This window comes from Nostoc cycadae WK-1, from assembly GCF_002897135.1.
In the GTDB taxonomy this organism is placed as follows: Bacteria; Cyanobacteriota; Cyanobacteriia; order Cyanobacteriales; family Nostocaceae; genus Nostoc_B.
This window is the reverse complement of the sequence record NZ_DF978425.1, coordinates 1-57,671: the sequence shown is the minus strand read 5'-3', so window position 1 is coordinate 57,671 and position 57,671 is coordinate 1. Positions and strand designations below refer to the sequence as shown.

The following is a 57,671-nucleotide window of genomic DNA, read 5'->3' as shown; positions in this document are numbered from 1 at the left end:
TTGATGAGTATTTACAGCAACGACAACCAAAAAGTCTATTGTGCTTACCGATTCTCAATCAAGGTGATTTAATTGGCATTTTGTATTTAAAGAATCGCTCTACTAGTGGAGTGTTTACTAGCGATCGCATTCTCATTCTCAACTTTCTTTGTACTCAAGCGGCGATTTCTCTAGAAAATGCCCGACTTTATGAAGATTCTCAAATTTATGCTCAACAATTAGAACAATCTCTAGACAAGTTACGCCTGAGTGAAAATCGCTTTCAGAAACTCGCAGATAATATTCCAGGATTGATTTATCAAATTCGGATTCAAGCTGATGGTTCATCTTCCGTGTCTTATGTGAGTTCTGGGTGTCAAACTCTCTACGAAGTGGCCGCAGAAGATATACTATCAGGGAAATATAGTCTGCGTGATTTTGAACATCCTGACGATCAAGCTGAGGCCTTTCGTGCCACTATGGAATCAGCGCAGAATCTCACCCCATTTCAACATGAGTGGCGAATTATTACACCCAATGGGACTATTAAGTGGGTAAAAGCCGCTTCCCGACCAGAAATTAGCGAAAATGGTGAAATGGTTTGGGATGGTATTGTGATTGATATTAGCGAACAGCAAGCTGCACTTCGTGAACGCAAACAAGCTGAAGTTGCAATACAGCAAAAATCTCAAGAACTAGAAAAAGCTCTACAAGAACTGCAACAAGCCCAATTACAAATGGTGCAACAAGAGAAAATGTCTGCATTAGGTAACTTGGTCGCAGGTGTTGCCCATGAAATGAACAATCCTCTTGGCTTTATTTGGGCTAGTCTCCAACAAGCTAAACCCATCTTGGCTGATATCAGCACGCACCTGCAACTATATCAACAAGCTCTACCAAATCCTCAAGATGAAATTCTTAATCATGCTGAAGAAATTGATTTAAATTATAGCTTAGAAGACTTGCCAAAAATACTTGATGCAATGCTAATTGCTTGTGAGAGATTAAAAAATATTAGTACTAGTTTAAGAACTTTCTCTCGTGCTGATCAGACTTATAAAGTTTTATTTAACATTAATGAAGGCATTGATAGTACAATTTTAATTCTCAAACATCGTCTCAAAGCTAACGAAAAGCGTCCAGAAATTATCATGGTTACAGATTACGAAAATTTACAACCAATAGCGTGTTTTCCTGGACAATTAAATCAGGTATTTATGAATATTCTTGCCAATGCTATTGATGCTTTAGATGAGTCAAGTATCGGACATAGTTTTGAGGAAATTAAATTAAATCCTCACAAAATTATTGTAAAAACTACTATTGAAAATTACTATCTCAAAATTTCTATTGCAGATAATGGCAAAGGCATAAGCGAAGATGTAAAAGTACACATATTTGACCATTTATTTACTACCAAAGAAGTCAATAAAGGTACAGGATTAGGACTGGCGATCGCCCGCCAAATTGTTGAAGAAAAACATGGCGGCACAATTGCAGTTAATTCTGTGTTAGGACAGGGAACAGAATTTGTCATTTCCCTACCTATTACAGATAACACTCAATGTTACTAAGAAAATGTGAAACTCTCACTATGGCTGGGTGTAGAAAATAGGAAAAAATTAACAAAATTAAATATACGCCCAACACTCCAACCCCAGAAGCTTTATAGATGATAATTTTGATATTAACTTAGAAAATTCATCTAAAATCCTAGAGGTTACTTTATGCTAACTTTGACTCAATATCTTGAACGTATATTAGTTTGGTTGCAGCTTAATCAACCATCGTTTGCTTCATCTTTACAGCCTGGTTTAACACGTTTGCAAATTCAAGAAAAAGTTCAAAATTTACCATTGGTGCTATCTGAAGAGTTTTATGAACTTTATCAATGGCGTAATGGTGTAACTTATGGAGATGAAAATTTCGCTATTTTTTACCCACCCTATACATTTAATTCTCTCGAATTTGCAATAGAGGAATATTATAAATTAATTAAATATGCTCATAAATTTTCAGAGCAGAACTGGGTTGATCCTGCTGAAATATGGAATAATAAATGGTTACCTATTTTCTCTTTTGATAAAGAATATATTTGTATAATTAGTGACGAAAATAATATAGAAGTGTCGCAGGTATTACATAAGCTTATGGGCGGAGGAGAACCTATTATTAAATACACGAGTCTTGCTAATATGATGCGAACCATAGCAGAATGTTATGAAACTGGAATTTATTACGTTAGTGAACATGGAGACTTAGAAATAGATGAAATAAGGGCAGATCAAATTAGGTTACAATATAATGACTTGTTTGAAAATTATTAGTTATGCCCGAACGGTACTAAGAAAACCTGAAAGGCTTGTGATTTAAGCACTCTGCAATTGCTTGCGTAATTCTTGCCGGGGTTTGGTCAATCTGGGGTAAGCTTTGGGGCGGCGTTTAGTAACTCGTGGTTCAGTGCCTGCGGGACGGTCAGGAACTTGTTTGTGAACGATAATTTTTAGCAAAGTGCGATAAAGTCTGTTGCGTTTTTGAGATTTAGCAGCTTCTAATTTAGGAATAAAATTTAGTAAATGATGACGAATACCTTGAAGAGATAAACGATTTGGAGGCATACCATAAGTAGTCCCAGCATCCCACATTAAACTACGAAGTAGATTGTATCCCAGCAAGTAAACATAAATTTCCTTGCGTACCATTGAGGGGGTTTTACATCTTAAAATATCCATACCCAACGTAGTTTTTAAATGTCTTCAATCGAGTTCAACCTCCCAACGCTTATAGTAAAGTTTGACAATTTCTAGGGTAGGATAAATTGCTTGATCTAATAAAGTAGTAATTAAACTGACTAGTTGGCTACGAAAACCAGGAATTTATCTGCGGTTAATTATTCTGGCTGAAGTGAGAACTGCTATGGAGGGAATAGAGAATCTGAAAGATGTTCCCTGTTCCCTGGATTAATTACATATCTTCTAATTCCATTCCTTTAGTTTCCTTAATAAAGAAGAGAACGAAAAACAGTGAGATAGCTGCCGCAGTGGTATAGAGTCCGTAGGCTGCACCCAAGCCGAAATATTGCAGGATGGGAGGGAATGAGGTGGAAACAGCGAAATTTGCTACCCATTGCATCGCCGCCGCCACAGACAGTGCAGCCGCCCGAATTTTATTATTAAACATTTCGCCTAACAGTACCCAGGTGACTGGCCCCCAGGAAAAACCAAAGCAAAATACATATAGGTTGGCGGTAACAAGAGCAACAATACCTGTGCTACCACTGAGAGTTGGGTTCCCAGCAGCATCTAGTGGCGCAGTACCGAAAATTGATGCCATTGTTCCCAAGGTATTGGTCATACCAATTGAGCCGAGAATCAATAGGGGTTTGCGACCAAATTTATCGACGAAGGCGATCGCTACTAATGTGGTAATAATATTTACTGCACCTGTAATCACCGTAATTGAGAGGGAATCTTTTTCCGAAAAGCCCACCGCCCGCCATAAAACACTGCTGTAGTAAAAGATGACGTTAATACCGACAAATTGCTGAAGTAAAGATATACCGATACCAACCCAAACTATCGGGAGAAGTCCGCCACTCCGGCGTAGGAGGTCAGAAAATTGCGGTTCCCGTTCTCGCATGACTGTTTGGCGAATTTCCTCGATTTTGGCGAGGACGTTACCCCCGATAATTTTACTGAGAACATTGGCGGCTTCTGGCTCTCGTCCTTGAGCTACTAAGTAGCGAGGCGATTCGGGAATCATTAAAGCAGCCATTCCATACAGCACCGCAGGCGGAATTTCTGTCCAAAACATCCACCGCCAAGCCGCAATCCCAAATAAAAAGGGAGATTCGGCTGAACCTGCTGATACTGCTATAAAGTAATCACACAGCAGGGCAATGAAAATTCCAACTACAATCGCTAGTTGTTGCAATGACCCTAACCTACCGCGCAAATTGCTAGGAGAACATTCAGCAATGTAAGCTGGGGCAATTACACTGGCAGCACCAACGGCAAGTCCACCCAACAGCCGCCAAAAGATAAAATCCCAAATGCCAAAGGCAATCCCAGAACCAATAGCACTGATGGTAAATAAGACTGAAGCTACCACCATTGCTTTAACTCGGCCATATCGGTCGGCAATTTTGCCCGCATAAAAGGCTCCTAATGCCGAGCCTAACAATGCCAGGGATACAGCAAGGCCAGTTAGTACGCTATTGGCGCTAAAAGCTGTGGATAAAGCTGCAACTGCACCGTTAATAACTGCTGTATCAAATCCGAACAAGAAGCCACCGAGGGCAGCAGCGCCAGCAATTAAAATTACATAGAAGGTGTTGGATTTACGACGAGTTGTGGTAGATGTCATGGTTGTATTTGGTGTTGGGGAATAAGATCATGAGTTATTCACGCAGAGACGCGGAGGCGCAGAGAGAAGAAGAAGAGTTGATAGTGCTGAATATTCTTCGCCCTGCACCTTTGCACTCGTGCCTAACGTCTGGAACGTCTACGGAGTCTATCAATCATGACTGCGGCAATAATTACTAGTCCTTTCACAACGAGTTGCCAGAAATAGGACATATTTAATAGGGTCAAACCATTGTTGAGAACGGCAATGATTAATGCACCTAACAGTGTGCCGCCAATTGTGCCGATACCGCCCGTGAAGCTGGTGCCACCGAGGATGACGGCCGCGATCGCATCTAATTCATAACCCTGTCCTAATATCCCTGTGGCACTATACAGCCGACTGGCACTCATAATTCCGGCTAAACCTGCCAGCAATCCACTCACGCCATAAACAAATAGCAATACGCGATTGACTTTGATACCTGTTAATCTGGCGGCTCGTTCGTTACCACCTACTGCATATATCTGCACACCTAAAACAGTTTGGCGCAGCACAAACCAACTCACAGCTACGGTTAATAGGGCAATAATGACTAACCAGGGAATGGGGCCGACGTAGCTATTACCTATCCAAGCAAAGTTGATGTTGCGGTTAATAACTGTTGTACCATTGGCAACTAAAAAGGCCGCACCCCTTAAGGCGGTTAATGAACCCAAGGTGACAATAAACGGCGGTACATCCAAAAAGGTGATTAAGGCACCGTTGAGTAAACCTAAAAGCAAACCTGTCAGTAAAGCAGATGGGACAGCCAACCAACCTAAAGCCGGCAGCAAAGATACTAACACTGCAACTACCGCAGACACAGCCAAAATTGAACCTACGGAAAGGTCAATCCCACCAGTGAGAATCACAAATGTCATCCCGGTTGCCAGGACAATATTAATTGATGCCTGACGTAAGATGTTGACGGCGTTACCTGCTGTGAAAAAGTTGGGACTTAGCAGGGAAAATAAGATGCAGATAATTACGAGAATCGGTAGAATACCCGCAACTTGCAAGAAATTATTGATGGATTTACGCCGACTGGCTGTGGAATTTTGGCTAGGTCTATTGTTGACAGGTCTTAAGGTTTGACTCATGATGCTGTTACCTCCGATGCTCCAGTTGCATAGTGCATAATGTTTTCTTGGGTGATTTCTCTGTCTGGGGTGTCGTCTAGTTCGCCCACTAATTGCCCTTCGCGCATGACTAAAACGCGATCGCTCATTCCCACAATTTCGGGCAGTTCGCTGGAAACCATGAGAATTGCGACTCCTTGGGCGGCTAAGTCGCTGATAATCCGGTAAATTTCGCTTTTCGCCCCGATATCTACGCCGCGTGTTGGTTCATCTAGCATCAATACTCTGGGGTTAATGGCTAACCACCGCGCCAGTAGGAGTTTTTGCTGATTCCCACCGGAAAGATCCACGGCGCGAATTTCTAAGTTAGCTAGTCGGATATGGAAGTTTTCGACGGCTTCTGTGGCAATTTTATTGACTGAAACCCAGTTAACAATGCCACCTTTGGCATCCTGTCTGAGTCGATTCAGTCCAATATTCTTGCGGGAACTCATCTCTAGAAATAAACCTTGGTCTTTGCGGTCTTCGGGGACGTAGCCAATACCTGCGGCGATCGCATCACTAGGGGAATTAATCTCTAGTTTTTTGCCATTTAAAAATATTTCCCCACTAGCTTTGCGGTCAGCACCAAAAATCAACCGCGATACTTCTGTCCTTCCTGCACCTACTAACCCAGCTAGTCCTAGAATTTCGCCCGCACGTAGTTGAAAACTAGCTGGTTGTATCTTGCGCCCATCACTAATGTTTCTAACTTCCAGCACCACTGCACCCGGATTCTTTTGTCGTTGATGTTCGTAGAAGTCCTGCATGGAGCGACCAACCATCATCTGTACCAATCGCTGGGGCGAAATTTCCTCACGAGTTAGACTGCCAATATATTGACCATCACGTAGTACACTAATTCGGTCAGCCAAAGCATAGATTTCTTCCATACGATGACTGATATAAATAATGGCAATGCCATCGTTGCGGAGTTTGCGAATCACTTCAAATAAGCGCTCAGTCTCGCGGTCAGATAAGGCGGCTGTTGGTTCATCCATGACCAAAATCCGGCTTTTATCTTTCAGCGCTCTGGCAATTTCGACTTGTTGTTGTTCGGCGATCGCCAATGTACCTACTATTGTTTGTGGTGTAAAAGTCGCCCCCAAACTGTCTAGCACCTGCTGGGCTTCGAGTTCCATTGTTTTGCGGTCTAAAAACTGACCCCGTTGCAACTCGCTCCCCATAAACATATTTTCGGTAACGGTTAAATTGGGTGCGACGTTCAGTTCTTGATAAATCAGATTAATCCCCGCTTGTCTGGCTGTACCAGGATCGGTAATTTTTACTGTTTGACCATTAATGCGAATCTCCCCTTCATCAGCAATGTAAGCACCCGCGAGAATTTTCATTAATGTGCTTTTACCCGCCCCATTTTCACCCATAAGGGCGTGAACTTCTCCGGGATAAATGGTGAGATTCACACCTTGCAACGCCGCAACACCATGAAATCGTTTAGCAATTCCCTGCATTTCTAATACAGGGGTGACAGTTGTCGGCGGAGAAAAATCTGTTTGAATATTTGTTGTCATAAATTTCAGTGCTAAGTGTTGAGTGCTGAGTGAAGGATAATAACTATTACCTCCTGCCTTCTGCCTTCTGCCTCCTACCTCCAAAACTTACCAACCAGTTGATGTACTGACGTTCTCTTTTGTAATCAACTTGGCGGGAATCAAAATGTCGGGTGATTTCGGTTTTTTGCCGTTTAAAATATCGTTTCCTACCCGAACTGCTGTTTGCGTCATACCGCTGGGATTTTGAGTCGCAGTTGCCGCATATAGGCTATCGTTAGAGGCGATCGCTTCAATTGCTTCTGGCGCACCGTCAACTCCTACAATGAAAAATTCGCTGCGTTTGGCTTGATTGGCGGCTAAATCAACTCCCACGCCGCTAGGATCGTTGATGGCAAAAACAGCATCAATTTTGGGAAATGTTACCAGGATATCGCTCATCACTCTGAGTCCACCATCCCGGCTACCTTCGGCGTTCTGGTCTTTAGACAGGATTTTGATATTGGGATATTTAGCTAAAACTTTCAAACAGCCATCAACGCGCTGAATGACGGAAGCGACTGGCGGCCCGTTAACTATAACTACATTGCCTTTACCTTTGAGGCGATCGGCAATATATTGACAACTAATTTCTCCGGCTTGCAAGTTATTGGTGGTGACGGTAGCGTCTACCTCTGCGTCTACGCCTGTGTCTACCGCAATGACAATCTTGCCTACTTTTCTCGCTTGCTCAACCGCTGGTCTGATACCTTTACTGTCAGCCGCATTCAGAATAATAATGTCAGTATTCGCCGCCACGAAGTTTTCAATTTGATTAAATTGCTGGTTTAGGTCATATCCGCTAGAAACAACAGTGACTCTGACATCATTACCACCAATTTTTTTCGCTTCTTTCTCCGCGCCTTTGGCCATGACAACAAAGAAAGGGTTACTTAAATCGCCCAGTGTCACACCAACAGATCGTAATTTAGTATTGCGATCGCCTACGGTGGTCTGAGTATTTATATCAGTAACATTTTTGGCCTCAGTGTTAATGGCTGTGTTGCCATTGGGAGAAATATTACTACAGCTGACCAAAGTACCACTGACAATACTTAATAAGGTCGCTGCCATCGCCTGTTTTTTCACATTCATCCACATCCTCTTAAAAAAGCTGGTAAAACCGGAAATATGTGTAGAAATATTAACTAAGCTAAAATCATCTTTTAATTTTGCTTTCTGCCTTTTGTTTTCTGCTTTCTCCTAACGATAGATATTTACTCCGACTTAACTTGAAAAAGTTGTGATTGTTTTCGATTTTGCTAAAAATTGAGTCTGTGTGCGAAAAAAGTTTACTCAAGTAGGCAAACATTTTCAGATGAATTTTAGATTGATCCCTCATATTGTTCTCAAGGCTTTCACCATTAAGTAACTATTGGTGAAAATCCTGTAATCTCAAGACTTCAAGCATTTGCTCAAATTTCAGCAACAGGTTTTTTTCTAAGAAAATGTTGTTAAATCTGATTTTCTTAATGTTTAAACTGATGTTATGCACAGGTGTGCATTCCTGATGTCTTTTATTTTTGCACACCTGTGCATAAAATTTGTGTTAATTTTATTTACGTTGCTTAGGGTAGTGCTGAACATGAGTAAACGAAAGATTTCTATTGAAGATATTGCTCGCAAAGCAGGTGTTTCTCATTCCACGGTTTCACGCGCTTTACGAGACAGTCCGTTGATTAGTTCTAAGGTGCGGGAGGAAATCAAAAGACTGGCGCAGGAAATGAACTATGTACCAAATGCGATCGCTCAAAGTTTACAAAATCAGCGAACTTATACCGTTGGGGTAATTGTCACATCCATAGCTGATCCCTTTTTTGGCGAACTAGTAGAGGGAATTGAACAAGTTGCGAGACTTGCTGGCTTAAATGTGTTGTTAAATGCTTCACATGGAGATTTTGATCAGGAAATAGCCGCTATTGAGAATTTTCATTACCGCCGAGTAGACGGAATTTTAGTCGCCGACTCACGCATAGGTAAACACTACACTCAACAGTTAACCCAATTTACTGTGCCAACAGTTCTCATTAATATCGATACAGAAGATCAAAGCAAAACATTTCACTCAGTTGCCATAGATGACCGCTTAGGTGGCTGTTTAGCTGTAGAACATCTCCTAGATTTAGGACATATTCGTATCGGTTATTTAGGTGTAGGTGATGGTAGCAAAGCAGACCAACAGCGCCTAGAAGGATATCGAATGGCTTTGAATCAAGCAGGTCTAACACAAAATACTAACTGGGTAGCAATTCCCCAGCGGGATGAGCAAGCAATCAGCGATATTGATATCGGTAAAAAAATGCTACCGCAATTAATAGCCGCTGGAATAACTGGCATATTTTGCTACAACGATATGGTAGCAGTTGGCGCTCTCTTAGCCTGTAAAGAACTGGGTATTTCAGTACCAGAAAATTTGAGCCTGGTGGGATTTGATAATATTGCTCTGGCTAGTTACATTACCCCACCACTCACAACAGTTAGTCAACGTATGGTAGAAATGGGCGAGTCGGCTATGACTATGCTGCTGGAGTTATTTGAGGGGAAAGCTGTAGACAATATTCTTCTCTCTCCGTTTTTAGTTAAAAGGGAGAGTACAGCAACAGTTAGTAGAGCAAAAAAATCAGTGATTACATTGAGGTAAAAACTTAAATTGCTGGTAAAGTTTATAAGTATGTAACAAATAATTAAGCAGAAAAATTACGTATCTTCAAAAAAATCACCGGAGCAGTTAGAGATAAAACACCGCCCCGGTTAAATAATATAGATAAAATACTCAAAGTTATGAAAGTGGATTTACGCAACAACCTTTCTCGATAAACTTACGGTAGGCTATGATTTCGTCAATGCTGCTAAGAAAAGTTGTTTAACTCAAACTTTAGTAATTCTGCAATGCTTATGGTCAAGAAAAATAATAGAAGACTCTGGATCAGGGAATATTTGTAAAAAACTAGAGACTTTACCTTCAGAAGGTTGGGCGGTAGATTGTTCTTTGTCAAAGTTAAACATCCAAAAAATATCCTCCCAATCCAAAATCTGAAATCCTAAACTAATTAGTCATTGTCCCATTGTTCACGACCAATCAGGTCGCCAATGCGATCGCGCAGTAGAAAATCGCATTTTTCTAACTCACATTCAACGCATACCCACTCTCTTGCTGGGATGTATTGGCAGAGTGTATATATTGGCTGTTGTCGGCTAACCATCCCCTTCTGCACCAGTCGGCGTGCTTCGTCTTGGATTACATCTAGAGAGTAGTAATTGATAGAAGGCACCGTATTCACACTCATGATTTTTACTCACACATTTATACGTACATAGTATTCCCACTTATGATGGGAAACAAACATGACAGAGATTAGACTTGCAACTAGGGTTTTGTATTTTGCTATACGGAACTAATTCCATTTTGACGCTACACACCCTCAAATTATCTAAAGAAATGTTGAGAAAGTCAACATTTTCTGACATTAGCTTGAGAGAATGTCAATACAAAGATCCTATAGTAGTAGAATTTACTTCTTAATGAAGGTTGTGTTATCTACCTTAAAGAAGTTCTCAACCTTTACAGGAACTGCCTTCAAGCATAATTGGGCAGACCATCATAGTTCATACTGTAAATTTAGTTATGTACTAAATAGTGTGTCAGCCATGTTTAAAGCTGCTGAAATACGTCCATAACTAAACACGCGAAAGGTTTTTCGGGAAGAATAGAAGTATAAACTATTGCAAAATATAAGCGCTAAAGTACACCACAAAAACTTGCACAGCAGCAGATATTAATCATTTCTTAAAAAATAATCGAAGTTCTGCTGGTTATTTGCGGCACTGCGGGTACTTTCATTGGGATTTTGGATTTGAGATTAACTCCACAGATAAATCTCAAGGCTTGTATCCTTTGAGAACTATTAGTTATAACCTATTGAGATTTGTAACAAATTCAGAATTCACTCAGGTAGTTAGCCTGTGTTGAACTTGAAGATGTGTATTTACCTCCCTTAACCTTTAGTTATATTCAAACAGACCTACTCTCATCACGTCTGTAAACTTCTTGGCGAATATCCAGAGATCAATTGTTCTAAAGTTACTTTTAAATCAGCTTGATTAAGGCATAAATCGATCTAAAGCCGCCTTTAATTGTTCAATTTCCACATCTATATTGCCTTCCTTGGCGGCTCTGGCGATACACTCCGTTAAGTGTTCATCTAGCACGATTCTGGCAACTCGGTCTAATGCGCCCCGAACTGCGGCAATCTGCAATAATACATCAGGGCAGGGAGTACCTTGCTGCACCATTGTTTTAATACCGCGAACATGACCTTCTATCCGTGACAGCCGATTCACAATTTTGCGTAAAGACTCTTCACTATGGACATGAGTATGACCAGATTTTCCATGACCATGAATATGATCTGCATCGTGGGTGTGGAAGTTTTCGGTTGACGGGGAGATAGGCAAGGACTCTGGTGTTAATTGGTTTGATCCATTCATGGTATTAAAACACTGGCAGTACTAAGATCCTAGCCCAGAATAAACGCATCTAAGATTTTGACCAAGGATGAGCCGCACTGAAATTCTCAGTCATCTGAGGAGGTTCTTATATATTTTTCCGTCCTTCATAATCACGATGAAGTTCTTGCCTGGATTCTCAATCAGCTTGATGTTTTTTAGAGGATTACCATCCATCAATAGCAGGTCAGCCAGTGCGCCTTCTTCGACTACGCCCAGTTTGCCTGGGTAGGGATTGCGTGGGCCAGACAATGCAAGCAGTTCGGCATTTGTGCTTGTTGCCATCTTTAAAACTTCAGATGGTGTGTACCAGCGAACCATTTTCGTAAGTTGCGCCCCTTGCCGGGTAGCTAGTTTAGCATCGAATAATAAATCAGTACCCCAAGCTGTTTTGAGGTTGTATTTCTTCGCCAGGGTGTATGCAGTATCTGTCCCTCTGGCCACTTCTAGTTGTTTGGCGTAGTTAGCCGACCCTTGTGGAAACGGAATTGCATCTTCGTCATTGAGGAATGGCTGTATACTCAGCCAGATGCCTTTTTCAGCCATGAGTTTCGCCGTCCCCTCATCCATCAACTGTCCGTGTTCAATGCACTTGACACCAGCCCGAATCGCCTTTTGAATTGCGCGAGGTGTATAGGCATGGACTGTTACATAAGTGTTCCAGTCTTCAGCAGCCTCGACTGCGGCACGTAACTCAGCTTCCGTGTACTGGCTGACATCCAGCGGGTCATGATTTGAGATGATACCGCCACCAGCCGCCAGCTTAATCTGGGTAGCACCTTGCATAAGTTGTTCACGAGTTCTGCGGAGTACTTCATCCACACCATCTGCGATCGCACTCACACTGCTACCTAGAACTTCTGGGCGGTTGAAGTTTGTATAAGGTTCCCAAATAAGATCTTTTGGTGTGCGGTAATCACCATGTCCGCCAGTCTGCGAGATCATCGCGCCACTAGGATAAATGCGCGACCCCACCACATCACCTGTATCAATTGCCTGCTTGAGGTCGAACACTGGCCCTGCCATATCACGAACACTGGTGAATCCGCGTAGCAGCATTTGTTCTGCTGCGGTTTGTGCTTTCTGATTCAAGACTTCAGGACTAACTTTTGGCGAGAGTAACTCCTCACTCGTACTGGCAATCATAAACAGATGGACATGGTTATCAATCAGTCCCGGCATCAGTGTGCGATTATTTCCATCTATTCTGGTCAACTTTATGCCCGATGCTGTGGCAATTGGAGTTTGAGAAATGGTTTTAATTTTATTACCAACGACTAAAACATTCGATGGCTCAGAAAGCTGATCAGAAGTACCATTGAAAATACGAACGTTCTCGAACAGGATGCTGTTGGGTTCCTGAGTGCGAACACCAGAGGATGAGTGAATTTGAGCATAGCCTGTTTGTGTAATAAATCCGAGTAGTGCAAGTATCAAAGCCCCTAATGCAATTTGGTAGCGAAATTGCATATGCTATCTCCTCATTGGCAATTCTAAATGTGGAAAATTAAAAACGACTTCCGGGGCTTTGCAATACTCACAACAATGGTTTGCTGATTGTGCGATTAGTTATAGTAGGGATTCATGAATTCCCTTGCTGTATCAAGGCTGAGGTTCGGGCTGTTGCTGCTCTCAGTTCTGCTTCAACAACCTATCTAATTCTGCTTGTTGTTCTGGCGGCAATTGCTGCTGTTGATCTCGTGCTAACCGCCATAGATTCATTAACTCTGATAGGCGTTCTTGTTGCTCGGCACTGAAAAACGAGTCAGAACGAAAGCTTTGAATAATCAGTAGTGCGCTAAATTCAATTTCATCTAACTGGGCAGTTAAGGCATCAAGAGCTTGTCCCGCAGTTTTGCCAACAGAATGTTTATCTCCAGCGATCGCACGATAGGATTTCTCACCCTTAGCATCAGAAATTGGCAAAATTGCTACTGTCTTCATGCTTCTAGCTAAAAATCACCTACCTTAAATTATAGCTCTATTCACTCAAGGTCAGGTTGCAGAACAGTTACCCTAGAAGAATTTCGTAAAATATTGAGCGATCGCAGCAATGCTTATTTGTAAGCAGCAAGGTGTACTTATTAAAAACCCTTACACCTCCACACCCAGTCTCCACAGACAATCTTTGTGCGTAAGTCTTGGTGATACCCGAACCTGATCAGGGTAAATGTCCGTAATAGCTATCAGGGGAAATTTTCAATTAATTTAAATTACAGGTAGTAAACAAGATGCTTTAGTTCCAGTATTGAGTATCTAAAGCGGTAGACAAAAGTTAGTACGCAGGAATTTCATCCTACCTGTAAAAATAACTTTAGATAGATTTGTCACGACTAAGCAAAAATTCGGCTTCTAAAATTTAGGTTGTGATTATGCGATTGTCCAAAATAACCCGTTCTCTACGTAGACTTAGTACCCATATTTTCGCCATATTTTTGGGAGTCTTGCTCACAGTTAGCACTCTGCGGGTGTTACCTTCCCAAGCGGAACCTGCACCCAGTTCAGCAAAAGTTGGTGATACACCAGAATTAATTGCCCAAAGACAATCACCAGCTACGGCTGCTATTGGTAATAGTAGTTTTGTCACAGCAGCAGTGAATCGTGTTGGGACAGCTGTAGTGAGAATTGACACAGAACGCACAATTACTCGCCGTCGGGTCGACCCTTTTATGGAAGACCCTTTTTTCCGGCAGTTTTTTGGTGATGCTTATTCTCAACAATTACCGCCAGAACAATTGCGCGGTCTTGGTTCTGGGTTCATTATTGATAAAAGTGGTTTGGTTTTGACCAATGCCCACGTTGTTGATAAAGCAGATAAAGTGACAGTTCGTCTCAAGGATGGTCGTACTTTTGAAGGCAAAGTTCAAGGTATTGACGAAGTGACAGATTTAGCGGTGGTGAAAATTAACGCTGGTAAAGATTTGCCCGTTGCACCATTGGGTTCTTCTAATGCTGTACAAGTAGGAGATTGGGCGATCGCAGTTGGTAATCCTTTAGGCTTTGATAATACAGTTACTTTAGGTATTGTCAGCACCCTCAAGCGTTCTAGCGCCCAAGTAGGAATTTCTGACAAACGCCTAGACTTTATCCAAACCGACGCAGCAATTAACCCCGGTAACTCTGGCGGGCCATTGTTGAATGACCGTGGTGAAGTAATTGGCATTAACACCGCAATTCGGGCTGATGCGATGGGTATTGGCTTTGCTATTCCCATTGATAAAGCTAAAGCGATTGCCACACAACTGGAACGGGATGGTAAAGTTGCTCACCCCTATTTAGGTGTGCAGATGGTCACATTAACACCCGAATTAGCTAAACAAAATAACAGCGACCCCAACTCTACATTTGAAATCCCAGAAGTGAACGGGGTTTTAGTGATGCGAGTTATTCAAAATTCCCCAGCGGCTAAAGCAGGTATTCGCCGTGGTGATGTCATCCTGCAAATAGATGGACAAGCCATTACAAATGCAGAACAGTTGCAGAACTTTGTGGAAAACACCAACCTTGGTCAATCCTTACAGCTAAAAGTTCAACGAGGTACTCAGACACAACAGCTATCAGTCCGCACTGCTGAGTTGCAAAACGCTAGTTCATAAGTGCTAATTTCTGATGTTTGAAAATGGGGGTATGCTGAGGCTTATCCCCATTTTTTTGAGTTTTATCGCACAGTGCTGATTAGCAACATAGTAATTTCAAAATATATTGCTAGTCAGATATGTTAGGACAATTTGAAAGCTTGAATGCCATAAATAGTAAGACTTTCTTCCAGCATAGCTGCCTCCTGCCTTCTGCCATAGTTTATGACTTTAGTCATCTCATAATCAATACTTTCTTCACATCCTTATTTCTGCGGAGTTTTCTAAACTAAAAATGAAAGTTAACCAGCAATCTTATTGAGAATTAGAAAATAATTGATACCTGATTTACTAGCGTAAATACTTGTCTCATTAGTGAAATTCCGTAAAAGGAAACGCTGTTGCTAAAAGTATTTTCTCTGGTTAGCTAACGGGTGTAATTGACGAATTCTTAAGGAAGGCTGTAGCTAACTTAGCAATAAAAAACTCCAGGAGATTTGAATATGATGAAACGCATCCTTGCTGGAACCTTACTAGCTCTACCACTTTCAATATTTGCTGTGCAAAATCAAGCATCAGCCGCACAGGTTATTATCAGACGTGATAACCATCGACCTGTGGTTGTACGTAAAGTTGTACGCCAGAGATGGGTTCCAGCGCACTGGGAAAGAACACCGCGCGGTCGGCGTTGGGTTGCTGGTCGCTATGAAAGGTATTAATTGATGTGCTTGTCACTGTATTAAACTAAAACACGTTTAAATCACAGAATTGTAAAGGTTGTCATTAGTCATTTGTAAATACAAATGACTAATGACAGTCTCAAGCACAGCATTTGCAACTTGAATGCACACCAGCTTAACAGTGTTGATGGTCTTATGGAAATTGTGATTTACATTGACAAATATATAGGTACAAGGAGAGTTTTCATCCCTTAACAGGTACGTTGGGGGGACACCAAAACAGGTTTTTGCTGGAAATACCCAGAGATTCTAGAATTTTGCGCATAATCTCTGTGCAGTACATCCAGTGTTCTAAGTCGTCATACATAAGATCGGGGTTAAACTCGACATTGTAATGCAGCACATTTGGGATGTCTAAAAATTCGTCAGAGTCTTGGGAAGAAAGCAGCAAAAGTTGAAATGGTTTACCTTGGCATTGTTTTTCTAGTTTATTCAGCAAATCTATCACGCCACCGCGATCGCCTATCCCAGTGCGGACAAAAAGTGCTTGGTCGCAATTTTCAATTGTGTACCAAAATCTTTGGGAACGTGCTGTATAGCGCACTCGCATCCGTTCATAAACAGGAGACATATCGTTTACAGGGTCGTCTGTTTCTTCAACTTCATGGGCGAAGGATAAACCAGACCATTTGCTGTGGTAAATTCTCCATGCTTCTGGATTGTAATGCAGGAAGTTGGGGTTCCACATATCATCAAAACGATTTTCGATGATATCTGCGATGTCTGCAATCTTGGTAGTGCGGGTAAGGTCAAAGGGAAAAGCCGGGCCGTCATATTCCATTTTATACAGCATCATTCGCACAGCACAGCGATCGCCTAATGGGACAATTGCTACTCTACTAATGTCTGATAATTGACATTGATATTGAAATAACACCGCAGATTGGGGTGGGAGTTTCACCCGACTTTCTAGTCCCTGATTGCCAATCATCATTGTACGGAAAGGAATTTCAGGATGCAGTGGGTCTTCATAAACACCCGCTGGCATTGCTTTAAGGGCGTTTCGCACCTCTTTCCACATGGGATGGATGTTGTACTCGTGGTCTGATTCGTTGATTACCCAGAGGTGGTGTTCATCTTTTTGCAAAATTCCTAAATGCCCATCATAGAACAAAACTTGGGAGTTGTTCGGCGCAAATAGATTGAATGATGCAGTATATTCGACATCAGCACCAGGGAGTATTTCTACGGTTGTGGCGATCGCGCCATCTTCCTGTACTGCAAAGAAGGGGAGTGTTCCTATCTGGGGATTTTTAGCAATGTAAATACCTGGGAGCAATCCGGCTTTATTTTGCAATACAGTTTGGATTTCTTGCCAATAAGGTGCAATGGTGTAACTGTATTTTGATGGATTGCTGATTCGTAAACCCTTCTCTGCGATACAAGCACAAACATAAAAGCCTGCATTATCAAGATAAATGGGGATTTCGTTCGGTTGCCAAAAATGTTGGTTTTCTGTGGCTAATTCGGCTTTGTCGATGTCAAATAATTGCAGGTTAATCGCCTCGTACATCAAGCGATGACCAATAGTGTTGGGATGCGCCGGGTCGAAAGATATACCATCACGCCAGCGTCCCTGACCATTATCTAACACTGCCAACCAATCCAAAATCGGTACACCCCAATTTAACATCCGATTGTGTGTTTCTTGTAACAGCCAATAATGCTCAGGAGAATAATCACCATTGGGATAGACACTTCCCAAAATCGGCTGCGCTCCTAGTTGGCGCGTCATTTTTACCAACTGCTGCAACCCGCTTTCAAACCGCCTTTGGATTGCTCGCCGTTCGTGAGGGGAACAATAAGCTAATCCTTCATTACCCAGAGATAGGGCAATAATAACTATATCTGGTTGTTCTGGTGTTACTACAGAACCAAAGCGGGCGATCGTTCTGCTGACATTGGCTCCCACCTCGGAAACATTGACTACTCTGTGGTCATATTTTTGCTGTAAAGCTTGCTCTAGTTGTCCAACCCAACCGTCTAACAGCCAGGCTTTATGACCCAAGGCGACAGAACTACCAATGACGACGATTTTTAAATTGTCTTCTCCTAAACTTTGTTTAACAGGAGTTGGCTGCTCAGTATAGCCAAAGGGATAAGGCTGCAAATAACCGAATGCCCCATCATCCACAACAATAGTACCTGAATGCTGATGATTAATCGGCAACCAACGATTGAACCCAAAACCTTCCCATTCACCCCAACTTTTGGCATCAAAACGGACATATTTATATTCCACGCTCTGTCCATCGCCTGATTCTCCAGATGGCTGAATCTCAATTTCGTCTGTCCACCATAAAGGATAGCGATCGGCACTGGTGCGGAGGTGAATACATCTAGTAATATCCCACAATCCCAACTCGGAAGTAGAACCAACCAGAGCAATGGATTCACCAGTTTGTGTATATGCACTAACCTGGAATCGATACATAGATTTTTTATTGATTTAAGAATAAAATGCTACAGAGTAAGCTACATTCTGAGATGTTTTGACAGTATCACATACTACATCTAAAGTTTGTATTCCCAAGATTAGGGGCGAATAGGCGGAGCCTACGCCCTTCCATCATTTTTGGAGATGTTTATTAGCCTTGTATTGGTTCCTGAGATTCAAAATTTTACGTTAGAAATAATCCTATTTTGGTTGGCTGCATAAATTATTGATATGGACTGCCTTATTTTATCCTAGATAAATTTAAAAGCAGTTTAAATTGTATTTTTAAAATTTTCTTAAAAATGATTACCAAAGCTTAAATTTTAGTTAATCAATTAATAATTATCTCCTTTGCACCAACATAAAATTAGCCCTGAATTTTTTAGCTCACTTTTGGGAATTCTAAAATTAGGCAATTTATTTAGAGAATAAAGGTGATTTTATGGCTAGGTGGAAGATACGTGGCTTGATAAAATGGCAATTTCTTCCATTTATAGCGGGTTGGACAATCATTATTTTGACTAATGTTTTGTGGCTTTCAGCAGCAAGTTCCACAACTGCGGTACAGTATCCGGTAAATATTGCCCAAACAAATACGCCGAATGTGACTCGTGCTAATGCTCAACAAGTATATGGGCAAGGAAAAGAATTATATCAGCGCAGAAATCAGGAAGGCAGATCAGAATATTTACTACAGGCGATCGCTAAATTTGAACAAGCATTGGTATTATATCGTCAAGCAGGCGATCGCGCTTCAGAAGCCTTTACTCTCGCTTATATTGGCAAAATTTACTCCAATTTCGGCGACAAATACAAAGCACTAGAATATTACCAGCAATCTCTAGCCATAGAGCAAAATATCGGTAACAAAGCTGGGGAAGCCACACTCCTCAATAACATTGGCAAAATTTATTCAGAATTAGGGGAAAAGCAAAAAGCGCTGGATTATTACAACCAATCTCTACCCCTGAGACAATTGGTAAAAGATAAAGCAGGCCAAGCCATAACTTTAGGTAATATCGGTACTGTTTACAGTTTTTTAGGTGAACAGCAAAAAGCATTAGATTATTACAACCAATCTTTGATTCTCAAACAACAAGTAGGCAATAAAGCTGCGATCGCCAGTACCCTAAATAGTATTGGCAAAACCTACTCTGACTTAGGAGAAAAGCAAAAAGCGCTGGATTACTTGAACCAATCTCTACCACTATTTCAACAAGGGGGAGACAAAGCCGATAACGCCATTGCTATCAGTAATATCGGCAAAATCTACTCTGAGTTAGGTGAACAACAAACAGCGCTCAATTATTACAATCAATCTCTGCCCATATTTCAACAAGTAGGGTATAAATTAGGGCAAGCAATTACTTTAAATAACATTGGTGAAGTTTATTTCCAGTTAGGAGAACAGCAAAAGGCGCTGGATTATTACAACCAATCTCTCCCTATCTATCAACAATTGCGGGACAAATCTAGAGAAGCTCATACTATCTATAACGTCGCCACTGTTAAATATGACCAAGGAGAATTAAATACAGCCCTGACGGAGATAGAGAAAGTCATCAAAATTGTTGAAGACCTCCGCAGCAAAATTGACTCTCAAGAACTCCGCACCTCATATTTTGCCACAGTACAAAATTATTATCAGTTCTACATTGATGTGTTGATGCAATTGCACAAACAGCACCCAGAACAAGGATATGCGGCTTTAGCACTAGAAACCAGCGAACGTTCCCGCGCCCGTAGTCTTTTGGAACTGCTGAGTGAAGCCAACACTGATATTCGTCAAGGTGTAGAGCCAAAATTACTTGTTCAAGAACGCAAGTTGCAGCAACAACTTGATGCTTTAGAAAAACGCCGCATCCAACTGTTACAAGGTAATTACACTGAAGAACAGGTACAAGCTTTAGATCAAGAAAATGAAAAACTTTTAGAAGCATATCAACAAATCCAGGCACAAATTCGGGCTACCAGTCCCCGTTATGCCGCACTAACTCAACCCCAACCTCTCGCACTCGCGCAAATTCAACAGCAAGTCCTGGATGATAACACCTTGCTTTTAGAATATTCTCTGGGGAAAAAGCGCAGTTACTTGTGGTTAGTTACCAATAAAAGTATTACCAGTTACGAATTACCCAAGCGAGCAGATATTGAAACGATTGTGCAGAAGTTCCGTCAAGAAATCACTATGCCTTATTTAAAGCATAGTCAATCTATAGATGCTCTATCTAAAATCATACTTGCACCAGTCGCCCAAAAATTGCAAAAACAACGTTTAGCGATCGTCAGCGATGGTGCTTTGCAATATGTACCATTTGCGTCGCTGACAACGGGTAGCGGTACTCAATATGAACCATTACTGCTCAACCATGAAATTATTACTCTCCCATCAGCATCGATATTAGCTATCCTCAGAAGTGAACACAAAGAACGCAAATCTCCACCTAAAACATTAGTTGTGTTGGCAGATCCTATTTTTAATCGCAATGATGAGCGTTTGCAAAATAAAGCACAAGTATCGCACTCACCTGTGCTAGAAAGCAATTTAGACAGCTTGGCTTTAAGCAAATCAGCCGCAGACTCAGATATTAACTTTGAGCGTCTACGCTTTACACGCCAAGAAGCCGAGCAAATTCTGGCTCTTGTACCTGTTAATCAACGCAAAGAAGCTGTAGATTTTAACGCTAGTCGAACAACAGCAAGCAGCGAAAATTTGAGTCAATATCGGATAATCCATTTTGCTACTCATGGCATTCTCAATAGCAAACATCCAGAATTATCAGGAGTAGTATTATCGCTATTTGATCCTCAGGGAATGCCACAGAATGGCTTTTTACGCTTGCGCGATGTCTTCAACCTCAACCTCAAAGCAGAATTAGTAGTTCTCAGCGCCTGTCAAACCGGATTGGGAGAAGAAGTAAAGGGCGAAGGTTTAGTCGGGTTAACTAGAGGATTTATGTATGCAGGTAGCCCACGAGTGGTGGTAAGTATGTGGAGTGTTGATGATCAAGCAACATCAGAGTTGATGAAAGCTTTTTATAAAAATATGCTAAAAACTGGATTAACACCTGCGGCAGCTTTAAGGAAAGCACAACTAGAAATTTGGCGCACTCAAAAATATGTTGCACCTTATTACTGGGCAGCTTTCACTTTACAAGGTGAATGGATGTAAAAAGAAATAGAACTTCTGACCCTCTGTGCATTTCTGCGCTTCTGCGTGAGACAAATTTATGCCAAGCCAATTAAACAACCACAGGTGTACTGTTAAATTGCTGAACTCCTGGTATTTCTAATACTAAATCAGCGCCGTAAACATTAGCTGGGGTTTGAAATCCTGGCTTTACTTCACCTTTGATGATGTGTTGGAGAACTACTACAGCAGATAAAGCCGTAAAATTGTATGCTTCCGGGCCGATAAGTGTCGCTGTGACTTGACGACCAGATTTATCTTCCGCAATACCGACAACTCCAACCTTACCTTTAGCGCGTTCTGCTTCACTTGGCCCTGGGGGTAATTTTTTAATTAAATTAGCTAAGGTGCTTTGAAACAGTGATGAGCTAAATAACCAGCCTAAATACTGGCTGCTTTCCATGAGGAAACTTACAGGGTTGGGAAAAACTGTGTAAGTCTCAATATTCGGAATTCCAGTGCTGTGAAATGCAGTGACAATATCAGCACGCCAGGGGTTAGTTACCGCTGTGACAACACCAGCACCAAAATCAACTTGACGTTTTTTCTCGGCTGGTCGAGCCGGAATCAATTTACCTGCTGTTCTGACTACACCCATTTCATGTAAGCTGGGCAGAACAGTGTTAGCAGTTCCTTGAGAAACACCGCCTTCAGTTTCATAGATTAATGTGAGAGTGTTGGCGGTTGGTAACTGAGATTTAAGATAAACTGCAAGACAATCAGTCGGGACGACACCAAACCCGACACCAGGAAGTAGCATGATTCCGGCATTTTTCGCTTCCGTGTCCCGTGCGGCTAAAGCTTGAAATTCCGGAACTTCCCCAGCGATATCTAAATAATGGGTTTGAGTTTGCAAGCAGACATCAACCAGTGATTTGGCAGTTTTGGCAAAAGGCCCTGCACAATTGAGGACAACTGTAACATCTTGGAGAGATTGTGCGATCGCCTGAGAATCATCCAAACTAAAAACACGAAATTCAAAGTTTAACTTTTCCGCCGCTAATACCAACGTACTTTGATTTCGTCCAGCCAAAATTAAATCTACACCCTGACTTTTTGCAGTTTCCGCTATCAATTTCCCTGCATAGCCAGTCGCACCATACAATAACACCTTTGCGGTCATAGTTATTCACCACATTTAAATATTCACAAATCCCCCTTTTGCAGCTATGAGCAATAAACATTCAAATTCCCCCCTTTTTAAGGGAGGCTAGGGGGGATATAACTTTAACTTGATTTAATTATTAACAATCTGTTGCCATAACTTCACTTCTGGCGGTTCTACCAAAAACTCTTCAGCTTTAGCCCCAAGCGCCCGAATATACGGCTGTTGTAAATGCAGATCCAAAATTGCTTGACTAGCCCAATTTTCGTGCAGCAAAAACAAAGATGGGTCTTCAATGGATTGATGTAAATCATAATTAATACATCCATCTTCGCTACGAGTGATCGCAATCACAGGCTCAAACTCTTGCCGAAATCTATCTTCTAAACCCTGCTTTACTTTTAGACGAGCAGTAACTGTAACTTGTTGACCTGACATATAGATTCTCCTGTGTGGATAGATGCGAGATTAATCAAGTAAAAAATTAAAAGTAAAAAGGCAAAATTATTTTTTTCTTGTTACCTTTTTACTTTTTACTTCCATCAAGTATTGATACTGTTAATAATTTGCGAAGGTTTGAGGTAATTATAAGGTATAGGACGGGTTTGATTTCTAATATCAATTTTTCGTTCTATATCATGCAAATTCTGTTGGAATTGCATCACTAATTCCTGTGCCAATGGGTCAGAAAATTCTTCATCGTAATACCCCAATTTGTCGTGGTGGTACGATGTTAAAATATGTGTCCACATTACTTGATCAGCAGCTTGCTTGAAAGGTGGTAATATCTTCATAATAGTTTGCATATCCACGCCCTTTTTTTCTGGCGTTGGATGATAAGCTGCATAGGGCATATTCGGTACGAAAGCCATATACTCGTACTGAGAAAAATTTAAAGCAGAGTGGAAAGGAGCGCAAGTGAAAATTACAACCGTGATAATTTGAATTAATTGGTCTATGGTTTCAATTTTTTCTGGCATTCCTTTAACGCGACCACCATCTTGAGCAACTAATTCCCTTGCCCAATTTTGTAATTCATAATCTTCGCTCAAATCTTGGGAAGTTTGGTAATAAAGTTGCAGATAGTCTGTAACAAATTTTTGAATGGCATCCCAAATTAATATTCCATCATCTCGAAAGGGAAAATGCGGTAATATTTCTGGATCATCCATATTTTGATTTCTCATTAATGTCGGGAAGACAAATTTCTCGACACTCCACTCTTGATAAGTTTTCACGACAAAAGTTAAAGACTCTTGCAAAGAACCAGCCATAAATTCATCGACTGGCCCACCTGGCTGTAAAAAGTGAGTGCGTCCTAAATCGTTATCAAATAACATAAACCGGAAGTGCGGTTTTAGTAGTAAAGCAATGGGATGATTGGCTGCTAATTGGCGTGCTGTGGCAATACAAAAAGGAGCCATAACAGCATGAGTATAAGCAAAATGACTACCTAATTCTTGATGGTTTCCGTCAGCAATCTGCACAGAGGTTTTTGCTAAAAACCAATCTAGATAAGGGTCATCAGGAGTGTAAATCAATCCATCTGTCCCAGCATCATTATTTAATTTAATTGCTACTGGACGCAAGGAACCACCATTTGGTAAACCGTTGCTCTGCCAGTAAAATAAAGCTTGCGGCTTAGGTAAATACTTTCTCAGGTTTTGAGAGGTACCACCTTTAATATCAAAGAGTGTGGGATAGTCTAATAGATAAAGTTTACCTTCTTTGAGAGCCGCTTCTAAACTACTTTCTGTGCCGACAGCTTTTTGAAAATGTGCGTTAGTTACTCCAATATTTTCTGGTAAATTCTCAATTCTTTGAATAGCTAAAGGGTTCGCACCTGATAATCTTTGCTCGGCAAAACATGAGTCTGTTTTATAATTGTTCATCACTGCTGGTTTAGGTAGCAGCGTTAATAGTTCTTCGTATTCTTCTAATTCATCTAAAGGGTCAAGGAAATTTCTTGCTTTGGCAGCCAGCATATTTGGTGCTAAATTTGCCATACTAGCGAGGCGTTTAGCCGTATATTCTGCGGAGAATAATTCTTGGTGAGGGACTTTATCTATAACGGGAATAGGAGCTAGATAATTGTGATTAAATTTATAATCTGCTTGATTTTTTACTAGCTCATCTTTGCGGATGTTAGGATTAGGATCTACCTGGGGTAAATATGGTTTCATGATGATTTGTGAGTAGGGAATTTATAATTACTCAGTTCATAGAATGGTAGCGATAACGAAATCTAACAAAGTTTTGATGATGTTGGGTTTTGTTCCTTAACGCAACCTACTGAACTTGTGCAGGCAAGATGCCTGCACCACAAGAGTTACACTTAAACAGAACGAGAAAGTGAATTAGCTTTGGGGGTCTTATTTTTCACAACGTGAATGATTTTTTTAATTACTTCATCATTGTGCCAATAGCTACCATGTGGATTGTCGGGTAGCAGAGACAGCAGTAAAGGTAAATTGGTTTGTGCAAGTGGAGTTTGTGCAATGAGATTTTCTAACCAGCCTAACCATCCTGTGCTGTGGGTGATAGTATCTTGGATATCTAAGTATTCAGTGTAACCATCCACTAAATCTATCATCATTTTTTGCAGTGGGTAGGCGATGGGATCAGCAGGATGAATATAGTTCCACCAAGGTAGTTTTTCTCTTGGGCTTGCTTCTTCTTGCAGAGATTTTAATAATGTCTGGAGTTTGGGTGTAATGTCGTGGCTACTGCTTGCACCTATCTCATTTTGACCTACGAATGTTTGGAGGTTGGGTGTAATGTCGTGACTACTGCTTGCACCTGTCTCATCTTGATCTGATTTGACATCGGTCAAACTAAAGATGGCTACAGGTGAACCCATTGTGTGAATACTGGCAATTTTAATTCCTTGATAGCGATCGCGATTTTCCCCATCTACGCCAAAAATGGCATCCCGAATAGCCATCACATCATCATGGGCGGGTGCATTTTGATCTTCCCACCGACTGGCAAACAAAATGTCAAATAACATGACTGTTCCCCAACTGTGGGTGACTATATGCAGTCGATCATCGGGTTTGGCTTTCAGTAGTCCACTGTCAGCTATCTGTTTTTTGAGTTTGCGAACGATTTTTGCGCCTACATAACGGCTGATATAAAGTGCAGCATCTCCAGTAAAAGGAAGAATTTGCTGTTCCCGAATGTTGTGGAACCACATCTGATTCCAATCGGATGAACTTCTGAGTTGTCCCAGTAGTTTAGTTTCTGGTTGTTGATTGATATCACCCCAGTAAAAAGGGATGTTATGGAAATTGCGATCGCTCGCACTTTGCGCTAACCGTTGAAACAGTTCATCAGCGTAGTTCGGGTTGCGGATAGTCACACCATGAATAAACAAAACGTAGTCTGTAGCCATTACAACACCCCTTTTCTGCAAGTTTTGGCGAAACGACGATGCGGCTCAGGTCTACAAAGTTTTTAAGTACTCAATCAGTGCTTTTTTATCGTCACTGGGCAAATCAGTACCATAAACATGTCCCTGATTGGAATTAGCAGCAACGGTCGTATCATATTTAAAACCTACACGTTTAGCTTCTTCTCCTGCGGAAATAAAGCCAATTTTTTGCGAATCGTAAACATCGTAACCCCGATAAAAGGTTTGGGGACGATTCTCTGGTTTTTCTAACAAATCTTGCAGAGATGGAACAGAACCATTATGCAAATATGGCGCTCTAATCCACAGCCCATCCAGAGATACAGCCACATAGCCGTTGTTTTTGCGTAATTGGCTAAAGTCCCAAGGATAACCGTCACCAAAGTGGTTGTAGGTGTCGGCGGCCTGTTGTGTCCACATATCTAGACGATGGCGGTCTGTTCCTACTTCGTCTACAGGGATAACTGTACCTGTTCTTTCACCACCAAAGGCGTGACAAGATGCACAGGTATTAGCAAAAATTTGACTCCCTTTATTCACCAATTTCTGATCAATTGCAAAGGGATATTTGGGTGGGGAAAGTTCGCTGATATAGTCTTCTACTCGTTGTAAATCAGCCACAGGTAAAGAATCTTTGGTTGCACCATCCCCAATTGCGCCTGTTTGTACAGTTTCTTTGAGAGAAGTTTCTAAACCATCCCAATGCAAAGCAAATCCCTTGTGTAATGCCTGATTCCAAATTGGCATCATATCAGAGTTACCGATAGTGTCATCTTTGGGCAGTTTTAAAGTGTTGAATTTGACTGGGTTAAAGGGATCAATCCGACCAGCCCCCCAGTTGGGACGAGAATCCATCCAGGCGAAGTCGGCGCTTTGTTGCAGTAGGGCTTTTTTAGTTTGGGGAATAATCAAAAAGCGATAAAGTAAGTTTTCTACCCAAGAAAACTCATGATTATATTTGATTTCGTCCAGGATATAGTCGGCGGTAAATCTGGGATCGCTGGCGGCTGCACCCAAAAACCGCACATAAGCTTGCGAGTTAAATTTGTTAGAAGGCCCAGCAGGAAAAATTTGGGGTTTTTCTAAGGGACTAGTTCTATAGGTAGCCGTATGACATACCGCACAAGTAATCCCTACGCGGGGAAAACCAATGGTTTTTTTAGTAAAACCAATTGGGGTTTCTTTGCCTTCTTCCCAAGTAATTCCTAAAGAAGTGTAACCACCTGGCCCTGGTAGTTTATCGGGAAAGATACGGGGAAGTACTAACCAAATCCAATAAGGTATCCCTTGGGCTGCTTCTGTCCCGATAGAACCATATTTAAAATGTTCTTCTGGAGATTTGTAGGTCAGCGGCACATCCCGAAATAAATGATACCAAGCTGTGTATCCTACTCCCCCGACTAGTAAAACAACAACTAAAGCAATGCTGACGAGAATTCTGCCTAATTTCTCTTTGAAAATTTTCATAACATTACATTGCTCCTTGGTAGAAATTAGGAGAATTGTTTGACTGGTTCTTTGGCGATCGCCTCAGCATTTTCACTCCGCAAAGCTAGAGTTAAGAAAATCGCTTCTATTACACCAAAAAATAAGTCTACAAAGGCAATAGATAAAAAGCCTTTATCTTGCCCAAAAAAGAACACGGCACAAATAAAAAATGTCGAACCAAATGCTCTGGAAGGAAAGATAGAAATCCAAGCAGTTGCCTGATATCTATAAGGGTCTATGGCTCCAGGAATGTAAAATGCACTAATGATAAATAACAGCATTCCCGCCGTTCTTACCCAGATAATTGGGTCTGGTTGGTGCATCTTTAAAAACCACAGCATAAACTCTGGAAAGAAGCAAGAGAAAATGACAAAAAGCATATTCACCATAATGCCCAGCCAAGTTACACGGCTAAACCATTTTGCGTAATTATTCATTTTTTTGGCTCCTAATTATAGCTGCTTCATGTACTCAACCAACGCATCTTTTTCTGCTGGTGAGAGTTCTACTCCATATACATGACCGCTGTTACTATTTCCAGGTTTGGTCGTATCAAATTTAAAATATTGTTTGCCGTTTTCTTGGGCAACAGTTGACACAAACCCGACTTTTTCTCGATCAATCACTTCGTAACCCCGATAAAACTCTTTGGGTCGATTTTCTGGTTTTTCCAGCAAATCTCGCAATGTTGGTACGGAACCATTATGTAAATAAGGGCCGCGTAACCAAATACCATCTAGTGGTGCATTGGCGTAGCCATTCGTTTTGCGGAAATGATTAAACCGCCAAGGATAACCTGCATACAAAGTATTTTGGTTAGATAGGGTTTGGTAGGTAAAGGAATTGAGACGATGGGGGTCTGTACCAATTTCTTGAATGGGAACAACTTTACCTGTATATTTTCCGCCAAAGGCGTGGCAACTAGCACAATTATTGGCAAATAGTGTTTCTCCGGTAGCTGCTAAAGTTTGATTAACTTGATATGGATATTTTGGTGGTGGTAATGTCCACAACCAATCAGCTACTCGTTGAATTCTATCTATATCGATTGTGGTGGGTGTAACTCCCGCACCTAAAGCCGCACTTTTGTTCCGTTCGTCAACAGAATCGTTATTCCCATCCCAGTGTAATTCCATGTCTTTACGCTGTTTTTGATTCCATACGGAGGGGAAATCTGATGTGCCAATTAATTCATCCTCACGCAATTTATCCATTGGAAAATGAAATTGAATTGCTTTATAAGGATTGAAAGTATCGACTCTACCTGGCCCCCAATCTGGTTGCTGATAGATGAAGGACAGGCGACTTCTTTGATTAATTAGTGCGTCGCGCGTTTGAGGAATGGCAATAAAGCGATAAACTAATTTTTCAATTGGGTTGATACCGCCACTAATTTTTTCAATTTCTGGGAGCATCCGGTTGGCTGTAAAGCGCGGGTCTATAGCAACTTCGGATAAGAATTTGATGTATCCTTGCAAGTTTACTACATTAGCCGGCATTGCTGTCTTGATTTGGCGATCGCTATTTGGTGTCTCACGCAGTGTACCTGTATGACACACCGCACAATTCAAGCCAACACGGTTAATAAACACCCGCCGTTGCGAAAACCCAATCGGTAAATCCTTTCCCGGTTCTTGAATAAAGCCCAAGGAAGTATAACCTTTATCGGGTAATTTATCAGGAAATAATTCTGGCAGAACTTTCCATATCCAATACGGAACGCCATTTACTTCTTCACTACCAATAGAACCGTATTTAAAATGGTCTTGGATATCGGCGTAATCAACTGGGGAGTTAGAAATAGCAGGCCAAATGAGAAATACAATTACTGCGATAACTCCCACAATTGCACCCAAAACCCACTTGAAAACCGCTTTAGTTCCTTTTACAACGCTGGGAACTAGCGTAGGGCTTGTTTGAGTCATTACAAAGTCACTCTCTGGTTAATAGTCAAGAGTTAATGGTCAATGGTCAAATGACAAATTAAACATGTAAGACCGGAACTTCGGTGTTATGTTTTGCTGACTCATCGCCATGAAATACTGACATAACTTCTGTCATCATCGCTTCATAGTCATTATCAAAGCGACTTAATTCATAACAACCCAAGGGGTTTTCAATGACGTTGAGTAGGCATTTGTTGCAATAGGTACATGGTCTATCTGGTAAGTCTTTACCTTGTTGTAATTGTTTTGGTAAATCGTTATTAGCAATCAATTGTCGAGCAATTGTCACACCATCACAATAGCCGTCGTCAATGGCTTGGCGAATAAACGAACCTTGTTGAAAACCACCAGTACACAAAACCGGAATATTGACGGCTTGTTTAATGGCGCGTGATGAAAGTAAATTTCTCCCTTGGTTTTCTATCAAGAGTTTTCTCATTTCATCATCAGAGACATAATTACCGTTAAATGCTGGCGGTGGGAGTTGTTTCTTCACCCGATTCCACAAGAATTTGAAAATTGGATTCAACAATTTGTAGCGGAATAAGATGTAGTTGCGAATTGTTTGATTACCGCTGGAGAGCATTGTGTCATAGGTTTTAGTAATGACTTCAAAATTAAAATCTCCAATGGGGTTTAGGGGATGAGGAAATAAACTTCCTACCGATACGTGGACTGCATCTGCACCGGCTTCTTCAGCCCATTTACAAATCTGTACAGATTCTTCTAAAGTATTTCCGGGTTTCTCCCAAGGAATTACCGCATCGTTGTAATCAATGGCACTAATTTTAAATTGTAGGTGGAAGTCTTCGCCGACTTCTTTACGAATTGCGCGAATTACATCTAATAAAAACCGCGCTCGATTTTCTAGTGAACCACCATATTCGTCGGTGCGATCGTTAATTCCTGAACTGAGAAATTGATTGAATAAATAACCGTTCCCACTGTGTAGTTCTATACCATCTAAACCAGCTAAACGCGCCCGTCTAGCACCATCAGCAAACATTTGGATGGTTTCTTTAATCTCTGTCAAAGTCATCGCTTGGCAAAGTAAGCCGTGGAATGATTCAGTTTTGCTGGTAGAACTTAAGGCTTTTAAACCGTCATTTTCTACACCGCCAATGTCTTGCTGTCTTCCAGAATGGCTGAGTTGCAAAATTAATTTACAGTCATATTCATGGACTTTTTCACCTACTTTGCGCCAAAAAGGAATCCGTTCATCGCAGTGAATTGTGGCGTAATTAGGCATAATTCGACCACGAATTGCTACTGGTACAAAAGAAGTAATAATTGCCCCAACTCCACCACGGGCAAATTTTTCTTCCCAGTTAATTCTGGCTTGAGTACCAGAACCATCATAGTTATCCCACCTACCGGATATACTGGAGCGAAAAATCCGGTTTTTGACAGTGAGATTCCGAAATTGCAATGGCTTAAAGATAATATCGTTTTCCATACTCTCCTTCCTATTTGCAATAGAATCAAGTATTAATACGCGAGTGCGACTTATTTTTTTAACTCCTGTCCAAACCTCTCTCCCCGGAGGAGAGAGGCTTTGATTCTTGCTCCCTTTCTCTACAAGGGAAGAGGTTGGGGGTTAGGTGTAAAAAAAATTTACACATAGCGTTGTGTAAACAAAAACAACCCAGATAAATATTATTGATAGATACTCTGGGGTTTTGTTTTGAATACTTACAAGTTCAAGATTATGTTTTTCGGATGTAATGTAGAAGATTAATTTTTTGTTACTTAGTTTGCTGCCCAAATATTAAACTGAAGGCTTACCAGATAAAGGTTGAGCCATTAAATCAGATTTTTTTATAACTGAGTGAAACTAGCAACCTCAACGAATCAAATCTTAAGAAATACTTTTTTTGATACCAAGGTTAACGCAATATTAACGCACTCTCCTACACAACAATTTGTTACAAAATTAGCCTAGTTTTAAATGTCGCTTACAAGATAACAAATACAGTTTGTTACACCAGGATAAATTTACAATTTTTTAAAGAAATCAGTTCACAAAGGAGCAAATTTTTTAGTGACGTTTGCCAAGCTTGTGTAGTAACTTCATAGATGACAGTGCCTAAATTAAGGTGCAATATGATTTATTCGCTAAATATCTCTGAAGGATCAATCAGGAACATAGCGAATTAATTGTGAAGCTTTGTTATTAAGATGCACCTGATTAAGTTTAGGTGTTACTCATTGAGAGTTTTATGAACAAAATATGCCTATTGTGGAAAGGCTGTTTGGTGGTCTTCGCTGCGATCGCAATTACATTTTGCGGTTGGTATAGCACACCAATAGCTCTAGCTAGTGAGTATAGTGAAACACCTGCTCCTATCTCCAATGAGTATAATGATGCGGCTTATACCGATAACTGCGATGGTATCGGATATCTCCCGCCATATACTAAGGAGAATCTTACCGAAGCTGAAAAAAGAGGTCGTTGTACTTGGTACTTATGGACTGGTGGTAATGCTACATACTATCGAGACATTGCCAAGCGCACCCACGGTGGTGTTGACCTACTCCAGCTGATTAACTCGAAGCAGTATGACCATGATCAGCGTTTGCAACGTTTTGGCGCAATCAACGATCCTGGATGTGAAAAAGCCAAAGAAGAAGATGAATATGGGTTTTTGTTGGATAAGTGTAAAGACCCCCTGTCTACTGGTGTGATTGGGTTACGCAAGTTCCCCAACCCCAAATTTGACAAAGCAAAATGGAACTATGACCAATACATTAAGGATTCGGAAATTGAGCCACCTTATCTGATTGGCCAGTCTTGTGCTATTTGTCACGTTGCTTTAGACCCACTGAACCCACCCAAAGATAAAGAACACCCACAATGGGAAAACCTCGTTCCCGCTTTGGGAAATCAGTATATTAAAGAAAGCGAATTATTTTCTACGAAACTCAGGGATGATAGCTTCATCAAGCAAGTCCTAGATGCTCAACGTCCAGGCACATCTGACACATCGCGGATTGCTACAGATCACATTAATAATCCTAATGCGATTAACGCCATTTTTAATTTAGGCGATCGCCCCACATACCCAGAGGTGATGAACGACGGTTCCACCAAAAATGTCAATCACATTCTCAAAGATGGTGCAGATTCCACAGGGGTAGCTATTGCTTCTTTGCGTGTTTACGTCAACATTGGAATGTGTGGTGACTACTGGTTAAGCTTGCACGAAGCAATGTTAGGCAGAACTCCGCAACGTCCTTTTGATATCGAAACAGCCAGAAAGAATTGCGAAGGCTGGAGACAAACGGAAGCACGCATGGCTGATGCAGAAGCATTTCTCAAAACTATCCAACCGATGCACCTCAAAGATGCACCCGGTGGTGAAGCTTTCTTAACCAAAGATGAAAAGGTTCTCGAACGCGGCAAGATAGTTTTTGCTGATACCTGTGCATCTTGTCACTCTAGTAAGAAGCCACCTGCTGAAATTGCGGCTGACCCCGACCAAGCTAAGAAATGGTACGAAGAATCTGTACTCAGTAGTAATTTCCTCGACCACAATTTCTTATCGGATGACCAACGCTACCCAGCTACACTGATTGGTACGAATATTTCCCGTTCTTTAGGAACTAACGCCACCAAAGGGCATATCTGGGATCAGTTCTCTTCTAAAACTTATAAAGAACTACCTTCTCCTGGTGAACTGACGCTGTATAATCCCTTCAACGAAGCCAAACCGATCAATTTCCCAATACCTGAAGGCGGCTTAGGATATTATCGGACACCTTCACTAATTAGTGTTTGGGCAACAGCACCATTTCTCCATAACAACACCCTAGGTTTGTATAACGAAGATCCTTCTGTGAAAGGTCGGATAGCAGCCTATACCGATGCTATGGAAAAAATGCTCTGGCCAGAAAAACGTGAAGGCATTATCAGCAGAACTGACCGCAAAACTAAATTAGATTTGCCCCCAGGAGATCCCAATCCCAGATTGCGTTTACCTGTACCTAAAGGTATGCCTGTCAACTTGTTGGCAAATGTCAATATGAGAGAGGCAATTACTTCTCTTAATCTAGGTAACTTATTCCAAGATTTAAGGCCAGAAGGCGGTATCAAAGGTAAACTCGCCCGTGTCTTATTAAGAGCGAATAAATCTCCTGACTTTGTTGAAGATAGGGGTCATACTTTTGGTGCTAATTTATCTGATGATGACAAAAAAGCCCTGATCGAGTTTGTGAAAAATTTCTAAAACAACTCGTCAAAATACTTGGTCTTTAACTAGTCGTTCCCAGGTGTAACTTGGGAACGATAAATATTTGTATTAAGAGTCAATAATCAAGAGTTACTAGTTAAATAACTAATGACTAATAACAATAAACAAGGAGGATATCAATGCACTATTTACCAATTATTTATGTTCGCGGTTATGCAGGTACAGATAAAGATGTTGACCAAACTGTAAATGATCCATTTTATGGATTTAATAGTGGTTCAACTCATATTCGTGTAGGAGAAAAAGGTACTCCCGAAAAGTTTTTTTTCGAGAGTCCATTGTTACGATTGATGACTGACCACGGTTATCGCCCGGTGTTTGATAATAAGCAACTGAGTAGTAATATCAAAACTATTTGGATTTATCGATTTTATGATATGACTTCGCCTAGTTTTGGTGATGAAAACACAGTCAGACTAGAAATGGAGGAAATAGCTAAGGGTTTAAGAGACTTAATTAATGTTGTCAAACATGAAAGTGGAGCAGAAAAAGTTCATTTAATTGCTCACTCAATGGGAGGTCTTGTCTGTCGCAGTTTGATGCAAAAAATTTATCCAGATAACGGCGAAAAAGCTGAAGATCATATTGATAAATTATTTACTTATGGTACACCGCATGGTGGGATTTATTTTCAAGTTGGTAGCGGCCTAATTGAAGGTCTCAGGGATACAGTGAAATTGAATAATTCTGATGATTTTGGCCCCCAAAGAATGTATGAATATTTCACTCCCGAAAATAAACTCAATTCGATGCGTTCACTACCGCAAACTTTTGACCCGCAAAGTCTAGATGATGCTTTTTCACCAGACCGCGTTTTTTGTATTATTGGTACGAATGCGCGTGATTATGAAAGTGGTGCTGGTTTGTCACAAAAGGCTGTAGGGCCACAAAGTGATGGTTTAGTTCAGCTAGATAAAGCTTATGTGAGAGGAGCGCATCGCGCTTATATTCATCGCACTCATGGCGGACGCTATGGGATGGTGAATTCAGAAGAAGCCTATCAAAATCTGCAACGGTTTTTATTTGGTGATATCAAGGTCAAGCTGTCTCTGAGTAATGTAGAATTAAGCGATCGCCAAAATACTTTTTACCAGATGGAAGTTCGTGTGGCTTTGCGCGGTCTTCCTACTCCTATACACGAACAAGCTATTGACCGTTATTGTCCCATTACAGTGGAATTAACCAGAGATAAGCCTGTACCACTATTTACAGCTTTCTTAATTCCTCGCTATGCAGTGAATACGGATAATACTTGTAGATATGCAATTCGTTTGGCGTTGTATTCGTTTACAAAGAAAGAAAGAGATTGGTTGTTTGATAGTCACATCGACCAGTTACCTTTATGGTCTGACTATTTAATTGTGGATGTCACAGCTGAAGATGATACATACAAAGCAAAATACTGTTGGAACTCTGAAAATTTAGAGCCAAATATTGACCTCGGCGTAGGTGCTGATATTCTCTTACCACAGCGCGGTCGTGATGTTGTGGGGACAAAAGCAGCAATTAAGTTAGAAATTTCTAAATGGCAATAATTTGTTAAACGCAGAGGTGCGCTAAGGTAGGCGCAGAGTTACGCTGAGTTTTTAGGAGTGCATTGGAGGGTAGGAGGGAGATTTTTAGATTTTTAGGAAACATTATTGATTTTGCTGTAGTCAGTCATTAGTCATAAGTAATAAATTGCGAATGACTAATAACTAACTATTTTTTCTAAATTTTAATTAAGGTAAAGTTATGCAAAGCGATCGCAAAAAAACTGCGCTAATTACTGGTGCATCGGGTGGGATTGGTTATGAATTTGTTAAGTTATTTGCTCAAGATAAATACAATTTGGTATTAGTCGCTAGAAGTGAGCAAAAACTCCATCAAATTGCTGCGGAATTAAGAACTAACTTTAGGATTGATGTCAAAGTTATCGCTAAAGATTTGGCGAATCCTGCTGCGCCAGAAGAAATTTTTGCTGAGTTACAACAAGCTTCTATTAAGATTGATGTTCTGATTAATAATGCGGGATTTGCTAGTTATGGTTTGTTTAACGAAACAGATTTAACTGCGGAATTACAAATGCTGCAAGTTAATGTGATGTGTCTGACTCATTTAACTAAGTTGTTTCTCAAGGATATGGTGAAGCAAGGTTATGGCAAAATTTTAAATTTGGCTTCGACTGCTGCTTTTCAACCAGGCCCTTTAATGGCGGTTTATTATGCGAGTAAGGCTTATGTATTATCATTTTCAGAAGCGATCGCTAATGAATTAGAAGGTACAGGTGTCTCTGTAACTGCGCTTTGTCCAGGGCCGACAGAATCCAATTTCCAAAAACGCGCCGCAATGGAAGACTCAAAACTTGTCAGCGGTCAAAAAATTATGGATGCGGAAACTGTGGCTAAAATCGGCTACGAAGCTTTGTTTGATAACAAAACTGTGGTTGTTCCTGGCTTAAAAAATAAACTACTCACGGAAACTGTTAGATTCACCCCCAGAAAGCTGGTGACTAAAATCGTCAGAAGTATGCAAGAAAGCAAATAGTGATGGTCGCTTGGGTGCAGACGCACACACAATATTTGCTCTGTAACCCAACATTTTTTAAATGATTTCACGCAGAGACCCGGAGTCGCAGAGAAGATGAGAGATGATAGTTTTGAATCACTCAGCACTCAGCACTTTCAACTCAGAACTTTTTTCGCATCAGGATTTACACTAATACACAATTTATTAAGTACGGTGTTACGCTGAGGTATTCAAATCTACATAAATACCAACTGTGTAAATTCTGATATGTCTAAATTAATATCAGCTTTTTTAATTACCGCTACTTTGCTATTGACAGCCAGCAATGATTCTAAAATTTCAATGGCGGGAACTTGTGCTTCTAACTGTGGTAAGGCTCCAATTCAGTTTACACCAGGGCAACGTATCCGCGTGCTAGTGGTTAACAGAACACCCCGTGTGCTTCAACTACAAAAACCTTCAATTACTGACCCGGTTTCCCTAAATCCTGGACAAAATTTATATTTAGACCAGCTAGAAGGTACTGAACCAAATACATCTTTAATATTTTGGGATAACACGGGTAGGTCAGTAGAAGCTAATCTTTCTCGACCTAATTTAGCTACCTTGCGCGTGGAACTGCGTCCGACTTGGCGGGTTCCTGGCGATCGCTCGGTGTATATTCAAGATGATGGTAGGATAAATGTTTTGTAATCCTACATTATGATTCTGGAAGCAGTAATGCTCAGTGTTAAAAGTGGCACTGAGCAAAATTTTGAAACCGCTTTCCAACAAGCCTCGCCTCTAATTTCATCAATGAATGGCTACATCTCCCATGAACTTCATAAATGTGTAGAAGTCAGGGGTAAATATTTATTGTTGGTGAAATGGGAAACTTTAGAGGCGCATATAATCGGGTTTAGAGGTTCGCCTGAATATCAGCAATGGAAACAACTACTCCATCATTTTTACGAGCCGTTTCCGATGGTTGAACATTTTGAACCTATCACAGGAGGCAGGGGGCAGGAGGCAGAAGGAAGAAGGTAAAAGTATTACTATTCTTAGCATTCATGCTTTTAACTACAGCTATATCTTATGTATTAAAAGGTGTAACTCCTTGAAGTTACACCTTTTTGATTTTAGTGCGATCGCTCCTTGCGTATTCTCGATAAGAATTAGAATAAATGTGCTTTAAAAGTGTTATCAGTTAAGAGTTACGCAACAACTCCCAACTATCGTCCTTCATCGTGCTAGACCGACCTTTAACAGAACGTTCACAAATTCGCAAACGCTTACCCAATCAGCGTTGGCAAATTTACCCACAAAAAACAGATTTAGCCCAAAAACTGGCAGTTTTAACTAATCTTTCCCCCATCATCAGCCAGTTATTAATTAATCGTGGAATTGAAACACCAGCGCAAGCACAAGCATTTTTAGAGCCAGAATCAATAGTTTTACCTTCGCCTTTGGAAGAATTTCCAGATTTGGCGATGAGTGTGGAGTTGTTGCAAGAGGCGATCGCATCTCAAAGTAAAATTGCTATTTGTGGTGACTATGATGCAGATGGGATGACTAGCACTGCATTACTTTTGCGGAGTCTGCGTGCTTTAAGCGCACAGGTAGATTATGCTATTCCTAGTCGGATGCACGAAGGTTACGGTATCAATAAACGCATCGTCGAAGAATTTCACAGTGAAGGTGTCAAACTAATTCTCACTGTCGATAATGGTATCTCTGCTTATGAACCCATTGCTAGAGCTAGAGAACTCGGCGTAAAGGTCATTGTCACCGACCACCACGACATTCCACAACAATTACCCCCAGCCGATGCTATCCTCAACCCCAAACTCATCGCCGAATCTTCACCTTATCGCGGTGTGGCTGGTGTTGGTGTAGCTTACATTCTGGCGGTATGTCTCACACAACAGCTAGGTGAAACCAGAGGCTTAATTCAGCCAATGCTAGAATTATTCACCCTCGGAACTATTGCAGATTTAGCGCCTTTAACTGGTGTAAATCGTCGCTGGGTAAAACGCGGTTTAAAACATTTACCCAAGTCTAGATTACCTGGTGTGCAAGCGTTAATTCAAATAGGCGGTGTGCAAGCTAAAGAAGCAGGGGAGCAGAGGAGCAGGGGAGCAGGGGAGAAAAATTCTTCCAAGTCACTCAAACCTGAAGATATTGGCTTTCGTCTTGGGCCGAGGATTAATGCAGTTGGTAGAATTGGCGATCCTCAGACGGTGATTGATTTGCTGACTACGGATGATATGGGAATTGCACTGACCAGAGCAATGCAGTGTGAACAAACAAACACTAGCCGTCAGCAAATGTGCGAGGAGATTGAACAAGAAGCGATCGCTTATGTAGAATCAGAATTCATCGCTTCTTTACCGCAAGACCGGGTATTGGTTGTTGTGCAGCCTGAGTGGCATCATGGGGTAATTGGGATTGTCGCCTCTCGCTTGGTGGAACGCTATGGTGTACCTGTTTTTATTGGCACTTATGAAGATGCTGGACACATCCGCGGTTCAGCGCGGGGAATTCCTGAGTTTCATGTGTTTGAAGCGTTGGAATACTGTCGAGATTTGTTAGGTAAGTTTGGTGGACACAAAGCAGCGGGGGGATTTTCTTTACCAGCAGAAAATTTAGAATCGGTGCGATCGCGGTTAATTGATTTTGCTAACCAGTGTCTAGAACCGCAACACCTCAAGCCACTTCTCAAAATTGATGCTCAAGCTAATTTCGATCAAATTAATCAGCAGCTTTTTCAACAGCTAAATGCACTGCATCCTTGCGGTATCGATAACCCCGACCCAGTTTTTTGGACTGCAAATGTGCAAGTCATTGAACAGCAAATTGTGGGTAAGGGTCATATTAAGGTAACACTCGCCCAAACTATCAATGATCAGCAATATATAATTAAGGCGATCGCTTGGCGTTGGCGTGATTACTTCCCTTTACCACAACGGGTTGATGTCGCTTATAAGTTGCGCGAAAACACTTTTAACGGCAATACTAAGATTGAATTAGAGTTGCTTGGAGTCAGATTAACAACAGTTGCTACGCAAATCTTTTACACTGCGCTACCCAACTCACTTAGAACCACTTTTGAGTACAAGCAACGTCAATATACTTGTGGCATCTATCAAAATAACTCTTTACCAGAACTCAGAATTAAAAATCCTGAAGGCAAAATTCTCGTTATGCACCCAGAACGTATAATTGGCTTGTTGGGAACCAGTCGTGAAAATGCTATAGAGGTTGATATATCTCAACCACAATATGATTCTATTATTCAAGCAGCGTTGCAAGCATTATCATACATAAATGCTGAGTCATGAATACTGATTTTTCACTCAGCACTCAAAACTCAGCGAGAAGTTGCGTGCGGAGAGAACTTGCGTGCGCGGGTTCCCCGCGTTGAGCAAAGTTCGGGGAGTTCCCCCCGTTGAGCAAACTTCGGTGACTCAGTACTTTTACAGGTTGCCGTTGCGAAAAGCCAAAACAAAAATTACAGCAGGCCCAGCAATGACAATTAGTGCTACAGAGAGTAGCTGGAAAATAACTTCCCAATTGATACTGGTGACAGCGCTAATGATACCGTCAAACATTTTTTCTCTTCCTCCCAATTATCTTAAAACAGTTCGATAATCAATTAGTTGCAAAACCCGCATTTGATCATATCCGCCAATGGTATGCAAGTTTTAATTTACTTAACAAAATTATAGGAAAAAACATAAAATGGCAAACTGGCAATGTGTCAAACAATGTGGAGCCTGCTGTAATCTCGACCCAGCAGAACGTCCCGATTTAGATGAATATCTCTTACCAGAGGAGTTAGAACTTTACCTGAGTATGGTAGGCAAAGATGGCTGGTGCATCAATTTCGACCACGATACAAGAGAATGCCAGATTTACGCCAACCGTCCGCGCTTCTGTCGGGTAGAAGCTGAGGCGTTTCAAGATATGTATGGGATTGAGCCAGAAGAACTTAATGATTTTGCTATAGATTGCTGTCGCCAACAAATTGAGGGGGTATATGGCGATCGCTCTTTAGAAATGTTGCGCTTCGATAAAGCCGTGGGGATTTAAACTTATATGAAGTTAATTCTCATCTGAAACATCATTTTAAAGCTGCTTCCCACCAACTTCGTAGAGGATGATTGATTTGTTTATCGTACATACTGGTATCACTTATTGTAACTATTTTACTGTTGCCATATATTCACGCCAAATAGTTGCAATTTATGACAACAATCTGAGAAAATGAGAAGAATATGAAAATAACCTAGCAACAAAACTACGCCTGTGAAACTCGACTCTGCACCCGTAGCTATTTCTGCGAAAGACCTGCCAGAATTAAAGGAAGATACTACATCTCAACTCACTACTGTAATTCCTGCTAGTCACAAAAAGCGGGACTCAGCATTTGTAGTGTTTGGCACAACATTCATTACAATATTTCTTGCAGAAATTGGTGATAAAACTCAGCTATCGACTTTATTAATGAGTGCAGAATCTCATGCACCTTGGGTAGTTTTTCTAGGATCGGGGGCTGCACTAATCACAACAAGTTTGCTAGGTGTACTCTTGGGTAGTTGGATATCTAGCCGTCTCAGTCCCAAAACTGTAGAAAAATCCGCCGGAGTCATGTTGCTGTTAATTTCAGTGATGCTGTTTTGGGATGTATTGCAAGGTTAGTTTACATTCCCTATTTATTCCTTACTCGCTCTAAATATTTATGGATTGGCATCTTTTAGGACTAAGCTTTATTACAGTTTTTTTATCAGAATTAGGCGACAAAAGCCAGTTAGCGGCGATCGCACTTTCGAGTCGTGGTCAATCTCAAAAAGCGATATTTTTCGGTACAGCAGGCGCATTATTATTAACTAGCCTTTTAGGCGCATTGGCTGGTGGTGCGGTAGCAGAGTTATTACCTACACGGATATTAAAAGCGATCGCGGCTATGGGTTTTGCCATCCTAGCTGCAAGGTTGTTGTTTTTTAACAATGAAGAATCGCCAGATTCGGAACCAACACCCTAAATTATTACTGAAAAATGAGAACCCCAGTTTTTTAGTAAAACTGGGGTTTTTTCACATTCAATTTTTATCACGAGTCTTCAATAAATAACGGTGGAGAAGTTTTATCCTTCCTACTCCCCATTTTCTTTATTTATTCAACTTGTACCCGCCAGCATTGGCTTAACAATATTCCTCCAGTCACTAGCTTAACTGCGTCTAATATCCAGTAACCGCCGTGTAGTAAATCCATTGATGCTGGAACTGTAGCTGTTTCAAACAAATTGAGATGAATTCCAGCAGCGCACATATTTGGAGTTAAAAAGTAAGTTTCTAGCAGAGAGACTGTGAGCAAAATAATAGCAAAAACAATGGTGTTAGGATGCCAGTTATGCTTGGTTTTGCTCAAAGCCAACACACCAGTTAAAATTACCGCAGCAGATAACAATTCAATCCGATTAAAATTCCAAAAAATTGCATAGCCAGCTGTAGTAAAACCAGCTTCGGTCATCATACCAGAAAGATAAAGACTAGGCATTATTACCCAATCTAAAATTACGCTGGCACTTAGCCAAAAACCCAAGGTCAACATAATGGCGGGTTGCCAAATTGACCGCTTGAATGCAACTGTAGCAAGTATATTCATAATACGAAATAATTACTGCTCTTTTACTCTTAGTTTCTAACTTAAAGAGTGACTTTGACAACAAATATCAATTAACTTTTACGAATTAGTATTAACTAGGAGAATAAAAATGTAACGAAAGGTAAAAAATAAAATTTATCTCTAAAGGTAAATAGTCAAATACCTGTCATAAAAACATCTATTGTTGTGCTTGTTTATAACTGAATATGACTGAAATATCCATACACAGCGCACTCAACATACAATATTAATAAGTAATCATCCAAAAAAAAGTTATGCGTCCTAGAGTGTTGTTACGTGCAGCGATCGCCAGCATAACCTTAATCAACGGATACCTTCTACCGCCAAGTTCTGCCATTCAATTGCAAGATGGCACCGTGTATTTTGCACAACCACCGCGTCTAGTGAATACAATCACTACCTACAATGAGGTTTACGCATGGGGTGCGACATATTATTTTACAATCAGCTTGCCAGAAAATGCTGGAGAACCGCTACAAAGTCTAGCGATTAATCAGCGTGAAGGAGTAGACAATATTCGCTTTGATTTGAACGATAGTGTTGCTTTTGAAGGTAAGCCTTCTGGTAAAGGACAAAAGGTAGAATTACAAAATGTCGTAGGCGATGGCAAAACAAGGACTGTTACCCTAAGATTTGATCCGCCAGTGTCTCCTGGTAAAACTATGACAATTGGTCTAAAACCTTGGCAAAATCCGCGAAGTACTGGTGTTTATCTCTTTGGAGTCACGGCTTTTCCCCAAGGGGAAAAATCTCACGGTCAATTTTTAGGTTATGGCAGATTGCAGTTTTATAACCACAGTGATTCATGGTTTCGTCCTAGAGGATTTTATGGCATTTGGCCGTAGTCAGCTATTTTTGTTGATCACAAAGTCTGTTTACTTCTCATTAAATGTCCAAACACCGTCATCCCAATCGAATTCAGTTGGTGGTGATTGTAGCCAATGCTGACAACGCAAAAGATGTAACATCGCGGCTTTATCTTGGTTGTCATAAGCTAAAACCTTGGCAAATTCAGCCCTAGCATAAGTAAACTCACGCTTGAGATAATATTCACGTCCTTTGTGATAGTGTTCAATAACTTGCAATTTGTCACTAGGAATTGGGTCAGTACGTAAACCCACTAATTCATATATAGATACTGGCTCGTTTCTACCTTTAACGCGAATGTAATCTAGTTCTCTTGCCCAAATATATTCTTGGCATGGTTTAAAAGTGTTATCACTCAGAATAATGTCACAACCGTATTGTTTGCTGACACTTTCTAAGCGGGAACCGAGGTTAACACCATCACCAATGGCAGTAAATTCCATCCGCTTACTTGAGCCAATGTTGCCACTAATGACTGTATCAGAATTGATCCCAATGCCAATATTAATTCTGGGTTTATTCGCAGCGTAGCGACGTTGGTTAAATTCGTGCAGGCGATGGCGCATTTCTACGGATGTTTGTACAGCCATCCAAGCGTGTTCTTCTAAGGGTAGCGGAGAACCAAACACAGCCATTATGGCATCACCGATATATTTATCAAGAGTACCTTTGTGTTTAAAAACGGCTTCTACCATTGACTCAAAATATTCATTTAGCATACTCACCACTTCTTCCGCTTCCAGGTTTTCTGTCAAAGTGGTGTAACCGCGAATATCAGAGAATAAAATGGAAACTTCTTTGCGATCGCCTCCTAGTTTGGCATCATCTAATTTGAGTAATTCTTCCGCTAATTCTTGCGTCATGTAGCGGTACATAGTACTCTTGAGGCGTTTCTCATCACTAATGTCTTCCATCACCACCAACGCGCCGCGTACTTGTTGTTGGTCGCTGGCATCAGCAATGGAATTAATTGATAAATTAATACTGTGCTGTTCAGTATCTGTACTTATGAGTGTGCGGTCAGGATAATATTGCTGGCGGCGTTTGATATCATCTCCATGTAAGGCATCTTGAAACCATTTGCTAAAGTCGCCTTCTTTAATGGCGATCGCTTCATTAATTAATTTACCTTCTAAACGTTCTTCTGTTTCTATACCCAGCAAGCGTTTTGCACTTTCATTGGCAGCAATAATACAACCTGATTTATCTGTAGAAATTACACCATTAGACAGACTCCGCAAAATATCCCGCTGCATTTGTTCTTGTTGCTTAACTGTGGCAAACAGTTGAGCATTTTGCAACGCCACACCCGCTTGAATATTAAAAGCTTCCATGAAATCTTCGTCGTTGCGGTCAAAACTAGCTTGGAAGCATTCAGGCGCTTTCGGCCAAGTTGCCGGGTTATAAGGCGGAAAATCCCCAGATTTCTTTTTATTTACCAGTTGTGTCACACCAATCAATTCTTGATCGGCGTTAAACACTGGCATACACAATAAACTACAGGTACGATAACCATTTTGTTGGTCAATGTGTTTGGCTGTTTCCGAGTCTTGATGATCGTACAAATCAAAAGGAATGTTCAGTGTTTTGCCAGAGACAGCAACCATACCCGCAAAACCTTTACCGATATGTACGCGTAATTCCCTGGTTGAACCGTCATCTTGAGTAATTTTCGTCCATAATTCATGGCGATCGCGATCGATTAACCACAAGGTACTGCGATCGGCGTTCATCAGTTCTTTGGCTTCGTCCATTACCCGCTTCAGGGTATCTTCTAAGTCCAGACTGCTTTGACTCAAAGACTTAATCGCTTTCATCAACGCCGCCGCTGCTCTTTGTTTTTGCGTCGCCATATAAAAAGAGCGCGATGATTCTAAAATCAAGCGAATCGAAGGCGCAAATTCCTGAAATAACTGTTCGTCGCTGTGTGTAAAACCTTTGGTATCAATTCGCTCGCCTAGTGGTGCATGTATATCATGTATTGACTTTAATTTATTGAGTAACTGTACTACTGCCACTAACTGCCCTTGTTCATTTAACAGTGGCAAAGCCAGCATTGTATAGGTACGGTAGCCAGTAACTTTTTCTTGTGCTTGGGCAAATATCGAACGGGGATCGTTATAAAAATCAAAGGGAATATTAACTACTTGTTTTAATGTAGCGACTTCACCCGCAATCCCTTTATCGGCGGGGATGCGAATTTCTAATGAGCGATCGCCTTCTCCCGCAGCCACAATCGACCACAGTTCTTGTTTTTCTTCATCTAATAAAAATATAGTTGTCCGGTCTGCTCCTAATAATTCCCCAGTTTTTAAGGTAATTGACTGCAACATTTCTTGCAGAATTGTTTCAAACCCGTGAGAATCCAACATTGATAGGGTTTGATGGACAATCTGTAACTTATGCTCGACTTCAGTCACAACTTGTTTAAAAGTATCCTGAGTCAGGGGAGCAAGAAAAGTAGAAATAGTGCCTTTTCTTCTGGCAAGAGCACCCACAGGAGCAGAATTGGGTTGTAATTGTTGATTTTCTTGGTTGTGAACACCAATAATTAAATCAGCGGTCTCCCCAACACCACGTTGATGCACTGTCATAAGTAGTTTTTTATAGCAGAATTAGACTTTAGGAATAATTAACAATGTCATTAGTTTTATTTATGCTTTTCTTTTAACCATAAATGTATTGACATTACCCACAGTTTAATCCCTCATTGAGCCAGCGTCATCCTGCTTTCCCCCTGTCTTTACCCATCCTGGGTTGAATGTAATTTTGGCAATGACAAATAAATATAGTTCATTTTTTTGCCATATTCTTTGCGGAAGATGCTTGAGCGAAAACTAAGCTGTGATCTGGCATATTGTGGATTAGACCAGCGCAGTTAGCCATGATGGATCTAACTGACAATCTCTATGAGAGTACTATTGATATAATTCCCAAAACATTGGCTAAACTAACAGCCGAAGTTTCTGAATAGATGGCAGTTGCAGATAATACTCTCCAATCCAGTCTCAACAAACAATCTTTTTGCGTAAGTCTTAACTTACTCAAAGCCTTTCAAACCTATTTGCTATTCCCTGCCTTAACGATTAATTTTCACAACTTATTGAGGATTTTTATAAAGTATTATCTTGTACTATCCAGTGTATTTATGGCATCCAGAAAGTTTTTTTAATTTATAGATTTATATAAATATATTTTCTATTTCTCAGCAATTATCAGCATCCCAAAACATTTTATAAATGTATTTACATAGATCTATCTTGAGGTCAATGAAATTTGACTAAGAAGTTTGTATTGAGTTTAAAACATTTTTCAATTGATAGTTAAAGAAATATAACATTATCGGCAGCGATAATCTAGTTATAGACTACATCTCTGGCTAGATTTGGACTCTTCATAAAAATCTCTAGTTTGCCACCGTTGTTTCAAAGCTTAGTCTCTAAATCATTTGCCAATAAACATCACTATTTCATGGGCAATTGTTGACTAATTCCGGTAAATTTATCGGGATTGATGTCTTAAAAAAATGACATAAATAACTCTATTGACCACTGAAAAATATCAGATTAATGTTGTAGGTAAGTCCCACAAAGGACACTCTTAAAGCATCAAAAAATCAGGAGATTTTTCTTATGATGATGATGATGACTGAATCCATGACTTCGGAAATGCAAACCTGCATGAACGCTTGTATGGAATGTCACAAAATGTGTATGGAAACCATGACTTACTGTATGAGTAAAGGCAGTATGCACATGGACATGAGCATGATGGGCATGATGCGCGATTGCTCAGAGATGTGCATGATGTGTATGACTATGATGATGGGTGGTTCGGAATTCATGGGACGCACTTGTATGCTTTGTGCTGATATGTGCGATCGCTGTGCAATGGCTTGTGAAAAAATGAGCGACGATTCCAAGATGATGGAATGTGCCGCAGCTTGCCGCAAGTGTGCTGAAGCCTGCCGTTCTATGCAAATGATGCCTGCTTAATTTCACTACTTCGCAGAAGTTTCTCTGCAACCTATTATTCAAGCGCTCAGACTTTAGCAGTCTGGGCGCTTGAAGTTTTGTTAATAAATATAGTAATCAACAATATTCCCGACTTATTAAATAAGTCGGGAATATGAAACTTTCCATTATCAATTGTGGAAATTGTTGTATAAAACTTGGATCTATTATTTCCTGCTCATCTAAACGATAAAATTTTCAGGAGGAAATGATGCAAGTTGACTACAAGCAAATTCAACAATTGATTTTGCCACCAATTTTGATGAGTTTAATAGCAGTCGGAACACTCGCTTGTCAATCAAAAATTAGTTCTTCTCCAAGTAGCCAAACGATCGCCACATCAGTTGTCTCTTTGGAAAAGTCTACTCCCAAAGCTGTAGCGCAAGTGCCAGGAATTTACCGCAGCGATCGCTATCGTTTTCGGTTTAATTACTCCACCAAAGATTTTGTCATAGATAACAAGATATCAACTCCTAGAAATAATGTTGCATCTCCCCTAGCGGCTGTTGATATCTGGACTAAACAACATGCCCAAAAAATTCGTGCTGGAGCATACAACGGCGGTACAGAATATCCAGCTAATGTTCAAGTAGCTGTATATAATAACCCACGCAAATTCTCTTTGCAGCAGTGGGTGAAGCAGAGTAACGAATTTACAGGTAGCCGTGACTTTAAATCTGCGAAAATTGCCGGACAAACGGGCGTAAAATTTCAATCTAGTGGTTTGTACGAAAACGAAAATGTGGCTTTTATCAGCCCTAAAGACTCCCGAATTATTGTTGTGTCATTATCTAAAACTGGTTACGGCAATAATGATGCAATTTATCGCCGAGCATATCAACAGGTGGTGAATTCCTTCACATTTCTGAAATAGACAGAAATGGGGATTAATCAAAATAAATAGCAGAGGAAAATGCGCTCACATCTCCTCTGCTGTTTTTAACGTCTTTGGTTCAATAAGAAGACTGACTAGAATCATTCAAAGGCATTTGGTGTTGCAACCAATCTTTGCCCACTTGGATGCTGACATCAGAATCCAGAGTACCAGTGCTTTCAACGCGCACTTCGCCTATTCCCAAAACATCTCGAATTGATTCAGCACTATTGCCGTCTCCCTGTTGAGCCACAATGTGAGTTACTTCTAAAGGTTCACTCCAAGGTTTAGACACGTAAATATTACGATATCCAGACCTTTCCAAAGCGCGAATTAAAGGTCGCAGGGTGGCGCGATCGCTACCTGTACTATCTTGAATTGCTATGCGCACAGAACCAGGATCATTCACTTGCTGAGTTTCGGTATTTTCAGCGTTTGATTGTAAGCCAAATTGTTTAGCCATGAGTTTGGCAATCCCATTTTTGCTGGGCAACCAATAGCTGGCATCATACTCGCCTTTCTCGCTAAAACGACCTGGCAGCATTAACATCTGCATATTAGAGCGATTAGTCCGCACACTAAAACCGAATAAAGCCACTAATTCTTCAACTGTCAAATTAGTATCAATGTGTTCTTTGACAACATTCAGAATTTTGGGTAATTGAGTCAGGGTTGCAGGGTTAAGACTTTGGTCAGTTAAAGCGCGGATTACCATTTGCTGGCGTTGAATCCGGCCGATATCTCCTAATTCATCATGACGAAAACGGAGTAATTGCAGCGTTTGCTCTCCGTTAAGATGCTGTTTGCCTGCTTTTAAATTAATATATAGATGCTGAGAATCATCTTGGTATTTCATATCTTTGGGGACATAGACTGTAACGCCACCCAAAGCATCAATGAGTTTAGCAACTCCCAGAACGTTAATCCGAATATAACGGTCAATACCAACGCCGCCCAAAAGATTGCTGACAGTTTTGGCTGTTAATGCTGGGCCGCCTTCGACATTGGCAGCATTAATTTTTCTTGTCCCATGCCCTTCAATTTCTGTGCGGGTATCTCTAGGAACAGAGAGCATAACTATTTTTTTCGTCTCTGGGTCAAATTTGACCAACAACATCACATCAGAGAGACCATCAAAAGAATTGACCTGCGGCAAGTAGCGAAGATTTTTCGTATCAGCGGGAGGATTTTGGACATCTGGTGGTAGTACACTCATCCCCATCACCAAAAGATTCACAGGGCGAGTTAATTCCGAAAAGCGCAATCCACCTCCGGCGATCGCATCGCTATCAAAGACAGCTTCTTCTTGAGGACTGAGGTCGGCTTGTTGCAATGGCGTACTGGTTAAAGAAACTGCCAACAAAGCTCCTGCCATTGCTGACACCATTGCAATACCACTCATACCCACCCAGAACCACAACCAACGTCCCGATTTAGGGTTTATTGACTTTCTGCCCTTTAAGTTGGGTGTTTTTGAGTGGTTTTCTTCCGCCGAAGTTCTTTGACTGGTCACAGACTGCCTCACACTTGCTGATTAAATTCGGTTAATTTGCAGATTATTAAGTATGCAAATACATCAACTCATAGTAGTTAACTCTTAATTAACCATGTTGACTTTTCGCTATTATGTCAACCAAAACACTTATAGCAGGATTTTTCTTTTTTGGGGTAAATCCTGATATGTTTTATAGAAGTATGACAACAATAAGTCAGTTTGACCAGAGCCTCTAGGAGATAATCTGTAAATAGCTAAAAATTCAGTAAAAATACTGTCTAGAGGTTTACTGATCAGCATCATGATAAATGCTTACCTAACACTCGCTCGGCTAAATTGCTTAACCCTGGTAAACGACTAGATTGTCCCCGAATAATGCGAAAAATTAGCCAAATACTCACTAAAAAATAACCAGATGTGATCAAGCTATTGAGTATTAATAAACGCAAGGCCAAAAATTCAGAAGATGCTGCTCCAGTTGCTAACAAAAGATAAGTTAACAGCCAAGTAAATGTCATAGTAACAGACTGACGGCTAACCCTCAGTTGTTCCCGACTGCCCTGATGACGATAGAGAGTCCAGAGAGATGGCAGAACCCCAATAACTGGGATGACATAAATCAGTAACTGTCTTTGATTGGTATAGGAGTTTTGACTAAAAACCTGAGGTGAGACAGGCTGATTTTCTGCCTCTACCCCGAAAGAATCATTAATTGGTTCAAGATTTTCCATTTGGCTGAGTCTAATCCTAAACTAGAGAGATGAAAGACTGTGATGTAGTCAGAGATAATAGGCTTTAGAGAAAGATTTTATTTAGTTTTATCTCGCAAGCAGCTAAAGATGCAGACACGCAAGCTAATCGACTGGTGGCAGACACTAACACCAATAGCGCGAATCGGAGCGATCGCTCTATTCGCACCACTGCTAGTCCTCAATGGTTGGGCGATTTCAGCAATTTTTGAATATTTCCACTCCCTCATAGTTATTTTAGTCGGAGCCTCGGTATTGGCATTTCTGCTCAACTACCCCGTTAGCTGGATGGAGCAACACGGTGCGAAGCGAGAGCAAGTTGCTGTCCTGGTGTTTTTATTAGCGTTATCGATTTTATTAGCATTGGGTGTAACTCTGTTTCCGTTAGCGTTAACGCAAGCGCAACAGCTGGTGGCTCGCATCCCAGAGTTAATTGATTCTGGGCGATCGCAGTTAATGATGTTAAACGAGAAAGCAGAAGTTCTCGGCTTACCGATTAACCTTGATGCTCTTGTAGTGCAAATAAACGATCGCGTCAAGGGACAATTGCAAGCGATCGCCGGACAAGTTCTGAATCTGGCGGTTGTCACATTCACTAGCTTGCTAGATTTTCTGCTGACAATGGTTTTGACTTTCTATCTTTTGCAGCATGGCGATGAACTTTGGCAAAGTTTAGTGGAATGGCTACCAACCAGATTTCGTGAGCCTTTTTCCCAAACAGTCCGCCTCAGTTTCCAAAACTTTTTTATTACTCAGCTAATTTTATCTACCTGCATGGCCTCAGCCTTGATTCCTGCATTTTTGTGGCTGAAAGTACCATTCGGTTTGTTATTTGGTCTCACTATCGGCATTATGGCTCTTGTACCCTTTGGCGGTTCCGTGGGTATTATCTTGACTACTTCGTTAGTTGCTTTACAAGACTTTTGGATGGGAACCAGAGTTTTACTCGCCGCCGTGATTGTGCAACAAATTTTAGAAAATTTAATTGCGCCGCGGATATTAGGCAGTTTTACTGGCTTAAACCCAGTCTGGATACTAATTTCTGTCTTAACTGGTGCGAGAGTTGGTGGACTGTTGGGTGTAATTGTCGCCGTACCTACAGCTGTCATCGTCAAGACTGCATTAGGCGCACTTCGTCCAGGTAGGTTAACCAGCGAAACAGATGTCAGCAGTGCTAAATGCGAGAAACCTGCACCCAGCGTAACTGAAGAATCGCCCAAAGCCGAAGTCAAAAATCCCCTTAGTTTTTCGGAGCCAACATTACCTTAACTTTTTTATTCTTTTGCCTTTTAACTTTTTATTATGGTTCCAAAATTGAACCCATAAACAAAATGCTACCTGTTTGATTATCTCGGATGGCACAGAAGAAGGGACGGTCAACAATCATCTGGAATGGTTCTGGCTTTTCTCTCAACGATGTTGCAACTATCCCTACTGATGTGGCTGCTGCGGCTTCTGTGCCTTCTTCATTGACTTCCACAAAGGTTTTGTGTTTTACCTGGCTAATAGCCAAATTTTTCCCCATCCCGGAAAAATTGGCTTGATTACTAAAAGCTTCCTGCATACCCAAGGCTTTGAGCGCATCATTAAGTGACACTTCGTAGTCTGTTTTCAAGCGGGGTAAGCGAATGAAGCCATCTTGGCTCTTGAATTGTGTTACCCATTTTTCCCAGTTCTCAGCATTCAAGTTTTGATAAAAGGTTTTGAGAGTAGAGTTTTGTTTCGGCAAAAAGATGTAAAAACTGACTTTTTTGTCTTTTCCGTAAGGTAAACTCACTGCTTGAAATTGCTCATTTTCATAGTATTGATATTCCCCTGTTTGAGACATCATCAGGTGTGGTTTTTGCTGACCAGATGCACTATAAAAAGGATGTTCAGCAGTTTGATTTTTATCAAACTTTTCACTCCATTGTCCTTTAAAGTAAATAGCATTAATTAAAAACAGCACTTGATTGGGTTCGATTGTGTCAACTATTTTGTTGATTTTACCGCGTGTATTATCGTTAACCCAATTATTAATGCTATTTAAAGCTGATGCAGATTTAAAGTCTAAATTAGCTACCTTAGCTTGGTAAAATTCTTGGTTTCTTTGCAAAAAATCTGGACGCAGAGTCACATCCTGATTTACCCACAGTGAATTAGCAATGTTTAATTGCACATTAGCATCGGAATTTTCTAAGAGACTTTTTAAATTGGCATAATTAGAGTTAATTTCTGCCAAACTCATACCTTGAAGTTCTAAAGTTTTCGCCATTGCTTGTTGAGTAGAACCACTTGCACCGTTGTAGGTCATGGCTAAGGCGATCGCTAAACTAGAAGGTGAAATAAAAATGTTTTTCTCGTTACTTTCTGCTGTCAAAATTTCTGAAAATAGCTTGAAGCCAAATTTATTATTGGCTTTTACTAATTTTGTATCAACTTTTACTGTTTTTTTTTGCAATGGTAACTCTGGTTGAGGCATTTTAGAGTCGGCAAGGGCATCACTATTACTATTAACTTGAGAACAACCCAGTACACCAAACAAAACGACACTAGCTGCGGCTAGGACATAACGCCTTCCCAGGCTGACAGCGTAACGTCTTTGCAGAAAATTTTCTTTCATACCGCGCAACTTTTGCCGATTCATGATTCCACCTCACTTACCAAAGATGTTTAGCAACTATCACGATTGATGCTAAATGCGTTAATGATTAACTATTGCATTAGTAGGGGCATCAACCTTTGACGGTTACAGTTTTGGTAACAGTAATTCAGTGAGTAGCAGTGATTTGGAATTAAGTTGTTAGTTACTATACTTACTCCAAATAGTAATCCAAAGTCAAAAGTCAATAGTCCAAAATAACTTTTGACTACTGACTTCATACTTTTGACTTTAATTCATAGTCCACCAAGCCAAAGCATAAGGTTGAGTTGGAGCGTTTACCTGTTGGCGAAATTGCACACGGATTTTGTAATTCCCATTAGCAGGAACGGGACAAAAAATATGTTCTACACTATCAATTTGACTAATAGAAGAACAAACAGCGCCAGCCTCAGAATTTTTAGCATCAGCTTTGACTAAGTAGAGGTCGAGATTATTCAAACCCTTATCGCTAAAAGTTTCGCCCACATCAAACTGTTCGTTTTGATTGCGATCGCTCAACTCGACCAATCTATCCCAACTAAGGGTAATAGCAACAAAACTCCCCTGCTTTAACGGTTTTGTTAACTGATAATCAACACTATTCCCCGCCGCAACTTGGCGATAATCCCAACCAATTGCGGGGATAGTCTTTGCAGGTTGCCATTGTCCAGCGCTAAATTGTTGATAAGCGCGAAACGCATTTAAATGTCCTGCACCCATTTGAGCATCTAAGGGAATTTGTGGGTTTTTATAAGCATCAGAATCTAACCAATTTTGATTCTGTTTATCGATCAGTGTCCGTGACATCCCCAAGCGCAAGCCATTACCACTGTCTTGGATTTTATCGGCGGAGTTGAGCAAAACTGCTTTCATCACTTGATGACGGCGGCTATCAACACTCCAATTAGGTTTTTTTGTGCGGAGTTGGCGATCGCCAAATTCCTGTAACAAAGCAACTGTAGCCGTAACATGAGGTGCAGCAAAACTTGTACCTGTCGCTTTATTAATTTTGCCGTCAGGATTCAGCAACGGAATATTATTACCTGGCGCAACTATACTGATGGCGCGACGACCATCCAGATTATATTCTTTTCCTGCTAACCTTCCACTAGCTCCCTGATTCACCCCTGCCAGGTTAGAAACATCTACTTTATTAAAAATTCCCCCGCGACGGGATGAAAAAGCCACGTTAACTCCATTAAAATTATCTGTAGGAATCGGAATACCCCCTTTACCCTGATTGCCTGCGATCGCATACAAAACATCGTGAACCCGACTCGACCAGTCAACACACAACGTTAACAAAGCATTCCCATCTAGAACAGCATCCACGCGTGGATCACGATTGAGGGGTTCACCAAAGCTAAAGTTAATTGCGCGGATATCACCACCATTTTGTAATGCAATGTGTTGTGCTGATAAACACTCTTCTGGCTGACCCATGTTTTTCGTAGAACCGACAGCAGAAGAATACAGTCTGGCTCCTGGTGCTACCCCAGGTAAACCCTTATCTCTACTCACCATCATCCCAGCAACATTGTAAGCGTGGGGGTCAACACCAGTATTTGATTTTGCGGGGCCATTGCGTAAGAAAACTGCTGCTAGAGATATAGCGCGATTTTTTGAGACGGCTTTATCCCAACCAAACATTCCCGGACGACCGATTTCTACTTGACCAATGGCTATCTTGTGACCAGTTAAATTGTAAGGAGGTTGATGTAGTTTTAAAGCATCAATCCCATTTGTTCCTAAAGAAGTTTCTAATCCTGAAGCCAATACAGGTACACTCAAACAAGAAGCACTCAAACCCCAAATTAGCCAACTTAGTTTTTTGTTCATAATTAATAGTCAATGGTCAATATTCATCGGTCATTTGTAATTTTCTCTGTCTTCTCTGCTGGCTTCAATAGATAAGCTGCTTATGGCCTTTACCTGACAAAGCAAGATTAAATTCAAGAGAATTACTCAATATTTTGTTACAGTATTTTGTTACAATGCTTACAGACGAGGACGCTTAAAAACCCACTAGCCATGACCCAAAACCGATCTGAACAGCCCATTGTAATTGCTCCATCTATACTATCAGCCGATTTTAGTCGTCTGGGTGATGAAATTCGCGCAGTAGACGCAGCTGGAGCCGATTGGATTCATGTTGATGTAATGGACGGTCGTTTTGTACCTAATATTACGATAGGCCCTCTGGTTGTGGAGGCGATTCGTCCAGTTACTAAAAAACCTCTGGATGTCCACTTGATGATTGTGGAACCAGAAAAGTATGTAGAAGGCTTTGCTAAAGCAGGTGCAGATATTATCTCTGTTCACGCTGAACATAATGCTTCACCACACTTACACCGCACTCTCGGTCAAATTAAAGAACTTGGTAAACAAGCAGGAGTAGTACTCAATCCTTCCACACCACTAGAATTTATTGAGTACGTACTAGAACTTTGTGATTTAGTTCTAATTATGAGTGTTAACCCTGGTTTTGGTGGTCAAAGCTTCATTCCTGGTGTCATACCTAAAATCAGAAAGCTGCGTCAGATGTGCGATGAGCGCGGACTCAACCCCTGGATTGAAGTTGATGGCGGACTGAAAGCTAACAATACTTGGCAGGTTTTAGAAGCAGGCGCTAATGCCATTGTTGCTGGTTCCGCTGTATTCAACGCCAAAGATTATGCTGAAGCAATTACCAATATTCGCAACAGCAAGCGTCCTACACCAGAACTCGCAAAAGTTTAATTTAGTCAAGTCTTGTATTCATTAAACTAGGGTAGGCAATTTAAATTGCCTACCCTAGTTTTTTGCTTTACTGAATTTCAATTACAGTTTCAGACATCTACAGATGATAAAAACTAGCCCATACAAGGCTTATAAATTTTTCACCTGCTATTTCACTTACTTCTTGCCCAATTAGTTGTTTTCCAAAAGATGAAAAATAAAGCAGATGTCACTAAAGCTCCCAGATTCCATTTCACAGAATTTTTTAGTAAATTTAACCGCTGAGTCGATTGATTAGCTTGAGCTTGTAGTTTAATTTTCTCTTTAGCTTGAGAAACCTCTGATAAAACTTTTTCTTTTAATTCTTGAGGATTACTTGCATTTACTGAACGGCCTTGGCTTTTGAGAAAAGTTTCGATTTGTTCTGGTTTAGCTTGGCTAAGTCGCTGTTCAACTTGTTCAGCTTGCGATATTTGTTGCTGAGATAAATTGTTAATTTGATTATAACTTTGCTTACTAAGTCTGACTGTATTACTAATACCAACAGGAATAAGCAATATAAAAATTATCGCTAACAATAAACTGATCCAAGATAGTAATCTTAAAGTTAAGAATTCCCACTTAGATCGGGCATGTAGCTCACCATAAAACACTAATGCCAAACCAATCAAACTCACAGGTACTCTTTCGACTAATGCACCAAAAGTTTGAAATTCCCAAACGGGATTCATAAAGCTAGGCGGAAAAATGGTTTCAACTATATCGAATAATGCCAGCAACAATAGCCCATAACCAAGAACTCGTAAAATAGTCATTGAGCCTACTTGGTTGTAAGCAAATTCCTGCAACTCCTGAATTACGGGAATAAGTTTATCAGTGTTTGATTTAGTCATATTTCTAGCAAATGTTCCACAGTTCAATTCAAGCTAAGATAATGGTCTAATTGTAAATTCTCTATGTCTGAGATTCACCAAGAAAAACTTGACTTCTATATTCTTCTAATTTGGGCTTTTTTGATGATTCTTTTTGGATAACATTTACCAAAACTAAAATGATACAGCTTAGATTTACAGCTAACAATAAAATACGCAGCTTACTCCAAATCTTCATTAGCTTTTAGACCTTGTAGTTCTCTTTTTTTAGACTCTGGTGGATTGAGTAAAAACCAGTAAAATAAACCAAAAAGTATCACTGTAATCATCCCAAATATTAATGAACCATCTCCCACATGCCAAAACTTAAAAGCTTGCTGATGTTGATTAGCTGCAATGACAGCTAAAATGGCAACTCTGACAGCATTAACCATAAAAGCGATAATTACAGCTACTATAGGCACTAAGATTCTTTTTTTACGTTCTGGGGGAAACATTAATAAACCAATTACAGATAGCCCTAAAAGATGGCATATCCACTCTATACCTGCACAGTTCTCTGCAACTTTAATTCCACCAGTTGGTAAATTTATATAGACATCTTGCAAATAGACTTCAAACCCAGCATACCAAAGTATTAATGTAGACAATTTGGCAGTTAAAACCGATAATGGTTTCACATTTAATAAAGCAAAAATTAAGACTTTAGGTACACTAGCAAAAAAAAGAATCACTAGTTCTTGCCAATATTGCTTTAATCCCTTCAATCCAGAAGCAAGCAAACTTATTGCAAGTGCCGCAACGAAAGGTGCGACATGAGTATATACTGCAAATAATTTTCCTGGCGGGAAGTGAATACTATACCAAAGTACAATGGCTATTAGAACTGTACCAATAACACTAGAAATAATATCGCTTTCTAATTTAAGTTTATGTTTTTTATCTCCGAGTAAGGAGACTACAGCAAATAAAGATAAAACTATCATTCCTAGGTGAGAATCATCACCTGCTTTCCAAATTATGGTTAAAAGTATTGCAACTAAGCCTCCGCTTATTCCTAATAACCACAATTGGGGATTTGTTAGTGGTTGATTTAAAATGCGAGTTGCTTTCATGTACTTTAAATATGAAACAGCTAAGATTCAGTGATTACTATTAAGTTGCTACACACAAAATTTAAGTAATTTTTCTCAATGTATTTAGTAATTAAGATTACTATTTAAGTAAATATAATCAACCTTTTTTATGAACTTTTATTAAATCTTTAATTTTATTAACTTCTCAACATTACTTGATATTCAGTCATAAATGCTGAAATATCCAGATTAATCCATAATAAGTAGTTTATTCCTTCTATGAATTTTATGTAAATTTATTTTTCATTACTAGGGAACTCAGCTATATTTTATACATTAATTAAATTAACCATGTGTATAAGAGACAGGTGCGAAGCGAGAGCAAGTTGCTGTCCTGGTGTTTTTATTAGCGTTATCGATTTTATTAGCATTGGGTGTAACTCTGTTTCCGTTAGCGTTAACGCAAGCGCAACAGCTGGTGGCTCGCATCCCAGAGTTAATTGATTCTGGGCGATCGCAGTTAATGAT

The 57,671-nt window shown here is 40.6% G+C and carries 47 protein-coding genes and 1 pseudogene (1 of these 48 running past the window's edge); 21 read left to right on the top strand and 27 right to left on the bottom strand.

Going from position 1 to position 57,671, the window contains the following annotated elements; all coding sequences use genetic code 11:
* Both NCWK1_RS08415 and NCWK1_RS08410 read left to right on the top strand, forming a co-directional pair.
* On the top strand, window positions 1-1,553 hold the 3' end of the coding sequence (locus NCWK1_RS08415; protein WP_103124397.1) for a trifunctional serine/threonine-protein kinase/ATP-binding protein/sensor histidine kinase. Its footprint begins 4,330 nt before the window's first position; only the last 1,553 of its 5,883 coding nucleotides appear in the window; the start codon falls outside the window, past its left edge; the stop codon is at window positions 1,551-1,553.
* A gap of 153 nt (window positions 1,554-1,706) precedes the next feature.
* Entirely contained in the window at window positions 1,707-2,306 is a 600-nt protein-coding gene (locus NCWK1_RS08410) for an SMI1/KNR4 family protein (protein WP_103124396.1), read from the top strand.
* A 42-nt stretch (window positions 2,307-2,348) separates the two neighbouring features.
* Here NCWK1_RS08410 and NCWK1_RS08405 read toward each other — a convergent pair whose 3' ends face one another.
* The 5 genes from NCWK1_RS08405 to NCWK1_RS08385 form a co-directional block, all read right to left on the bottom strand.
* A complete protein-coding gene (locus tag NCWK1_RS08405; RefSeq protein WP_187308089.1) occupies window positions 2,349-2,681 on the bottom strand; it encodes a hypothetical protein in 333 nt (110 codons plus the stop codon).
* A 262-nt stretch (window positions 2,682-2,943) separates the two neighbouring features.
* The gene (locus NCWK1_RS08400; RefSeq protein WP_103124395.1) at window positions 2,944-4,344 is read right to left on the bottom strand and encodes a sugar porter family MFS transporter; all 1,401 of its coding nucleotides are present in this window, start codon (window positions 4,342-4,344) and stop codon (window positions 2,944-2,946) included.
* A 122-nt stretch (window positions 4,345-4,466) separates the two neighbouring features.
* On the bottom strand, window positions 4,467-5,465 hold the full coding sequence (locus tag NCWK1_RS08395; RefSeq protein ID WP_103124394.1) for an ABC transporter permease subunit: 999 nt from the start codon (window positions 5,463-5,465) through the stop codon (window positions 4,467-4,469).
* Window positions 5,462-7,015, bottom strand: coding sequence for a sugar ABC transporter ATP-binding protein (locus tag NCWK1_RS08390; protein ID WP_103124393.1), 1,554 nt, complete (start codon window positions 7,013-7,015; stop codon window positions 5,462-5,464). Before NCWK1_RS08390 ends, NCWK1_RS08395 begins: the two co-directional genes overlap by 4 nt.
* A gap of 87 nt (window positions 7,016-7,102) precedes the next feature.
* Entirely contained in the window at window positions 7,103-8,128 is a 1,026-nt protein-coding gene (locus NCWK1_RS08385) for an ABC transporter substrate-binding protein (protein ID WP_103124558.1), read from the bottom strand.
* 490 nt (window positions 8,129-8,618) lie between these two features.
* Between NCWK1_RS08385 and NCWK1_RS08380 the strand changes: the two genes are divergently transcribed.
* The gene (locus NCWK1_RS08380; RefSeq protein ID WP_245894859.1) at window positions 8,619-9,674 is read left to right on the top strand and encodes a LacI family DNA-binding transcriptional regulator; all 1,056 of its coding nucleotides are present in this window, start codon (window positions 8,619-8,621) and stop codon (window positions 9,672-9,674) included.
* Window positions 9,675-10,083: 409 nt separating this feature from the next.
* Here the strand turns inward: NCWK1_RS08380 and NCWK1_RS08375 are convergent, their stop codons facing one another.
* From NCWK1_RS08375 to NCWK1_RS08355, 4 genes are all read right to left on the bottom strand, one after another.
* A complete protein-coding gene (locus NCWK1_RS08375; protein ID WP_062297131.1) occupies window positions 10,084-10,320 on the bottom strand; it encodes a DUF4327 family protein in 237 nt (78 codons plus the stop codon).
* A gap of 814 nt (window positions 10,321-11,134) precedes the next feature.
* On the bottom strand, window positions 11,135-11,521 hold the full coding sequence (locus NCWK1_RS08370; protein ID WP_096579422.1) for a metal-sensing transcriptional repressor: 387 nt from the start codon (window positions 11,519-11,521) through the stop codon (window positions 11,135-11,137).
* A 90-nt stretch (window positions 11,522-11,611) separates the two neighbouring features.
* Entirely contained in the window at window positions 11,612-13,009 is a 1,398-nt protein-coding gene (locus NCWK1_RS08365) for a metal-dependent hydrolase family protein (RefSeq protein ID WP_103124391.1), read from the bottom strand.
* A gap of 162 nt (window positions 13,010-13,171) precedes the next feature.
* Window positions 13,172-13,483, bottom strand: a complete 312-nt coding sequence (locus NCWK1_RS08355; RefSeq protein WP_245894858.1) for a hypothetical protein — start codon at window positions 13,481-13,483, stop codon at window positions 13,172-13,174.
* Between the two features lie 428 nt (window positions 13,484-13,911).
* Here NCWK1_RS08355 and NCWK1_RS08350 point away from each other — a divergent pair, with 428 nt between their 5' ends.
* Together NCWK1_RS08350 and NCWK1_RS08345 are read left to right on the top strand one after the other, a co-directional pair.
* Window positions 13,912-15,135: an HhoA/HhoB/HtrA family serine endopeptidase gene (locus NCWK1_RS08350; protein WP_103124390.1), complete on the top strand. Its 1,224-nt coding sequence runs from the start codon at window positions 13,912-13,914 to the stop codon at window positions 15,133-15,135.
* A 482-nt stretch (window positions 15,136-15,617) separates the two neighbouring features.
* Window positions 15,618-15,833 carry a hypothetical protein gene (locus NCWK1_RS08345; protein ID WP_103124389.1) on the top strand — a complete coding sequence of 72 codons (216 nt, stop codon included), beginning with the start codon at window positions 15,618-15,620 and terminating at the stop codon, window positions 15,831-15,833.
* A gap of 205 nt (window positions 15,834-16,038) precedes the next feature.
* On the opposite strand, the gene NCWK1_RS08340 is transcribed toward NCWK1_RS08345, so the two are convergent.
* Complete coding sequence (locus NCWK1_RS08340; protein ID WP_103124388.1) at window positions 16,039-18,288, bottom strand: DUF1796 family putative cysteine peptidase; 2,250 nt, start codon at window positions 18,286-18,288, stop codon at window positions 16,039-16,041.
* Window positions 18,289-18,733: 445 nt separating this feature from the next.
* Here NCWK1_RS08340 and NCWK1_RS08335 point away from each other — a divergent pair, with 445 nt between their 5' ends.
* On the top strand, window positions 18,734-21,463 hold the full coding sequence (locus NCWK1_RS08335) for a CHAT domain-containing protein (protein ID WP_103124387.1): 2,730 nt from the start codon (window positions 18,734-18,736) through the stop codon (window positions 21,461-21,463).
* A gap of 70 nt (window positions 21,464-21,533) precedes the next feature.
* Here the strand turns inward: NCWK1_RS08335 and NCWK1_RS08330 are convergent, their stop codons facing one another.
* The 8 genes from NCWK1_RS08330 to NCWK1_RS08295 all read right to left on the bottom strand — a co-directional run bounded on the left by NCWK1_RS08330 (window position 21,534) and on the right by NCWK1_RS08295 (window position 30,888).
* Window positions 21,534-22,604: a saccharopine dehydrogenase family protein gene (locus tag NCWK1_RS08330; RefSeq protein ID WP_103124386.1), complete on the bottom strand. Its 1,071-nt coding sequence runs from the start codon at window positions 22,602-22,604 to the stop codon at window positions 21,534-21,536.
* Window positions 22,605-22,718: 114 nt separating this feature from the next.
* A complete protein-coding gene (locus NCWK1_RS08325; protein ID WP_103124385.1) occupies window positions 22,719-23,024 on the bottom strand; it encodes a putative quinol monooxygenase in 306 nt (101 codons plus the stop codon).
* Window positions 23,025-23,128: 104 nt separating this feature from the next.
* Window positions 23,129-24,769 (bottom strand): lipoxygenase family protein, encoded by a 1,641-nt coding sequence (locus tag NCWK1_RS08320; protein ID WP_103124384.1) that lies wholly within the window; start codon window positions 24,767-24,769, stop codon window positions 23,129-23,131.
* 152 nt (window positions 24,770-24,921) lie between these two features.
* Window positions 24,922-25,980 (bottom strand): hypothetical protein, encoded by a 1,059-nt coding sequence (locus NCWK1_RS08315; protein ID WP_103124383.1) that lies wholly within the window; start codon window positions 25,978-25,980, stop codon window positions 24,922-24,924.
* Between the two features lie 51 nt (window positions 25,981-26,031).
* Entirely contained in the window at window positions 26,032-27,465 is a 1,434-nt protein-coding gene (locus NCWK1_RS08310) for a c-type cytochrome (RefSeq protein ID WP_103124382.1), read from the bottom strand.
* A 26-nt stretch (window positions 27,466-27,491) separates the two neighbouring features.
* Window positions 27,492-27,923, bottom strand: coding sequence for a hypothetical protein (locus NCWK1_RS08305; protein ID WP_103124381.1), 432 nt, complete (start codon window positions 27,921-27,923; stop codon window positions 27,492-27,494).
* Window positions 27,924-27,938: 15 nt separating this feature from the next.
* Window positions 27,939-29,411, bottom strand: coding sequence for a c-type cytochrome (locus NCWK1_RS08300; RefSeq protein WP_103124380.1), 1,473 nt, complete (start codon window positions 29,409-29,411; stop codon window positions 27,939-27,941).
* 58 nt (window positions 29,412-29,469) lie between these two features.
* Window positions 29,470-30,888, bottom strand: coding sequence for an NADH:flavin oxidoreductase (locus NCWK1_RS08295; protein ID WP_096579396.1), 1,419 nt, complete (start codon window positions 30,886-30,888; stop codon window positions 29,470-29,472).
* A gap of 763 nt (window positions 30,889-31,651) precedes the next feature.
* On the opposite strand from NCWK1_RS08295, the gene NCWK1_RS08290 reads away from it, so the two are divergent.
* The 6 genes from NCWK1_RS08290 (at window position 31,652) to recJ (ending at window position 39,510) form a co-directional block, all read left to right on the top strand.
* Window positions 31,652-33,658: a hypothetical protein gene (locus NCWK1_RS08290; protein ID WP_103124379.1), complete on the top strand. Its 2,007-nt coding sequence runs from the start codon at window positions 31,652-31,654 to the stop codon at window positions 33,656-33,658.
* A gap of 143 nt (window positions 33,659-33,801) precedes the next feature.
* Window positions 33,802-35,217, top strand: a complete 1,416-nt coding sequence (locus NCWK1_RS08285; protein WP_103124378.1) for an esterase/lipase family protein — start codon at window positions 33,802-33,804, stop codon at window positions 35,215-35,217.
* Window positions 35,218-35,416: 199 nt separating this feature from the next.
* A complete protein-coding gene (locus tag NCWK1_RS08280) occupies window positions 35,417-36,208 on the top strand; it encodes an SDR family NAD(P)-dependent oxidoreductase (protein ID WP_096579390.1) in 792 nt (263 codons plus the stop codon).
* 249 nt (window positions 36,209-36,457) lie between these two features.
* Window positions 36,458-36,883: a hypothetical protein gene (locus NCWK1_RS08275; protein ID WP_103124377.1), complete on the top strand. Its 426-nt coding sequence runs from the start codon at window positions 36,458-36,460 to the stop codon at window positions 36,881-36,883.
* Between the two features lie 9 nt (window positions 36,884-36,892).
* Complete coding sequence (locus NCWK1_RS08270; RefSeq protein WP_103124376.1) at window positions 36,893-37,216, top strand: antibiotic biosynthesis monooxygenase family protein; 324 nt, start codon at window positions 36,893-36,895, stop codon at window positions 37,214-37,216.
* Between the two features lie 200 nt (window positions 37,217-37,416).
* On the top strand, window positions 37,417-39,510 hold the full coding sequence (recJ, locus tag NCWK1_RS08265; protein WP_103124375.1) for a single-stranded-DNA-specific exonuclease RecJ: 2,094 nt from the start codon (window positions 37,417-37,419) through the stop codon (window positions 39,508-39,510).
* A 135-nt stretch (window positions 39,511-39,645) separates the two neighbouring features.
* Here the strand turns inward: recJ and psb30 are convergent, their stop codons facing one another.
* On the bottom strand, window positions 39,646-39,780 hold the full coding sequence (gene psb30 / locus NCWK1_RS08260; protein WP_015114955.1) for a photosystem II reaction center protein Ycf12/Psb30: 135 nt from the start codon (window positions 39,778-39,780) through the stop codon (window positions 39,646-39,648).
* Window positions 39,781-39,910: 130 nt separating this feature from the next.
* Between psb30 and NCWK1_RS08255 the strand changes: the two genes are divergently transcribed.
* The 3 genes from NCWK1_RS08255 to NCWK1_RS08245 all read left to right on the top strand — a co-directional run bounded on the left by NCWK1_RS08255 (window position 39,911) and on the right by NCWK1_RS08245 (window position 41,213).
* Window positions 39,911-40,261, top strand: coding sequence for a YkgJ family cysteine cluster protein (locus NCWK1_RS08255; protein ID WP_096579382.1), 351 nt, complete (start codon window positions 39,911-39,913; stop codon window positions 40,259-40,261).
* Window positions 40,262-40,477: 216 nt separating this feature from the next.
* Entirely contained in the window at window positions 40,478-40,870 is a 393-nt protein-coding gene (locus NCWK1_RS08250) for a TMEM165/GDT1 family protein (protein ID WP_096579380.1), read from the top strand.
* Between the two features lie 40 nt (window positions 40,871-40,910).
* Window positions 40,911-41,213, top strand: coding sequence for a TMEM165/GDT1 family protein (locus NCWK1_RS08245; RefSeq protein ID WP_096579378.1), 303 nt, complete (start codon window positions 40,911-40,913; stop codon window positions 41,211-41,213).
* 130 nt (window positions 41,214-41,343) lie between these two features.
* Here NCWK1_RS08245 and NCWK1_RS08240 read toward each other — a convergent pair whose 3' ends face one another.
* Entirely contained in the window at window positions 41,344-41,835 is a 492-nt protein-coding gene (locus NCWK1_RS08240) for a hypothetical protein (protein ID WP_103124374.1), read from the bottom strand.
* 275 nt (window positions 41,836-42,110) lie between these two features.
* On the opposite strand from NCWK1_RS08240, the gene NCWK1_RS08235 reads away from it, so the two are divergent.
* A complete protein-coding gene (locus NCWK1_RS08235) occupies window positions 42,111-42,701 on the top strand; it encodes a DUF2808 domain-containing protein (RefSeq protein WP_103124373.1) in 591 nt (196 codons plus the stop codon).
* A gap of 30 nt (window positions 42,702-42,731) precedes the next feature.
* Here the strand turns inward: NCWK1_RS08235 and NCWK1_RS08230 are convergent, their stop codons facing one another.
* Complete coding sequence (locus NCWK1_RS08230) at window positions 42,732-45,317, bottom strand: GAF domain-containing protein (protein ID WP_103124372.1); 2,586 nt, start codon at window positions 45,315-45,317, stop codon at window positions 42,732-42,734.
* Between the two features lie 1,038 nt (window positions 45,318-46,355).
* Between NCWK1_RS08230 and NCWK1_RS08225 the strand changes: the two genes are divergently transcribed.
* A complete protein-coding gene (locus NCWK1_RS08225) occupies window positions 46,356-46,718 on the top strand; it encodes a four-helix bundle copper-binding protein (protein WP_096579370.1) in 363 nt (120 codons plus the stop codon).
* A gap of 226 nt (window positions 46,719-46,944) precedes the next feature.
* A complete protein-coding gene (locus NCWK1_RS08220) occupies window positions 46,945-47,610 on the top strand; it encodes a hypothetical protein (RefSeq protein ID WP_103124371.1) in 666 nt (221 codons plus the stop codon).
* Between the two features lie 79 nt (window positions 47,611-47,689).
* Here NCWK1_RS08220 and NCWK1_RS08215 read toward each other — a convergent pair whose 3' ends face one another.
* Window positions 47,690-49,123, bottom strand: coding sequence for an LCP family protein (locus NCWK1_RS08215; RefSeq protein ID WP_103124370.1), 1,434 nt, complete (start codon window positions 49,121-49,123; stop codon window positions 47,690-47,692).
* A 281-nt stretch (window positions 49,124-49,404) separates the two neighbouring features.
* A complete protein-coding gene (locus tag NCWK1_RS08210; RefSeq protein WP_187308088.1) occupies window positions 49,405-49,836 on the bottom strand; it encodes a hypothetical protein in 432 nt (143 codons plus the stop codon).
* 108 nt (window positions 49,837-49,944) lie between these two features.
* Between NCWK1_RS08210 and NCWK1_RS08205 the strand changes: the two genes are divergently transcribed.
* The gene (locus NCWK1_RS08205; RefSeq protein WP_096579364.1) at window positions 49,945-51,123 is read left to right on the top strand and encodes an AI-2E family transporter; all 1,179 of its coding nucleotides are present in this window, start codon (window positions 49,945-49,947) and stop codon (window positions 51,121-51,123) included.
* 31 nt (window positions 51,124-51,154) lie between these two features.
* Here the strand turns inward: NCWK1_RS08205 and NCWK1_RS08200 are convergent, their stop codons facing one another.
* The gene (locus tag NCWK1_RS08200; protein WP_103124369.1) at window positions 51,155-52,480 is read right to left on the bottom strand and encodes a serpin family protein; all 1,326 of its coding nucleotides are present in this window, start codon (window positions 52,478-52,480) and stop codon (window positions 51,155-51,157) included.
* Window positions 52,481-52,726: 246 nt separating this feature from the next.
* On the bottom strand, window positions 52,727-54,316 hold the full coding sequence (locus tag NCWK1_RS08195) for a S8 family serine peptidase (protein WP_103124368.1): 1,590 nt from the start codon (window positions 54,314-54,316) through the stop codon (window positions 52,727-52,729).
* A gap of 192 nt (window positions 54,317-54,508) precedes the next feature.
* Between NCWK1_RS08195 and rpe the strand changes: the two genes are divergently transcribed.
* Window positions 54,509-55,216, top strand: coding sequence for a ribulose-phosphate 3-epimerase (gene rpe, locus NCWK1_RS08190; RefSeq protein ID WP_096579358.1), 708 nt, complete (start codon window positions 54,509-54,511; stop codon window positions 55,214-55,216).
* Window positions 55,217-55,368: 152 nt separating this feature from the next.
* Here the strand turns inward: rpe and hpsJ-A are convergent, their stop codons facing one another.
* Both hpsJ-A and crtA read right to left on the bottom strand, forming a co-directional pair.
* A complete protein-coding gene (gene hpsJ-A / locus NCWK1_RS08185; protein WP_187308087.1) occupies window positions 55,369-56,088 on the bottom strand; it encodes an HpsJ-like protein, cyanoexosortase A-associated in 720 nt (239 codons plus the stop codon).
* A 200-nt stretch (window positions 56,089-56,288) separates the two neighbouring features.
* Window positions 56,289-57,137: a cyanoexosortase A gene (gene crtA / locus NCWK1_RS08180; RefSeq protein WP_245894857.1), complete on the bottom strand. Its 849-nt coding sequence runs from the start codon at window positions 57,135-57,137 to the stop codon at window positions 56,289-56,291.
* Window positions 57,138-57,510: 373 nt separating this feature from the next.
* Here crtA and NCWK1_RS30065 point away from each other — a divergent pair.
* A pseudogene (locus NCWK1_RS30065) lies at window positions 57,511-57,671 on the top strand (AI-2E family transporter); the annotation flags it as partial.

Coding starts and splice junctions, on each gene's coding strand:
- NCWK1_RS08410 (WP_103124396.1), top strand. CDS start 1,707: ATGCTAACTTTGACTCAATATCTTGAACGTATATTAGTTTGGTTGCAG.
- NCWK1_RS08405 (WP_187308089.1), bottom strand. CDS start 2,681: ATGGTACGCAAGGAAATTTATGTTTACTTGCTGGGATACAATCTACTT.
- NCWK1_RS08400 (WP_103124395.1), bottom strand. CDS start 4,344: ATGACATCTACCACAACTCGTCGTAAATCCAACACCTTCTATGTAATT.
- NCWK1_RS08395 (WP_103124394.1), bottom strand. CDS start 5,465: ATGAGTCAAACCTTAAGACCTGTCAACAATAGACCTAGCCAAAATTCC.
- NCWK1_RS08390 (WP_103124393.1), bottom strand. CDS start 7,015: ATGACAACAAATATTCAAACAGATTTTTCTCCGCCGACAACTGTCACC.
- NCWK1_RS08385 (WP_103124558.1), bottom strand. CDS start 8,128: ATGAATGTGAAAAAACAGGCGATGGCAGCGACCTTATTAAGTATTGTC.
- NCWK1_RS08380 (WP_245894859.1), top strand. CDS start 8,619: ATGAGTAAACGAAAGATTTCTATTGAAGATATTGCTCGCAAAGCAGGT.
- NCWK1_RS08375 (WP_062297131.1), bottom strand. CDS start 10,320: ATGAGTGTGAATACGGTGCCTTCTATCAATTACTACTCTCTAGATGTA.
- NCWK1_RS08370 (WP_096579422.1), bottom strand. CDS start 11,521: ATGAATGGATCAAACCAATTAACACCAGAGTCCTTGCCTATCTCCCCG.
- NCWK1_RS08365 (WP_103124391.1), bottom strand. CDS start 13,009: ATGCAATTTCGCTACCAAATTGCATTAGGGGCTTTGATACTTGCACTA.
- NCWK1_RS08355 (WP_245894858.1), bottom strand. CDS start 13,483: ATGAAGACAGTAGCAATTTTGCCAATTTCTGATGCTAAGGGTGAGAAA.
- NCWK1_RS08350 (WP_103124390.1), top strand. CDS start 13,912: ATGCGATTGTCCAAAATAACCCGTTCTCTACGTAGACTTAGTACCCAT.
- NCWK1_RS08345 (WP_103124389.1), top strand. CDS start 15,618: ATGATGAAACGCATCCTTGCTGGAACCTTACTAGCTCTACCACTTTCA.
- NCWK1_RS08340 (WP_103124388.1), bottom strand. CDS start 18,288: ATGTATCGATTCCAGGTTAGTGCATATACACAAACTGGTGAATCCATT.
- NCWK1_RS08335 (WP_103124387.1), top strand. CDS start 18,734: ATGGCTAGGTGGAAGATACGTGGCTTGATAAAATGGCAATTTCTTCCA.
- NCWK1_RS08330 (WP_103124386.1), bottom strand. CDS start 22,604: ATGACCGCAAAGGTGTTATTGTATGGTGCGACTGGCTATGCAGGGAAA.
- NCWK1_RS08325 (WP_103124385.1), bottom strand. CDS start 23,024: ATGTCAGGTCAACAAGTTACAGTTACTGCTCGTCTAAAAGTAAAGCAG.
- NCWK1_RS08320 (WP_103124384.1), bottom strand. CDS start 24,769: ATGAAACCATATTTACCCCAGGTAGATCCTAATCCTAACATCCGCAAA.
- NCWK1_RS08315 (WP_103124383.1), bottom strand. CDS start 25,980: ATGGCTACAGACTACGTTTTGTTTATTCATGGTGTGACTATCCGCAAC.
- NCWK1_RS08310 (WP_103124382.1), bottom strand. CDS start 27,465: ATGAAAATTTTCAAAGAGAAATTAGGCAGAATTCTCGTCAGCATTGCT.
- NCWK1_RS08305 (WP_103124381.1), bottom strand. CDS start 27,923: ATGAATAATTACGCAAAATGGTTTAGCCGTGTAACTTGGCTGGGCATT.
- NCWK1_RS08300 (WP_103124380.1), bottom strand. CDS start 29,411: ATGACTCAAACAAGCCCTACGCTAGTTCCCAGCGTTGTAAAAGGAACT.
- NCWK1_RS08295 (WP_096579396.1), bottom strand. CDS start 30,888: ATGGAAAACGATATTATCTTTAAGCCATTGCAATTTCGGAATCTCACT.
- NCWK1_RS08290 (WP_103124379.1), top strand. CDS start 31,652: ATGAACAAAATATGCCTATTGTGGAAAGGCTGTTTGGTGGTCTTCGCT.
- NCWK1_RS08285 (WP_103124378.1), top strand. CDS start 33,802: ATGCACTATTTACCAATTATTTATGTTCGCGGTTATGCAGGTACAGAT.
- NCWK1_RS08280 (WP_096579390.1), top strand. CDS start 35,417: ATGCAAAGCGATCGCAAAAAAACTGCGCTAATTACTGGTGCATCGGGT.
- NCWK1_RS08275 (WP_103124377.1), top strand. CDS start 36,458: ATGTCTAAATTAATATCAGCTTTTTTAATTACCGCTACTTTGCTATTG.
- NCWK1_RS08270 (WP_103124376.1), top strand. CDS start 36,893: ATGATTCTGGAAGCAGTAATGCTCAGTGTTAAAAGTGGCACTGAGCAA.
- psb30 (WP_015114955.1), bottom strand. CDS start 39,780: ATGTTTGACGGTATCATTAGCGCTGTCACCAGTATCAATTGGGAAGTT.
- NCWK1_RS08255 (WP_096579382.1), top strand. CDS start 39,911: ATGGCAAACTGGCAATGTGTCAAACAATGTGGAGCCTGCTGTAATCTC.
- NCWK1_RS08245 (WP_096579378.1), top strand. CDS start 40,911: ATGGATTGGCATCTTTTAGGACTAAGCTTTATTACAGTTTTTTTATCA.
- NCWK1_RS08240 (WP_103124374.1), bottom strand. CDS start 41,835: ATGAATATACTTGCTACAGTTGCATTCAAGCGGTCAATTTGGCAACCC.
- NCWK1_RS08235 (WP_103124373.1), top strand. CDS start 42,111: ATGCGTCCTAGAGTGTTGTTACGTGCAGCGATCGCCAGCATAACCTTA.
- NCWK1_RS08230 (WP_103124372.1), bottom strand. CDS start 45,317: ATGACAGTGCATCAACGTGGTGTTGGGGAGACCGCTGATTTAATTATT.
- NCWK1_RS08225 (WP_096579370.1), top strand. CDS start 46,356: ATGATGATGATGATGACTGAATCCATGACTTCGGAAATGCAAACCTGC.
- NCWK1_RS08220 (WP_103124371.1), top strand. CDS start 46,945: ATGATGCAAGTTGACTACAAGCAAATTCAACAATTGATTTTGCCACCA.
- NCWK1_RS08210 (WP_187308088.1), bottom strand. CDS start 49,836: ATGGAAAATCTTGAACCAATTAATGATTCTTTCGGGGTAGAGGCAGAA.
- NCWK1_RS08205 (WP_096579364.1), top strand. CDS start 49,945: ATGCAGACACGCAAGCTAATCGACTGGTGGCAGACACTAACACCAATA.
- NCWK1_RS08200 (WP_103124369.1), bottom strand. CDS start 52,480: ATGAATCGGCAAAAGTTGCGCGGTATGAAAGAAAATTTTCTGCAAAGA.
- NCWK1_RS08195 (WP_103124368.1), bottom strand. CDS start 54,316: ATGAACAAAAAACTAAGTTGGCTAATTTGGGGTTTGAGTGCTTCTTGT.
- rpe (WP_096579358.1), top strand. CDS start 54,509: ATGACCCAAAACCGATCTGAACAGCCCATTGTAATTGCTCCATCTATA.
- hpsJ-A (WP_187308087.1), bottom strand. CDS start 56,088: ATGACTAAATCAAACACTGATAAACTTATTCCCGTAATTCAGGAGTTG.